Raw genomic sequence first — 55,673 nt, forward strand, 5'->3', positions numbered from 1 at the left:
GGACAGCGCGCCGCTCGCGATGCGCTCGCGCAGGGCGGCGATGCCATGGCCCGCCGTCCCACCCGCGCCCAGGTCCGCCGCGGCCGTCACGCGATCACCTCCAGCGCCTGCACGGCGTAGCGGTGGACGATGCTGCGCCGGTGGCGCGGGTCGTGGATCTCCAGCTCCATCTCGGTGGCCGGCCGGATGCCTTCGCCGCGCGCGTTCGGGATCGCGCCGAGCGTGCCGCAGGTCATGAACCGGCCCTCGATGCCGCCTTCGGCCGCATAGATGCCGTCGCGCAGGCCGGCCAGCGGCCGGATCGATGCGAAGGTGCCCTCCTGGTAGTCGACCCACCGGCCCTCCTCCAGGATGCGCGAGCGCAGCTGCAGCTCGTCCTGGTGACCGGCGACATCGCTCCAGCGCCAGGCGGTGGTGGCCACGGGCTTGGCGCACATCTGCTTGGAGACGGCGACCGAATAGGTCTCGACCTGGCGGTCGGTGTGGTCGGAGGCGACCGTGAGCCACCATTCGCCGGCGGCGAAGAACAGCATCGGCTCGGCCTCGCCCGAGCTGTGCGGCCCCAGCGCCTCGATGACGCCCGACTGCGTGAGCAGCGCGGCGCCGACGCGGTAGTAGAGCGGCACGCTGGACGGCCGGGGCACGCCGATGGCCTCGAGCTCCTCGATGTGGTGCTCGATGGCGGCGGCGTCGCGCCCGGTCCAGCCGGCGATGACCAGCTGGCGCGGCGCCACGTGCAAGAGCCGCGTCGCGCGGGTGCCGTCGGCGGCCACGGCCTCGCAGGCGAAGGAGAGATGCGGAAGGGTCGATGACATGGATGAACCTGTGCGGGAGGGAGTCACATGAGATAGGCCGGCAGCCACAGCGCGATGGCGGGGAACACCATCAGCACGATGATCGCGAGCATGTAGACGAACATGAAGGGCAGCACGCCGGCGAAGACGTCGGTGATCGGCCCGGGCTGCCGGCGCATGCCCTGCAACACGTAGAGCACGGTGCCGTCGGGTGGGCTGATCATGGCGATCTCCACCAGCATGGTGATGACCACGCCGAACCAGATCGGATCGTAGCCCAGCGCCGTCACCACCGGGAACAGCAGCGGGATGGTGGTGATCACCATCGACATGCCCTCCATGAAGGTGCCCAGCGCCAGGTAGAAGCCGATGATCACCAGCATGATCACCCAGCCCGGAAATGGCAGGCCGGTGAGGAACTTCGCCAGCATCTGCGGGATGCCCAGGGACGACAGGATGTAGTTGAGGAAGTAGGCGCCGAACAGGATCAGCGCGATCATCGAGGTCGTGCGCGCGGTCGCCTTCATCGATTCCGACAGCATCTTCCACTTCAGTTTGCGGTCGGCCAGCGCCAGCACCAGGCTGCCCGCCACGCCGAGCGCGGCCGACTCGGTGGGCGTGGCCCAGCCGGCGTAGATGGTGCCCAGCACCAGGGTGATCAGCAGCGCCGTCGGCACCAGGTCCGACAGGCTGGCGATGCGGTGCTTCCAGGTGATGGCCCGCGAGGCCTCGTCGCCATGCAGCTTGAGCCTGTAGCTGTAGTACAGGATGACGGCGGTGAACAGCGCCACCACCAGGATGCTCGGGCCGACCGCCGCCAGGTACAGCGCGCCCACCGAGGTCTCGGTGATCAGGCCGTAGATGATGAAGGTGATGCCCGGCGGGATCAGGTTGCCCAGCGCGCCACCGGCGGCCAGCGAACCCAGCACCAGCTTGGGCGGATAGTGGCTCTTCTCGAAGTACGGCAGCGCGACCGAGCCCATGGTGGCGGCGGTCGCCACGCTGGAGCCGGCCACGGCCGAGAACACGCCGCAGGAGATGATGTTGGTGTGCAGCAGGCCGCCGGGCAGGCGCCCCATCCAGATGTTGAGGGCGCGGTAGAGCCGCTCCGACAGGCCGGCGCGCAGCATCACCTCCCCCATCAGCAGGAACAGCGGCACCGACACCAGCACGAAGTTGGTCGACGGGCTCCAGATCATCTCGCCGATGAAGTTCCAGAACGGCCGGTCCGACAATCCGAAGCCCGCCAGCAGCGACAGCACGGCCAGGGCCGCGCCGACATAGATGCCGCCGGCGAAGAAGCCGACGAAGGCGACCAGCACGCTGGCCAGGGCCCACCACGGCACGCTGGCCGAGGCGGCCGCGGCCGGGCCCTGCACGCCGAAGAGCGAGGCGCCGCCGATCAGCAGGCCGATGGCGACGATGAAGACGATGGCGATCATCGGGCGGCTCCCGCGGTGGCCGGCTGCGGCACGGGCGACTGCATGCCCTGCTGCGCCTCGGCCACGGCCTCCAGGGTCTCGGTGGCCTCGTCGACATAGGTGCGGGCCATCAGCATGCGGTCCATGCCGTCGGCATCGCCAGTGGCGAGCTGGCGCACGGCGCGCGCGGCCAGGGCCACCACGGCCAGCAGCAGCAGGCCGAGGCCGGCGGCCCACAGGCCCTGCGGCACCGCCAGCGGCGTGTGCAGCGCCGACAGGTCGGTCGAGCCGAAGTCCCACGAATCCCGGGTCAGCGAGAAGGCGCCCCAGGCGAAGAAGCCAGAGGCCACCATCAGCGCCACTAGGGAGGCCAGGTGCAGCCAGACGCGCACGCCCAGCGGCATCTTCTGCACCAGCACGTCGATGCGGACGTGGCCGCGCTCGAACAGGGTGCCCGCCAGGCCCCAGCTCATGCCGATCGCCATCAGGTAGCCGGTGATCTCGGTGGTCGCCTCGGTCGAGAAGCCCAGCAGGCGCCGCGCGGCGATGTCGAAGCAGATCAGCAGCGTGATCACCAGATAGCACCAGCCGGCGATGGTCATCGCCTTGGCACTCACCCATTCGAGCGCGCGGAACATCACTTGGCCGTGTACTTGATGCCGGTGATCGGGGCGATCACCTGGGTGTAGGTCGTGGCGCAGCGTTCACCGCAGCGCTTGACCCAGCCGGGCAGCACGTCGTCGGCGACGTGCTTCTGCAGCGCGGCGGCGACGGCGGCCTCGGGCTTGGCCTCGACCATCGGCTTCTTCATCAGCGTGTGCAGCTTGCAGCCATCGGCGCGGCCGACGTTGCAGGCGACGCCGTCGTTGGTGGCCTCCACGCCCAGCTTCCACTGCGCCTCCTGGACCTCGGACATGGTCTTCTCGAACTGCGCGCGGATGGCCGGGTCGAGCTTGTTCCACCACGCCAGGTTGACGAAGTAGCCCGAGGTCGACCACGACAGCGGCAGCGTGTAGAGGTGCGTCGAGACTTCCGGCCACTTCACGCCGTTGCCCGATCCGGCGCCGGTGATGCCGCAGTCGACCGTGCCGCGTTCCAGCGCGGTGTAGACCTCGCCGAAGGCTAGCGACACCGGCTGGCCGCCGAGCGACTTGATGAGGTCGGAGGCCGACGGACCGTTGGTGCGCACCTTCAGGCCCTTGAGGTCGGCCAGGCTCGCCACCGGCTTGCGGCAGAACAGCATCTGGCCGGAGAACGGATAGGTCGCCACCAGCTTGATCCCCAGGCGTTCGAGATCCTTGTTGGCCACCGGCACCATGGCATCGGCCACCTTGCGGGCCTGCGCGATGTCGGCGTTCATGCCGGCGAGGTCGACGCCGTCGAGCATCGGCACGTCGCCCGAGACGGTGGTCAGCGGCGCGGCGGCGATGTCGACCTGGCCCGAGCGCACCAGGCGCAGCACCTCGGGGCCGTTCACGTTGCGCTCCGGCCAGGACGACAGCGTGACCTCGACGCGGCCGTTGGTGGCCTTGGCGATGCCGTCGCGCAGCAGGGGCTGGTCGACCTTGGTGTACTGCGGCAGGTTCGGCGATACCTGGGTGATGGCCTGCACGGCGACCTTGGGGCCGGCGGGCACCTGGGCGACGGCGGTGCCGGCCAGCAGCAGGACGGCCGCGGCCACGGAGGCGACGGCGGCGAGGGGGGACGGGGAACGCTTCATCGGATGGACTCCTGGGGGACGCGAAGAGGGAACGGGAAGGAAAGGTACGGGGCGAGGGATCGCGCGCGGTCCGCGCTAGAAACTGGCGATGCGGTGGTTCAGCAGGTCCGTGATCAGCATGCAGCCGGGCGCGTGCGTGATGCACAACGGCGGCCGGGCGGCCATCACCACCGACTGCGGCGTCACGCCGCAGGCCCAGAACACGGGCAGCTCGTCGTCCAGGATGGCGACCGGTTCGCCGAAGTCGGGCCTGGCGAGGTCGGCGATGCCGATCAGGTCGGGCCGGCCCAGGTGCACCGGCGCGCCATGCACCTGCGGGAAGCGCGAGGTCACCTGCACCGCGCGGATCGCATCGGCCGCGTTCATGGGCCGCATCGACACCACCAGCGGACCCTGGAAGATGCCGGCGGGCACCGTCGGGACGCTGGTTCGGTACATGGCGACGTTGCGGCCCTCGGCGACGTGGCGCAAGGGCACCCCGGCTTCGAGCAGCGCCTCCTCGAACGAGAACGAGCAGCCGATCACGAAGCTCACGAGGTCGTCGCGCCAGAGAGCGGTGACATCCGTCGGCTCGTCGACCAGCACGCCATCGCGCCAGACGCGATAGCGCGGCACGTCGCTGCGGATGTCGATGTCCCGGCCGAGCGACGGCAGCGCCGGATCGCCCGGCTCCGAGACCGCCAGCAGCGGGCACGACTTGGGGTTGCGCTGGCAGAAGCGCAGGAAATCGTCGGCCTGGGCCTGCGGCAGGATCACCAGGTTGCCCTGCACGTGACCCGGCGCCATGCCGGCGGTGTGGCCGGCATGGCCGCCGTCGCGCACCCGCCGGCGGGCGTCGAGGCCGGCGCCGGTCGTCGCGCCGGTGGCCGGGGTGGAAGCGGGGAAAGAGGCGACGGTGTTCATTCGTAGTACTGGATCTCGAACAGCACGCAGCCGGTTCGCGAGGTGAAGGGACCATGCACGGCGCCCGGAGGCCGGCAGGCGAAGGTGTAGGGGCCGAAGCTCTCACCGCCCTCGCCCCGGTCGTCGCAGCCGACCACCAGATCGCCCTCGACGACGAACACCTGCTCGTGGAAGTCGTGGACCACCGGCCGGTCGATCAGCGCGCCGGGCGACCAGCGCGCGAGCCGGGTGCGCGACCCCGTGGCGGCGACCGTGTCGAGGTCGTCGACCAGCAGGATCTCGTCGATGCGCCCGGCCGTGCAGGCCACGGGCGACCACGCGGTGGAGGCGTCATCGGGACGGATCGCGAAGAACTCGCGATGGCGCCGGGCGATCATGGGACTGTGCATGGCGCGCAGTGTTGTCGCGCGACCGCCCGGGGTCAAACGGGAAATTCTTTCGACGATCGATAGGGTTTCGTGATGCACGGCCCTGGCGCATCGGCCCGCCCCACGATCGGGCGCGGCATGCGCCGGATCAGGGCGCGCGCGCGTCGTCGCGGCAGGTCGACAGGAACTGGTCGCAGGAGGTCTGCGCCATGCCGACGAGCGCTTCGGCCAGCGGCGATGTCGGCTCCAGCCGCCGGCTGGCCACCAGCGGCAGCGCGATCGGCACCGGATCGACATCGAGCGCGACCAGCCGGCCGTCGCGCAGGTCCTGCTGGATCACGGCCGGTGGCAGCAGCGCCGTGCCGAAGCCGCTGCGCGCCAGGTCGACCATCGCGCCGATCGACGAGAAGTAGCTCACCCGCAGTTTGGCGCAGCCGGCGGCGTTCTGCGCGATGTTGCGATAGACGCTCGACTCGCGGTTGAACGAGATGATCGGTTGCTCCGCGATGTCGGCGAAGGACAGCAGGCGGCGCGAGGGGAACCTCAGCGCCAGCGAGGGGCTGGCCACCCAGCGCATCGCCAGGTTGGCGATGCGCCGGTTGTCGATGAAGCCGGGCGTGATCTCCTCCGACAGGATCACGCAGTCGAGCGTGCCGCGCAGCAGGTCGTCGCGCAGGCGCGGGGTGATGTCGCACACCAGGTTGAGCGTGGCGTTGGGATAGCGCTCGGCGAAACGCGAGAACAGGTCGGGCAGCCAGGTATGGGCCACGGTCTCGATGACGCCGATGCGCAGCATGCCCGAGAAGGCGTCGGTCTGGCCCATGGCCACGACCATGCGGGCCTGCAGTTCGAGCATGCGTTCCGCATGGGGCAGCAGCTCGGTGCCGTGGTAGGTCAGCATGACGCCCCGGTGCTCGCGGTCGAACAGGCGCACGCCGAACTGCTCCTCCAGCGTGGCGATGCGGCTGGAGATGCCGGCCTGGGTGGTGTTCATCTTCTCGGCGGCAGCCTTGAAACTGCCGAGCTTGACGACCCAGACGAAGGCTTCGAGGAAACGCACGTTCATACGCTCAGTCTATCGAGGGATGACCGGACGCGGCCGCTGCGGCCGCTTCAGCCCCGACCGCGCACCCGTGCGCGGAGCGGCGCACGCGTGGCGTGGGAGGTCAGTCGTTGCGCGCCGCCGGTCGGGCGCGCACGTCGGTCACGTCGTCGGCCGGACCCAGCGCGACCGGACTGCGCACCGACTCGCCCCGGGCGCGCGCGCCGACCACGTCGGCGGCACTCGGCTCGGCCGCCCGGCCCGCCGCGCGGAAACGCTCGAAGCCGCTGCGCGGATCGAAACGGCCCGCCATGGCGGCCCAGGGCGACACCGGCTTGCCGGTCAGGCGCGCCCAGCCATAGCGGGCACCCCAGACGGCGGCCAGCACGGCCACCAGGAAGAACAGGCCCGTCGCGACGATCAAGCCCAGGAGGAACAGGACGATACGAATGAAAAAGTTCATCATCGGCATTAGGCCAGAGCCTCTGCCGATGGTTCCCCCATGCGCTTGAAGGTGAATTGTCCCGGCGACTGGATCGGATCGGTGGCGACGTGGATCGTGTCCTTCGGCCCGAAGCTGCCATCGAGCAGCAGCTTCGAGAGCGGATTCTCGATGCGCTGCTGGATGGCGCGCTTGAGCGGCCGCGCGCCGAACACCGGATCGAAGCCGACCTTGGCGATCTCGGCCAATGCCGCCGCCGAGACGTCGAGGAACAGGTCCATCTTCGCCAGCCGCGCCTGCAGCACCTTGAGCTGGATCGCCGCGATCGATTCGATGTTCCTGGCATCGAGCGCATGGAACACCACGGTCTCGTCGATGCGGTTGAGGAATTCCGGGCGGAAGTAGTTCTTCAGCTCGTCCCACACCGCTTCCTTGATCTCCTCGGACGGCCGGCCCACCATCGACTGGATGATCGGCGAGCCGATGTTGCTGGTCATGACGATGACGGTGTTCTTGAAATCCACCGTGCGGCCCTGGCCATCGGTCAGCCGGCCGTCGTCGAGCACCTGCAGCAGCACGTTGAAGACATCCGGATGGGCCTTCTCGACCTCGTCGAGCAGCACCACGCTGTAGGGCTTGCGGCGCACCGCCTCGGTCAGGTAGCCGCCCTCCTCGTAGCCGACGTAGCCCGGTGGCGCGCCGATCAGGCGCGCGACCGAATGCTTCTCCATGAACTCGCTCATGTCGATGCGGATGAGATGGTCCTCGCTGTCGAACAGGAAGCCCGCGAGCGCCTTGCACAGCTCGGTCTTGCCCACGCCCGTGGGACCCAGGAACAGGAAGCTGCCGGTCGGGCGGTTCGGGTCCGACAGGCCCGAGCGCGAGCGCCGGATCGCATTGGCGACCGCGCCGATGGCCTCGTCCTGGCCGACCACGCGCTCGTGCAGCTTGTCCTCCATGACCAGCAGCTTGTCGCGCTCGCCCTGCATCAGCTTGGCCACCGGGATGCCGGTGGCGCGCGCCACGACCTCGGCGATCTCCTCGGCGCCGACCTGCGTGCGCAGCAGCGTGGGCGTGCTGCCCTTGCCACGGTGGGTCTCGCTCTCCTGCGCCTCCCTCAGGCGCTTCTCCAGGCCGGGCAGCTGCCCGTACTGCAGCTCGGCGACCTTGTTGAAGTCGCCCTTGCGCGTGAACTCGTCGATCTGGAACTTGAGCTTGTCGATCTCCTCGCGGATGTGCGCGCTGCCCTGGGCCTGGGCCTTCTCGGCCTGCCAGATCTCGTCGTAGTCGGCGATCTCCTTCTGCAGCCGCGCGATCTCCTCCTCGATCAGGCCGAAGCGCTTCTGCGAGGACTCGTCCTTCTCGCGACGCACGGCCTCGCGCTCGATCTGCAGCTGGATCAGCCGGCGGTCGAGCCGGTCCATGACCTCGGGCTTGGAGTCCATCTCGATCTTGATCTTGGCCGCCGCCTCGTCGATCAGGTCGATCGCCTTGTCGGGCAGGAAGCGGTCGGTGATGTAGCGGTCGGACAGCTCGGCGGCCGCGACGATGGCCGGGTCGGTAATGTCGACGCCATGGTGCACCTCGTACTTCTCCTGCAGGCCGCGCAGGATGGCGATGGTCGCCTCCACGGTCGGCTCGCCCACCAGGATCTTCTGGAAGCGGCGCTCCAGCGCGGCATCCTTCTCGATGTACTTGCGGTATTCGTCCAGGGTGGTGGCGCCCACGCAGTGCAGTTCGCCGCGCGCGAGCGCGGGCTTGAGCATGTTGCCCGCGTCCATCGCGCCCTCGGCCTTGCCGGCGCCCACCATGGTGTGCAGCTCGTCGATGAAGACGATGGTCTGGCCCTCGTCCTTGGCCAGCTCGTTGAGCACGCTCTTCAGGCGCTCCTCGAACTCGCCGCGGAACTTGGCGCCGGCCAGCAGCGCGGCCATGTCGAGCGACAGCACGCGCTTGCCCTTGAGCGACTCGGGCACCTCGCCGGCGACGATGCGCTGCGCCAGGCCTTCGACGATGGCGGTCTTGCCCACGCCCGGCTCGCCGATCAGCACGGGGTTGTTCTTGGTGCGGCGCTGCAGCACCTGGATGGCGCGGCGGATCTCCTCGTCGCGGCCGATCACGGGATCGAGCTTGCCGCGACGGGCGCGCTCGGTGAGGTCCATGGTGTATTTCTTCAACGATTCGCGCTGGCCCTCGGCATCGGCGCTGTGGACGCCCTGCCCGCCGCGCACGGCATCGATGGCCGACTCGAGCGACTTGCGCGCCAGGCCCTGGCCGCGCGCCAGGTTGCCGATGTCGGCCTTGCTGTCGGCGAGCGCCAGCAGGAAGAGCTCGCCGGCGATGAACTGGTCGTTGCGCTTGATGGCTTCCTTCTCGGTCGCCTGCAGCAGGCGGTTGAGCTCGGGGCCGACCTGCACCGCTTCGCCGCCCTGGACCTGCGGCAATTTCTTGATGGCGGCCTCGGCCGCCTGCGACAGGCCGGCGACGTTGACGCCGGCGCGCTCGAGCAGAGCGCGCGGTCCCTCGTCCTGGCGCAGCATGGCCGCGAGCAGATGGACCGGCTCGATGTAGGCGTTGTCGTTGCCCAGGGCGAGCGACTGGGCGTCGCCGAGGGCTTCCTGGAATTTGGTGGTGAGTTTGTCTTGACGCATGGCGAATGTTTCCTTGGACTGAAAATAAGACCATGGCGCCGCGATTCAAGGGCCGGCCGGGCCATGTGGCCGCGCGTTCCATGTCTCTCAATCTACTCCCTCCTTCGACGCAAACCTATGACATCGATCATGCGAACCCCTCCTTCACGGCGCGATGTGCTGGCAGCCGGCCTGGGTGGCCTGGCGGCCCTGGCCGCCGGCCCCACCCGCGCGCAGGGCGGTGGCGCGCCCATCCGCCTGCTGGTGGGTTTTCCGGCCGGTGCCGGCAGCGATGCCATCGCGCGCGCGCTGGGCGAGAAGCTCAAGGACGAACTCGGCGCCCCGGTGGTGGTGGAGAACCGCGCCGGCGCCGGTGGCCAGATCGCGGCCCAGGCGCTCAAGGCCGCGCCGGCCGACGGCCACACCCTGATGCTGTCGCACGACCACACCATCTCGATCCTGCCGCAGGTGGTGAAGAACCCGGGCTTCGACCCGGCGCTCGACTTCGTGCCGGTGGCCGGCTTCGCCAGCTTCGCCAACGTGCTGGCCGTCTCGGGTGGCACGCCGGCGCGTGGCTTCGACGAGTACATCGCCTGGGTGCGCAACCGGCGCGGCGGACGCGACACCATCGGCGTGCCGGCGCCGGCGTCGATCCCGGAGTTCCTGGTGCGGCTGATCGCCGAGCGCACCCGCCTGGACATCCAGGCCGCGCCCTACCGCGGTAGCGCGCCCCTCATGGCCGACATGCTGGGCGACCAGATCGGCGCCGGCATCGCCTCGGTGCCCGACTTCATCGAGAACCACCGCGCCGGCAAGGTCCGCATCGTCGCGACCATCGGCGCCAGGCGCCAGCCGCTGCTGCCGCAGGTGCCGACCTTCGGCGAACTCGGTTTCGCCAACCTCGACGACCTGCCCTACTACGGCATCTTCGCGCCGGTGGGCACGCCGCAACCGGTGATCGACCGCTTCGGCGCGGCCCTGGCCAAGGTGCTGGCGATGCCCGACGTGCGCCAGCGACTGACCACGATGGGCCTGAGCGTGGGCTACGAGCCGCAGGGCCAGTTCGCCGGGCGGGTGCGCACCTATACGCAGTCGTGGCAGCGGATCATCCGCGCCAACGGCTTCCGGCCCGCCTGAGGCCGGCGCCGGGGCCCGCTCAGGCGTTGGAGGCCTCGATGCCCCAGCGCGCGAGCGCGGCATCGTCGGCGACGCGGGCGTCGACCCAGCGCGCGCCCTCGGGTGTCTGTTCCTTCTTCCAGAACGGCGCCTGGGTCTTGAGATAGTCCATCAGGAACTCGCAGGCCTGGAAGCTGGCGCCGCGATGCGCCGACACCACGGCGACCATCATGATGCGCTCGAGCGGCTGCAGCAGGCCGACCCGGTGCACGACGCGGGCGCCGACGATGTCGAAGCGGGCGTGGGCCTGGTCGATCATGGCCTCGATCGCCCGCTCGGTCATGCCCGGGTAGTGCTCCAGCTCCATCGAGGCGACCTGGCTGCCGTCGTTGCGGTCGCGCACCGTGCCGACGAAGCTGCAGACGGCGCCCACGCGCGCGTCCGTGCCGTGCAGCGCCTCGATCTCGCGCTGCAGGTCGAAGTCCTGCGTCTGGATCGAGACGCGCGCTGGACGGGGGTCGATCTGCGCCATGCTCAACCGCCGGTGACCGGGGGGAAGAAGGCGATCTCGGCGCCGTCCTCCAGGATCGCGTCCTCCGGGCTCATGACCTGGTCGCGCGCCATGCGCACGGCCTTGCCGCGCGCCAGCGCCGTGGCATGGGCGCCGCCGCGTGCGATGAGTTCGTCGCGCAGGCCGGCCAGGGTCGCGGCCTCGGACCGGATCGTCTCGCCGCTGCCCAGTGCCTCCCGCACGGAAGCGAAGTAGCGGATGCGGATGGTTTTCATGGCGGGATCGGGAAATGTCTGGTCGGTCGTCGGACGAGGCGGGCCATCAGGCCAGCAGGCCATCGAACGGGATGAACCGAACGATGTCGCCCCGCCGCAGGGGCTGGCCGGCCGGCGTGTCGATCACGCCATCGCCCCAGGCCATGGAGGTCAGCACGCCCGAACTCTGGTTGGGGAACAGGTCGAGCCCGCCCGCGGCATTGCGGCGCGCCCGCAGGAATTCGCGCCGCCGGTCGGGGCGCGGCCAGTCGGCGTCGATGCGCATCGACACGGCCTGCGGCTCGACCTGCTCGACGCCCTGCAGCCGCAGCACGAAGGGCCGTACCAGCAGCAGGAAGGTCATGAAGCTCGACACCGGATTGCCCGGCAGTCCGGTGACGTGCGCCGCGCCGATGCGGCCGTACGCGAAGGGCTTGCCGGGCTTGATCGCCAGCGACCACAACGAGAGCCGGCCGAGCGATTCGATCGCGACCCGGATGTGGTCCTCCTCGCCGACCGAGACGCCGCCGGTGGTGACGATCAGGTCGTTCGAGACCGCCGCCGTGCGCAGGGCGTCGATGGTGGCGTCGAGCCGGTCCGCCACCAGGCCCAGGTCGGTGACCTCGCACCCCAGTCGCGCGAGCAGGGCCCGCATGAAGAAGCGGTTGGAGTTGTAGATGGTGCCGGGCTTCATCGCCTCGGGCGCGACCTCGCCCGGCATCACCAGCTCGTCGCCGGTGGACAGCAGCGCGACGCGCGGACGGCGCGCCACCTGAAGACGGTCGAGGCCCACGCTGGCGGCCAGTCCCAGGGCGGCGGGCGTCAGGCGCCGGCCACGGACGAGCACGACGTCGCCCCGGGCCACGTCCTCGCCGGCGCGGCGGATCCACTGGCCGGCGCTCGGCGTGCTGCCGATGCGGACCTGATCGGGACCATTGCCGGGGACGACGTCCTCCTGCATCACGACCGCGTCGGCGCCCGCCGGGATCGGCGCGCCGGTGAAGATGCGCGCGACGCTGCCGATGGCCAGCGGCGCGCCCACGCTGCCAGCCGGGATGCGCTGGGACACCGGCAGCTCGACCCCGGGCACGGCGCAATCGGCGCTGCGCACGGCATAGCCGTCCATCGAGCTGTTGTCGTGCGGCGGCACGGTCAGGCCGGAGACGACATCGAGCGCCAGCACGCGGCCGTCGGCCTCGAAGGTCGAGACGCTCTCGGTCGCCGGCTCCGGCGCGGCCTGCGACAGCAGGGTCGCCAGCGCGGTCTCCAGCGGCATCAGGGCAGGCCGTGGGGCGGGAGCGGCCGGAGTGGCGGAGACGATCGGTTCAGGCATGGGCAGGGAGCTTGTAGTCGAAGCGGTCGGACTGTGCGAGCAGCCAGGCCACGACCGCGTCGGCGTCATTGATATCAAGCACCGGCAAGGCGGTCGGATGCGGCAGGCGTCCTGGCGCGTCGGTGGCGACGGCCACCACGTGGGGATCCTCGGCATAGTGCGGCGGCCGCGGCGCGGCTTCGGGGGCGGCCTCGCGCCAGACTTCGATCTTGGGCAGATCGGCATGCCGGAAGCCTTCGACCAGCACCCAGTCGACCCCGTGATCGAGCTCGGCGATGAGCTGGTGCACGGAGGGCTGCGCCGGCTGCTCGAACTCGCGGATCAGCGCCAGGCGGCGGTCGGAGGCCACCACCACCTCGAAGGCGCCGGCCTCGCGATGGCGATAGGTGTCCTTGCCGGGGTGATCGATGTCGAAGCGATGGTGCGCATGCTTGACCACCGACACGCGCTGGCCCCGGGCCTTGAGCAACGGGATCAGGCGCTCGACCAGGGTCGTCTTGCCCGCGCCCGAATAGCCGGCGAAGCCGATGGCTTTCATGCGGTGGAGCCGCCGGACCGGCCGCTCACGCGGTCGCCGGTTCGCAGTGCTGCGCGATGAAGGCCTTGACGGCCCGGGCATCGGCGGCCAGCTTGTGCACCCGCTTGGGCAAGGCCTCGATGCCCTCGAACCTCGCCGGCCGATCCGGCTCGTGACCGAGCGCCTCGACGATGGTGGAGGCGAACTTGATCGGCAGGGCCGTCTCCAGCACGATCATCGGCACGCCGGGCGTCAGGTGCTCGCGCGCGGCCTTCAGGCCATCGGCGGTGTGAGTGTCGATCAGGGTGGCGAAGCGCCGGTCGGTGTCGCGGATGGTGGCCAGGCGATCGGCATGCGTGCTGCGGCTGCTGGCGAAGCCGAAGCGCGTCGCGGCCTCGGCGAAGCGCGGGTCGGCGCTCAGGTCGAAGCGGCCATGACGGCCGATCTCGCCCTCGAACAGATTGCGCGTGAGTGCGCCGTCGCGGCCGAGCAGGTCGAAGACGAAACGCTCGAAGTTGCTGGCCTTGCTGATGTCCATCGAGGGACTGGAGGTCTCGTGCGTGTCGGCGGCCGAACGCACGCGATAGACGCCGGTGCGGAAGAACTCGTCGAGCACGTCGTTCTCGTTGGTGGCCACCACCAAGGTGCGGATCGGCAGGCCCATCATGCGCGCCACGTGGCCGGCGCATACGTTGCCGAAGTTGCCCGAGGGCACCGAGAAGCTGACCTGCCGGTCGTTCGAGGGCGTGGCCTGGAAATAGCCGGCGAAGTAGTAGACCACCTGCGCCAGCAGGCGCGCCCAGTTGATCGAGTTGACCGTGCCGATGCGGTACTGGCGCTTGAAAGGCAGGTCGTTGGAGACCGCCTTGACGATGTCCTGGCAGTCGTCGAACACGCCGTCGATGGCGATGTTGTGGATGTTGGCGTCCTGCAGGCTGAACATCTGCGCCTGCTGGAACGGGCTCATGCGCCCGTCCGGCGAGGTCATGAAGACCCGGATGCCGCGCTTGCCGCGCATCGCGTATTCCGCCGCGCTGCCGGTGTCGCCGCTGGTGGCGCCGAGGATGTTGAGCGTCTCGCCGCGGCGCGCCAGTTCGTATTCGAACAGGTTGCCCAGCAGCTGCATCGCCATGTCCTTGAAGGCCAGCGTCGGGCCGTTGGACAGGGCCTCGAGGTAGGTGGCGTCCTCCAGCTCGCGCAGCGGCACGATCTCGGCGCTGCCGAAGACCTCGGCCGTGTACGTCTTCGCGCACAGCGCGCGCAGGTCCTCGGCCGGGATGTCGTCGATGTAGAGCGAGAGGATCTCGAAGGCCAGCTCGGCATAGGGCAGCGCGCGCCAGCGCCCGAGCGTGGCGGCGTCGACCTGCGGATAGTGCGCCGGCAGGTACAGGCCGCCATCGGGCGCCAGGCCCTCGAGCAGGATGTCGCAGAAGCGGCGCGGCGTGGCGTCGCCGCGGGTGGAGAGGTAGTGCATCAGCTCAGCTCCTCCTTGCGCAGGCGCACGATCGGCGCCAGCACGGTGGGCAGGGCCTGCAGCTGGGCGATGGCGTCGTCGAGCGTGCCTTCGCGCGTGTCGTGGGTCAGGATGATGACGTCGGTCTGGGTCGAGCCCTCGCCGCCGATCTCGTCGGCCTCGCGCTGCAGCACGGCGTCGATGCTGATGCCGGCCTCGGCCAGCAGCCCGGTCACCTTGGCCAGCACGCCGGCCTCGTCGGCCACGCGCAGGCGCAGGTAGTAGCTGGTGACGACCTCGCGCATGGGCACGACGTCGAGGTGGTCGTTCATGGCGTCGGGGTGGAAGGCGAGGGGCGGCACGCGCTGCGCGGCGTCGGCCTCGTGCAGGCGCGTGATGTCGACCAGGTCGGCGATCACGGCGCTCGCCGTCGGTTCGCTGCCGGCGCCCTTGCCGTAGTAGAGCGTGGTGCCGACGGCATCGCCGTGCACCACCACCGCGTTCATGGCGCCCTCGACGTTGGCCAGCAGCCGCTTGGCCGGCACCAGCGCCGGATGCACGCGCAGCTCGATGCCGCCGGCGGCGCGGCGCGTGATGCCCAGGAGCTTGATGCGGTAGCCCAGCTGCTCGGCGTACTTGATGTCCTGGGCGGCGAGCTGGGTGATGCCCTCGACGTGCGCCTTGTCGAACTGCACCGGCATGCCGAAGGCGATGGCGCTCATCAGCGTGATCTTGTGGGCGGCGTCGACGCCCTCGATGTCGAAGGTCGGATCGGCCTCGGCATAGCCCAGGCGCTGCGCCTCCTTGAGCACGGTCGCGAAGTCGAGCCCCTTGTCCCGCATCTCCGAGAGGATGAAGTTGGTGGTGCCGTTGATGATGCCGGCGATCCACTGGATGCTGTTGGCCGTGAGGCCCTCGCGCAGCGCCTTGATGATCGGGATGCCACCGGCCACGGCGGCCTCGAAGGCCACCATCACGCCGCGCTGCTGCGCCGCCGCGAAGATCTCGGTGCCGTGCACGGCCAGCAGCGCCTTGTTGGCCGTCACCACGTGCTTGCCCGCGGCGATGGCCTCGAGCACCAGCTGCCGGGCGATGCCATAGCCGCCGATCAGCTCGACGACGATGTCGATGTCGGGGTTCGCGATGACCTCGCGCGCATCGGCGACGACGCGCGCGCCCTCGCCCACGACGGCGCGGGCGCGCTCGACGTCGAGGTCGGCCACCATCGCGATCTCGATGCCGCGGCCGGCGCGGCGCTTGATCTCTTCCTGGTTGCGGCGCAGCACGTTGAACGTGCCGCTGCCGACGGTGCCGATGCCCAGCAGGCCGACTTGGATGGGTTTCATGGATACAGCAGTCATGTCAAAGGAACGGGCGGAACGGAACGGATTGCCGGACGCTCCGGCTCGCGCATCGCAGGCGAAGGCGCGCGGCCGCGGCGTCGGGAGGGGTCAGACCGTGGCGGTCGTGCGCAGGCGGCTGCGATAGCGCTCGAGGAACTTCGCGATGCGCCCGATGGCCTCGCGCAGGTCTTCCTCGTGCGGCAGGAAGACGATGCGGAAGTGGTCGGGCGTGGCCCAGTTGAAGCCGGTCCCCTGCACCAGCATCACCTTGGTCTCCTTGAGCAGTTCGAGGAAGAACTGGCGGTCGTCCTCGATCGGATAGACCCGGGGATCGAGCTTCGGGAACATGTAGAGCGCCGCCACGGGCTTGACGCAGGTCACGCCGGGGATCGCGGTGATGAGTTCGTAGGCCAGGTCGCGCTGGCGGCGCAGGCGCCCACCGGTGCCCACCAGGTCCTTGATGCTCTGGTAGCCACCCAGCGCGGTCTGGATCGCCCACTGGCCCGGCACGTTGGCGCACAGGCGCATGTTCGAGAGCATGTTGAGCCCCTCGATGTAGTCACCCGCCAGCTTCTTGTCGCCCGAGACCACCATCCAGCCGGCGCGATAGCCGCAGGAGCGGTAGCTCTTGGACAGCGAATTGAAGGTCAGCGTCAGCACGTCGTTCGACAGGCTGGCGATGGCCGTGTGGCGCACGCCGTCGTAGAGGACCTTGTCGTAGACCTCGTCGGCGAAGATCACCAGGCCATGCTCGCGCGCGATGTCGATGATGCCGCGCAGCAGCCCTTCGGAATACAGCGCACCGGTCGGGTTGTTGGGGTTGATGACGACGATGCCCTTGGTGCGCGGCGTGATCTTGGCGCGGATGTCGGCCAGGTCGGGCATCCAGCCATTGTCCTCGTCGCACAGGTAGTGCACCGGACGGCCGCCCGACAGGCTGGTCGAGGCGGTCCACAGCGGATAGTCGGGCGTCGGCACCAGCAGTTCGTCGCCGTCGTCGAGCAGCGCGTTGGTGGACATGGCGATCAACTCGCTGGCACCGTTGCCCAGGTAGATGTCGTCGAGCGTCACGCCCGCGATGCCCTGCTTCTGGGTCTCGTGCATCACGGCCTTGCGCGCGGCGAAGATGCCCTTGCTGTCCGAATAGCCCGCCGAGGCCGGCAGGTTGCGGATCATGTCCTGCTGGACTTCCTCGGGTGCATCGAAGCCGAACACGGCGAGGTTGCCGATGTTGAGCTTGATGATCTTCTGGCCCTCTTCCTCCATCTGCTTGGCGGCGTCCATGATGGGGCCGCGGATGTCGTAGAGCACGTTGGCCAGCTTGGCCGATTTCTTGAGCTGCTTCAAAGTCCCTCCGGGGGCCGCCTGCATAGGGGAAAACCTATAATTTGACCACAGTTCCACCCTGCCCCCATGAAGCTCCAGCCCGACAAATCCGAGGTCCAGACCATCACCGCCTATGGCCCGGGCTGGATCGCGATCAATCACGAACGCCTCGAAACCAGCATGGTCGTCGGCTCCGGCGGCGAACGTTTCGCCTGGGACTGCACGAGCTTCGAGAGCCTCGGCGCCGCGCATTTCGCTCCATTGGCGGCGCTCGACGCGGAGATGGTGATCTTCGGCAGCGGCACTCGGCTGCGCTTCCCGCACCCCTCCTGGCTGCAGCCCCTCATGGCACGCCGCGTGGGGGTCGAAACCATGGATACGGCGGCGGCCTGCCGTACCTACAACATCCTGGCCGCCGAGGGACGGCGCGTGCTGGCGGCCCTTCTGATAGAGCATCCCCCGGGTGGAATCTGAGAACCATTTCGCGTTAAAATCGCAGGCTTGCGACTTGGCGATCCGCCTTCCCGATCCGCCCTCAAAGTGAGCAACGACCAATCCCCCATCGTCACGACGGCGCGGCCCGCGATGGAACCCAACGGAGAAAACAAGTTTCATGGCGATCGTTGTCAACAAACCCATTCCCGAATTCGAATCCACCGCCACCGGCGGCCTGAAGGTTTCGAACACCTCGCATCTCGGGCACGTTCTGGTGATGTACTTCTATCCCAAGGACAACACGCCGGGCTGCACCACCGAGGCCATGCAGTTCCGCGACCGCTACAAGGATTTCGTCAAGGCCGGTGCCACCGTCTTCGGCGTGTCGCGCGACAACATGAAGTCGCATGAGGAGTTCAAGGCCAAGCTCGAACTGCCCTTCGAACTCATCGCCGACACCGAGGAAAAGATGTGTCACATGTTCGGCGTGGTCAAGAACAAGATCATGTATGGCAAGAAGGTCAAGGGCATCGAGCGCAGCACCTTCCTGGTCGGCGCCGACGGCATCCTCAAGGCCGAATGGCGTGGTCTCAAGGTTCCGGGCCACGTGGACGACGTGCTCAAGGCTGTCAAGGCATTGAAGAAACCCGCCTGATCCCACGCCTCACGCGGGCCAAGCGCGATGTGCATAATGAATCTATGCCTTTGAGCGCTTCGACCGCATTCTCCGAACAAAGCCGCGCTGGTTTCCAGGCGGCTTTTTCGCTTTCTGGCCCCTTTCCCTTCGCGAGCAGAACGCCACATGCCCTTGCCTCCCGCACCCACGAAACGCGCAGCCCTTCTTTCACCGGACGTTCTCGAAGCACCCGTGCGTTCCTCCTCCAAGTCCTCGCGCCGCGGCGGCAGCACGCGGATCGGTGACACGGCCCGCGACGATGCGTCGCAGGATCTCGCCTTGCTCGACCGCCCCCAGTCCGGTCGACTCGACCCCGAGAAGACCACCAGTCCCGTCACGACGGCCGTGCCGCGCGCGTTCGGCCATGTGAGTGGCGCCGAGCCGGCGCAGCAGGTCGAGACCCGGCCCCGCCCGATGGCCACGCCGCAAGAGAAGGCGGCGACGGAAGTGGTCTCGTCCGACGTCCCGACCCGTGGTCAGGAAACCGTCGAGTCGCAGGAACGTTCTAGTGCGCGCGGCACGTCCCGCAGACGTGGCAGCCGCACGGTGGTGGCGACGGAAGCGTCGGCGATCCCGACCGACGAACTCGTCGCGCGCGACCCGTCGCCGACCGCTCCGACGCCATCGCCATCGCCATCGGCAATGCCCTCGTCCGTGCCCGCGTCCCCATCGGCGCGCCCACGCGTCGAACGGGTGGCGCAGGAAGGCACGCGCTCGCGACGCACGGCACGCCAGAGCGGCCCGGCCAAGCTCTTCGTGCTCGATACCAATGTGCTCCTGCACGACCCGATGTGCCTGTTCCGCTTCGAGGAGCACGACGTCTTCCTGCCGATGATCGTGCTGGAGGAACTCGACGGCCACAAGAAGGGCACGACCGAGGTCGCACGCAACGGGCGCCAGACCAGCCGCACGCTCGACGCCCTCGCCGGTGCGCAGGGTGCGGACATCGCCAAGGGCCTGAAGCTCGACACGACCGGTCATCGCGAGGCTGGCGGCAAGTTGTTCTTCCAGACCTCTCCGCTGGATTACTCGCTTCCCACCAGCCTGCCCCAGGGCAAGGCCGACAACCAGATCCTGGGCGTGGTGCAGGCCTTGAGCGAGTTGCATGCCGAGGACCGCCCGGGCCATCCGAAGCGCGACGTGGTCCTGGTGTCCAAGGACATCAACATGCGTGTCAAGGCACGGGCCCTGGGCCTGGCGACCGACGACTACCAGAACGACAAGACGCTCGAGGACGGTGATCTGCTCTATGCCGGTTCACTCGCACTGCCTGCGGACTTCTGGACGAGGCAGAGCAAGACGGTGGAGAGCTGGCAGAGCGGCAGCAGCACGTTCTACCGCATCAGCGGACCGATCGTGCCGAGCCTGCACATCAACCAGTTCGTCTTCTTCGAGGCGCCGGGCGAACCGAGCATGTATGCGCGCGTGACCGAGATCCGCGACAAGACCGCGGTGCTCAAGACGCTCAAGGACTATGGTTCGGCAAAGAACGCCGTCTGGGGTGTTGCGACCAAGAACCGGGAGCAGAACTTCGCCATGAACGTGCTGATGGACCCGGACATCGATTTCGTCACCCTCGCCGGCACGGCCGGCACCGGCAAGACGCTGATGGCACTGGCCTCCGGCCTCACCCAGGTGCTCGACGATCGGCGCTACACCGAGATCATCATGACGCGCGCGACCGTGAGCGTGGGAGAGGACATCGGCTTCCTGCCAGGCACCGAGGAAGAGAAGATGGGTCCCTGGATGGGCGCGCTCGACGACAACCTCGAGTTCCTCGCCAAGGGCGACGGAGGCGGCGCCGGCGAATGGGGACGCGCCGCCACCAACGAGCTGATCCGCAGCCGCATCAAGATCAAGAGCATGAATTTCATGCGCGGACGCACTTTCCTCAACAAGTACGTGATCATCGACGAGGCCCAGAACCTCACGCCCAAGCAGATGAAGACCCTCATCACGCGCGCAGGGCCCGGCACCAAGATCATCTGCATGGGCAACCTCGCGCAGATCGACACACCCTATCTGACCGAGGGTTCGTCGGGTCTCACCTTCGCCGTCGACAAGTTCAAGGGTTGGCCCCACAGCGGGCACATCACGCTCGCGCGGGGTGAACGGTCACGACTGGCCGACTTCGCCAGCGAAGTGCTGTAGCCGCCGTCGTCCCGTGGTCCGGATCCGTTCCGGACCGAAGCCCGCGTGCCCCTGGCATCGCGGGCTTTTTTTATCGTCGACGCGCCGAGCGATCCTCAGCCTCCGTGGCGATCAGTACTCGCTGCCATAGCTGCCACTCGCCAGGCTCTCGAACTTGGTGATGGGCTTCAGGAAGGCGAGCTTGACCGTCCCGGTGGGGCCGTTGCGCTGCTTGCTGATGATGACTTCCGCGACGCCGGGCTCCTTGGAGTCCTTGTTGTAGTAGTCGTCGCGATAGATGAACATGATCACGTCGGCATCCTGCTCGATGGCGCCGGATTCCCGCAGATCGCTCATCATGGGGCGCTTGTCGGTGCGGCTCTCGACGCCCCGGCTGAGCTGCGACAGCGCGATCACCGGACATTTCAGTTCCTTCGCCAGCATCTTGAGCCCGCGCGAGATCTCGCCCACCGCCGTGGCGCGGTTCTCGTCGTTCATGCTGGTCGACACGCTCATGAGTTGAAGGTAGTCGACCACGATCAGTCCGAGTTGCCCGCAGGTGCGCGACAGACGCCGGGCGTTGGCGCGCAGTTCGCTGGTCGTCAGGCCAGGCGTCTCGTCGATGTGGAGCGAGATGTTGCGCAGTTTCTCGATCGCCTCGGTCAGACGCGGCCACTCCTCGTCGGTCAGCTTGCCGGTACGCAGATGGGTCTGGTCGATGCGCCCGATCGAACCGACGATCCGCACCGCGAGCTGAGAGGCTCCCATTTCCATCGAGAACACGGCCACCGGCAGCCCCTCGTTGAGGGCCACGTGCTCGGCGATGTTGATGGCCAGCGCGGTCTTGCCCATCGACGGGCGTGCCGCCAGCACCACCATGTCTCCAGCCTGGAAGCCCGAGGTCATGCGGTCGAGATCGATGAAACCCGTCGGCACGCCGGTGATGTCGTTGGGGTTGTCCGCCATCTCGGTGACACGGTCGAGCAGATCGACGACCAGGGAATCCATGCCCTGGAAACCCTGCTTCATCCGCGAGCCTTCCTCGCCGATGTTGAAGATCTTCTGCTCGGCCTCGTCGAGAATCTTGTCGACCGCCTTGCCCTGCGTGTTGAAGGCATTGGTGGCGATCTCGTCGGCCGCCGAGACCAGCTTGCGCAGGATCGAGCGCTCACGCACGATCTCCGCATAGCGCCGGATGTTGCTGGCACTCGGCACATACTGGGCGAGCGAATTCAGGTAGATCAGTCCACCGGTCTCGTCCGCCTTGCCAAGGTTCTTCAACTGCTCGAAGACGGTGATCACGTCGGCCGGTTTCGATGCGTTGATCAGTGTGCCGATGGCCGCATAGATCAACTTGTGCTCGAAACGATAGAAGTCGCCATCGACCAGCAGATCGCCCATGCGGTCCCAAGCGCCGTTGTCGAGCAGCAGCCCGCCCAGGACGCTCGACTCGGCCTCGATCGAATGCGGCGGAATGCGAAGCTGGGCGACCTGGCGATCGTTCGATGAATCGTTCTCGGCGTGGGAAAAGACAGCGGACATGTAATCTCAGGTGGGAAACGGTGGTCGATGCTACGGCCCGCATGCGCCAGCGTCACGGGATAACTTTGTGGATAAACGGTGGCTATGCGGTGCAAAGCAGGGGATAAGCCTTCGAGGCAGCACCAAAGACAAAGCCGCCCGAAGGCGGCTTTCAGAGGAGGAAGAAGGAGAAATGGCGCTCCGGATCCTCAGGATTCGACGCTGTTGGAAAACAACGTCGAATCGAGCATCAGGCGGTTTCGCCGTAGACCGTCACGGTGATGTCCACCACCACGTCGGTATGCAGGGACACGCTGACCGTGCTGTCGCCTGTGGTCTTGATCGGGCCATTGGGCAGACGGATCTGCGACTTCACGACCTTGTAGCCCTGCTTGTTGAGCTCGTCGGCCACATCGTGATTGGTGACGGAACCGAACAGACGACCGTCGACGCCGGCCTTCTGCGTGATCTTGATGCTCGTGCCAGCGAGCTTTTCGCCCTGGGCTTGCGAATCGGCCAGCTTGGCGGCGGCAGCCTTCTCGAGCTCGACGCGCTTGGCTTCGAATTCGGCCTTGTTGGCTTCGGTCGCACGGCGTGCGCGGCCCGACGGAATCAGGAAATTGCGTGCGTAGCCGTCCTTGACCTTGACGATCTCGCCGAGCGAGCCGAGGTTGACGACCTTGTCCAAAAGAATGACTTGCATGATGGTCCTTTCCTTAGACGCGATGCTGATCGCTGTACGGCACCATCGCGAGGAAGCGTGCACGCTTGATCGCGGTGTTGAGCTGGCGTTGATAGATCGCACGCGTGCCGGTCAGACGCGCGGGAATGATCTTGCCGTTCTCACCGATGAAGTCGCGCAGGGTGTCGATGTCCTTGTAGTCGATTTCCTCGACGCCGGCGACGGTGAAACGGCAGAAGCGCTTGCGCTTGAACAGCAGCGACTGGGTGTTGCGCTTCGGGCGCTTGTCTTTGTTGAATTTCTTGAACGTGGCCATTGCTGGACCTCTCTTCGAAAATTAATCTTGCTGAAAATCCTGGATATGGAGCACGGGATGCTTGGCATTGCCCGGGGTCGCGAGGAACCCGCGGAATCGCCAATGACTGCCCATGGTCTGCCCTGCAAGCCTTTCCGCCACAGCGCCAAAAGCGATGGCTTTCAAGACGGCTTTCACCTGGCGGGACTTTCCCGCTTCATCGAGGGTCGAGGCATGCTCGAGTCTGAGATCGATGGCCGGCAAACCGGCAGGCGTGAAGCGCAAGGCACCAAGCTCGATGACGGAGGCGGTCAGCATCAGCTGATTGATCGCCACGGGCGTCACCGCGCCTGTCACATCATCAATTGCTGTTGTTGGCAGCGGCGTACTCGGCCTGCTGAGCCTTGCGGGCTTCCTCGCGCTCGACCGTCTTCATCATCGACGACGGTCCGGTATCGGCCTTCTTCTTGACGACGGTGAGATGGCGCAGGACGGCATCGTTGAACTTGAAGGCATGCTCCAGTTCGGCCATCACGGCCTGCTCGGCCTCGATATTGACGCACAGGTAGTGAGCCTTGCTGAGCTTGTTGATCTGGTAGGCCAGCTGACGACGGCCCCAGTCTTCCACCCGATGGACCTTGCCACCGCCAGCCGTGATCAGGCCCTTGTAACGTTCCAGCATGGCCGGAACCTGCTCGCTCTGATCCGGATGGATCAGCAAAATGATTTCGTAGTGACGCATTGGCGCTCCTTGTGGGTCTTCCGCAGAAGGGTTAAAGCCACCCGCAGCGTCGGGCGCGGTGTGGCAAGGCAAAGCCGACGATTATAGCGCGTCGGCGCCGCTCCCGGCACTCAGCGTTTCGCGAGTTGCTGCCAGGTGTCGATCACGCTGTCCGGGTTCAGGGAGATCGATTCGATGCCCTGGTCGGCCAGCCACAACGCGAAGTCGGGGTGGTCGCTCGGACCCTGACCGCAGATGCCGACATACTTGCCCTTCGACTTGCATGCCTTGATCGCACGGCTGAGCATGGCCTTCACGGCCGGATCGCGCTCGTCGAAGTCGGCGGCCAGCAGTTCGAGGCCGGAGTCTCGATCGAGTCCTAGTGTCAGCTGCGTCAGGTCGTTCGATCCGATCGAGAAGCCATCGAAGAACTCCAGGAACTCGTCGGCAAGGATGGCGTTGCTCGGCACCTCGCACATCATGATGATCTTGAGTTCGTTCTCGCCCCGCTGGAGACCCTGATCGGCCAGCAGTCCGGTGACGCGTTCGGCCTGCTTCAGGGTGCGCACGAAGGGCACCATGATCTGCACGTTGGTCAGGCCCATGTCGTTGCGCACGCGCTTGAGTGCCTCGCACTCCATCAGGAATGCTTCGCGGAATTCCTCGCTCACATACCGCGCGGCGCCGCGGAAACCGAGCATCGGGTTTTCCTCTTCCGGCTCGTAGCGGCTGCCACCGATCAGCTTGCGATATTCGTTGGACTTGAAGTCCGACAGGCGAACGATGACCGGCTTCGGCCAGAAGGCCGCAGCGATGGTGGCGATCCCTTCGGCCACCTTGTCGACATAGAAGGCGCGCGGTGACGCATGGCCGCGTGCAACGGATTCGACCGCTTTCTTCAGGTCGGCGTCGACGTTCGGATAGTCGAGGATGGCCTTCGGATGCACGCCGATGTTGTTGTTGATGATGAATTCGAGTCGCGCCAGACCGACACCGTGGTTGGGCAGCTGTGCGAAATCGAAGGCCAGCTGCGGATTGCCGACGTTCATCATGATCTTCAGATCGATCGGCGCCATCTCGCCGCGCTGTACCTCGGTCACTTCGGTCTCGAGCAGGCCGTCGTAGATGTAGCCCGTATCGCCCTCGGCGCAGCTCACGGTGACGAGCGTGCCTTCCTTGAGCAGATCGGTGGCATCGCCGCAGCCCACCACGGCCGGGATGCCGAGTTCGCGCGCGATGATGGCGGCATGGCAGGTGCGTCCGCCACGGTTCGTCACGATGGCACTGGCCCGCTTCATGACCGGCTCCCAGTTCGGGTCGGTCATGTCGGTGACCAGCACGTCGCCGGCCTGCACCTTGTCCATTTCACTGATGTTGTAGACCAGACGCACAGGCCCGGTTCCGATCTTCTGGCCGATCGCGCGGCCCTCGGCCAGCACAGCGCCGCGCCCGAGCAGCTTGTAGCGTTGTTCGGGCTTGCCCTGCTGCTGACTCTTCACCGTCTCGGGACGCGCCTGCAGGATGTAGAGTTGGCCATCGGTGCCATCCTTGCCCCACTCGATATCCATTGGACGGCCGTAATGTTCCTCGATGACCAACGCGTACTTCGCGAGTTGTTCGACATCCGCATCGGAAAGCGAATAGCGATTGCGCAGCTCGGACTTGACGTCGGTGGTCTTGACGAGCTTGCCGGTGGCAGCCTTCTCCTCGGGCGTCGCGAACTCCATCTGGATCAGCTTGGAACCCAGGTTCCGACGGATGACCGCCCGATTGCCGGCCTTGAGCATCTGCTTGTGGACATAGAACTCGTCGGGATTGACGGCACCCTGCACCACCGTCTCGCCCAGACCGTAGCTGGAGGTGATGAAGACCACATCCTCGAAACCCGATTCGGTATCGATGGTGAACATGACGCCGGCGGCTCCCAGATCCGAGCGCACCATGCGCTGCACACCTGCCGAGAGAGCCACGACGTCATGCGCGAATCCCTTGTGGACGCGGTAGCTGATCGCGCGGTCGTTGTAGAGCGAAGCGAACACTTCCTTCATCTTGTGCAGGACGTCCTCGATGCCCACGACGTTCAGGAAGGTCTCCTGCTGGCCGGCGAAAGAGGCATCGGGCAGGTCTTCGGCAGTGGCCGACGAGCGCACGGCAAAAGACGCCGCCGGGTTGCCGGCGCTCAGCGTGGCGAATGCATCGCCGATGGCTTTTTGCAGGTCGTCGGGAAATGGCTGGGCCTCGACCATGCCCCGGATCTCGGCGCCGGCGATGGCCAACGCACGTACGTCCTCTGTATCCAGCGAGGCCAGACGCTTGCTGATGCGATCGGCCAGGCCGTCATGGGCCAGGAACTGCCGGAACGCATGTGCCGTGGTGGCGAAACCCGTTGGCACACGCACGCCTTGGGGCAGTTGGGAAATCATCTCGCCGAGGCTGGCATTCTTGCCACCGACCGACTCGACGTCGGTCATCCTCAGGTTTTCAAACGGTACGACCAGGGCGGTCGCTTCGAAAAGTGCAGACATGGGAAAGCTCCAGAAGTTGAAAACGGTAATCCATGCCGGACGCACTGCACGATCGTTGTGGTTGTTGGGGGTGCGGGAACGGCAGACATGGAGGAACAGGGATCGTCAGGACTGTTTGCATCCGGTCGGGCATGGGACCAGCTTCGGAAAAACTGACCAGGCCGGACCAAATCCTGATAATGCTTTCGATTGTAGGCGCGACACACTCGAAGGCGCTGGAAGGCAAGGCTGCTGAATATGACAACTCGTTCCGTTTTCTTCGTCTCGGATGGCACCGGCATCACGGCCGAGACCTTCGGCAATGCCGTTCTGGCGCAGTTCGAATTCAAGCCGCGTCACATCCGGCTGCCTTTCACCGATACCGTCGACAAGGCGCATCAGGCGGTCCGGCAGATCAACCACACGGCGGAGATCGAAGGGCAGCGGCCGATCGTCTTCACCACCTTGGCCAACATGGAGGTGCTCGAAGTCATCGAAACCGGCTGCAAGGGCATGCTGCTGGACATGTTCGGTACTTTCGTGCGGCCGCTGGAGATCGAACTGGCCATGAAGTCGAACCATCGCATCGGCCGCTTCAGCGACGTCAGCAAGAGCAAGGAGTACAACGACCGCATCGCCGCGATCGACTTCAGCCTGCAGCATGACGACGGCCAGAGCAATCGTGACCTGCAGGGTGCCGATGTGATCCTGGTGGGAGTCAGTCGCAGCGGCAAGACGCCCACGTCTCTCTATCTGGCCATGCAGCATGGACTCAAGGCCGCCAACTATCCTCTGATCCCCGAGGATTTCGACCGTCGGCAACTGCCCCCTGCCCTGTTGCCTCATCGCAAGAAGATGTTCGGGTTGACGATCCAGCCCGAGCGATTGAGCGAAATACGCAATGAACGCCGACCCAACTCGCGCTATGCGAGCATCGAGAACTGCCGTCACGAGGTCAGCGAGGCCGAAGCCATGATGCGACGCGCCGGCGTGCGTTGGTTGAGCACCACCACCAAATCGATCGAGGAGATCGCCACAACCATCCTGCAGGAACTGCAACCGCAGCGCCTCACCTACTGAATGAAGAAAGCCACGACCAAGGCCTGAGGCCCTGGTCGTGGCTCGATGTCGAAGCCCGGCAGGACCGGCTTCCCAGACTCAGGCGACGGCTGCTTCTTCCCTGGCCTGCGGTGCCGGCACCGGCGTCCGGATCAGGTGGTCGAAGGCGCTCAACGCGGCCTTGGCACCATCGCCCGCCGCGATGATGATCTGCTTGAAGGGCACCGTCGTCGCATCGCCAGCGGCGAACACGCCGGGCACCGAGGTCTGCCCCTTGGCATCGACCAGAATCTCACCGTGCTTGGACAATTCGAGCGTGCCCTTGAGCCAGTCCGTGTTGGGCACGAGACCGATCTGCACGAAGACACCCTCCAACGCCACCGTGCGCACTTCGCCCGACACGCGATCCTTGTAGACCAGGCCGTCGACCTTCTGGCCGTCGCCGGTGATCTCGGTCGTCTGCGCGTTCAGATGCACCGTCACGTTGGACAGGCTGTTGAGCTTGCGCTGGAGCACGGCGTCGGCGCGTAGCTGCTGGTCGAATTCGATCAGGGTCACGTGTCCCACGATGCCGGCGAGATCGATCGCCGCCTCGACACCCGAATTGCCGCCGCCGATCACCGCCACGCGCTTGCCCTTGAACAGCGGGCCATCACAATGCGGGCAGTAAGCGACCCCCTTGTTCTTGTACTCCTGTTCGCCGGGCACATTGACGGTACGCCAGCGCGCACCGGTGGAGATGATGACCGTCCGGCTCTTCAGGGAGGCACCGCTCTCCAACTTGATCTCGATGTGATCGTCGCCGGGCACCAAGGCGGCAGCGCGCTGCAGATTCATGATGTCCACGTCGTAGTGGCGGACGTGCTCCTCCAGCGCATGGGCGAACTTCGGCCCTTCGGTTTCCTTGATGGAAATGAAATTCTCGATGCCCAAGGTGTCCAGCACTTGGCCGCCGAAACGCTCCGATGCCACGCCGGTGCGGATGCCCTTGCGCGCCGCGTAGACCGCAGCTGCCGCGCCAGCAGGTCCGCCGCCGACGATCAACACTTCGAACGGAGCCTTGGCGCTGATCTTCTTCGCTTCGCGTTCGACGCCGCTGGTATCGATCTTGGCGAGGATCTCCTCCAGCGTCATGCGACCCTGGCCGAACTCCGTGCCGTTGAGGAACACGGTGGGAACCGCCATGATCTGGCGTTCCTTGATCTCGTCCTGGAAGGTGCCACCCTCGATCATCGTCGCGCGGATGCGGGGGTTCTGCACCGCCATCACATTGAGTGCCTGCACCACATCAGGACAGTTGTGGCAGGTCAACGAAACGTAGATCTCGAAGTCGAAATCACCGTCGAGCGCGCGGATCTGCTCGAGCACGGCTGCATCGACCTTGGGTGGATAGCCGCCCACCTGAAGCAGTGCGAGCACCAGCGACGTGAATTCATGACCCATCGGCAGGCCGGCAAAACGCGGGCCGTGGTTCTCGCTGGGCCGATTGATGGAAAACGAAGGCTTGCGCTGCGTGTCGTCCCGACTCTCCGTCAGCTTGACCAGCGTCGAGGCTTGCGCAATGTCCGCCAGCAACGAACGGACATCGGCCGACGCCTTGCTGTCGTCGAGCGAAGCAACGATCTCGATGGGCTGCGAGATGCGTTCGAGATAGCTTTTCAGCTGGGCTTGGGTGGCGGCGTCGAGCATGGACGAACTCACTTCCTGGAAGAATGAATGCGGGGGGAATGAAAAAGCCCGGGAGCCAACGCACCCGGGCTTGGGAGTCGGAGCGTGCTTAGATCTTGCCGACCAGGTCGAACGAGGGCTTGAGCGTCTCGGCGCCTTCCGTCCACTTGGCAGGGCAGACTTCACCCGGATGAGCAGCGACGTACTGGGCAGCCTTGACTTTGCGCAGCAGATCGGTGGCATCGCGACCGATGCCCTCGGCCGTGATCTCGAGAGCCTGGATCACGCCTTGCGGATCGACGATGAACGTGCCGCGATCGGCCAGACCCTCTGCTTCGCGCATGACTTCGAAGTTGCGGGTGATGTTGCCGGTCGGGTCACCGATCATCGTGTACTGGATCTTGCCGATGGTTTCCGACGAGTCGTGCCACGCCTTGTGGGTGAAGTGCGTATCAGTCGACACCGAATAGATTTCGACGCCAAGCTTCTGGAATTCAGCGTAATGGTCGGCCACGTCGCCCAGCTCGGTCGGGCAGACGAAGGTGAAGTCGGCCGGATAGAAAAAGAACACGGCCCACTTGTTCTTGACGTCCGTGTCGGACACCTCGATGAACTTGCCGTTCTTGTAGGCACTGGCTTTGAAAGGCTTGATGGCGGTATTGATGACAGACATTCAGATGATCCAATGAGTTGATGAAGTGACGATGAAGTCGATTGTACATATCGTTTACCCTGAATCAATAGAATAAAACTATCTACCAGATGCGAACGCCTATCGCCCTTACACGCATGCAGACCGCTGACAAGAGGGCTTGGCTTGCTCCTGGATGAGCGGCCACACACAATCAAGGAATTCAGAAAAGCAAGGAAGAATCATGAAGGGCGACCCCCAAGTCATCGAACATCTGCAGGCCCAGCTCAAGAACGAGTTGACTGCCATCAATCAGTACTTCCTGCACTATCGGATGCTCAAGCACTGGGGCTTTGACAAGCTGGCCAAGAAGGAATATGCCGAATCCATCGGTGAAATGAAGCACGCCGACTGGTTGATGGACCGGATCTTCATGCTCGATGGTCTGCCGAACCTTCAGGATCTGGGCAAGCTGAGCGTGGGTGAAGACGTCCCGGAGATTCTGTCCTGTGATCTCGGCCTCGAATATGGCGCTCAGGCGACCATCAAGGCTGGCATGGCCCACTGCGAGGCTGTGCGCGACTATGTTTCCCGGGATCTGCTCCAGAAGATCCTGGACGATACCGAGGAGCACATCGACTTCCTCGAAACGCAGATCGATCTTCTCGGCAAGGTTGGCCTCCAGAACTATCTCCAGTCGCAGATGGGCGAGATCGAGGCCTGAGGTCTCGAACCGGTCGGACACGTGCGGCCGACGGAAGCAAGGGCGAACCCTGGAAGTCGCCAAGCTCGCACGATCTCCCGCCCTGCAACCTGCAGGCTCGGGACATCGAAGAGTTCGTCGATTCCAGCGCGAAGCGCACGAATGCTCTTGCATGAAACCGTGATTCGATCGGATGCCGGTCGACCAAGCCGCATGCTCGATCGCCTGAGCTCATGCGCAGCTGGTCGCTGGAGGAAACTGGGTTCGGGTTCGGCCACGGAATATTCTTGAGGAACTCCGGGTCCAGGCCCATGCGCTCCTTGCAACATTCGCTCTGCATCATGTGGGTGGAAATCGTGAACGACGGGGCTTCGGCCCCGTTTCTTCGTCTGGATTGTCGACAAGACCGGGTGAAAGTCCCACATGGCCAATAGATATTGCAAATGCGAAGAATTCGTATTTATAATCGGGTTTTGACAACCAGCCAGCCAAAGCTTTCACACGCCATGATCGTCTGCGTTTGCCGCCGTGTATCAGACCGAGAGATCGCCCGCCATGCACGCGCCGGCATGAGCTTCGATGAAGTGCAGTTCGAGCTCGGTGTGGCAACGCAATGCGGCCGATGCGAATCGTGTGCACGTGACGTGGTCGCCCAGTGCAACGCCCTCCATCCGACGGCAGCCATTCATCGTGAAACCGGAGTGAAGTCCATCCAGCTCGCCACGTCCATTCAGGAGAGCAAGGCATGGAAATCATCTGGGCATTCACTGGCAGCCTGATTCTGGTCATCGTCTCGACATGGTGGATCTTTCGTAAGTAATCCGCGGTCTGTGCTATCAGGAGGTGCGTTGCTTACGACGCATCCCGTTCTCTTATTGGTGAATCGTGTCCGACCGCTTCTCTCGTCCCGCTCCCACGACCTTCGGCCTGTCGCGCACGGCGGTCATCACCGGTGGCGTGGTCCTGTTCCACGTCGCCGCGCTTTGGGCGCTGCAGAGCGGCCTGATCCGCAAGGCGGCCGAGGTGGTGATCCCGGTCACGCTGCTGAGCGAGTTCGTCGAGCCACCCCGCCCCCGGGATCCGCCACCGCCGCCCCCGCCCCCACCGCCGCCCGCGCCGCGACCCCAGATCACCAAGGCACCGCCGCCGCCTCGACCGGTGGCCGTGCGCACGCCCGCGCCTGCGCCCACTGCCCCCGTCGGCGTCGTCGAGCCACAGCCACCCGCGCCGCCACTCGCGCCGCCGGCACCTCCTGCTCCACCAGTGCCCCCCGCACCGCCGCCAGCCCCGCCTGCACCGCCAGCCGTCACGCTGCCTTCGTCCAACGCCGACTACCTCAACAACCCCAAGCCGGTCTACCCGGCCATGAGCCGGCGGCTCAACGAACAGGGCAAGACCGTCGTGCGTGTGCTCATCGGCGTCGATGGCCTGCCTCGTAGTGCCACCATCCACCAGTCCAGTGGCTATGAACGCCTCGACGAGGCCGCACGCAACGCCGTCATGAGCTGGCGCTACGTGCCGGGCAAGCGCAATGGCGTGGTCGAGCCCATGGAGTTCAACGTGCCGGTGAATTGGGTGCTCAATTGATTCCTGTCCCGCCTTCCTGCTTCCCGCCGCTTTTTCCTGTCTTCTTTGGAGCCTAGTCCTATGGAATCTCAATTTGGTCTGATGAACGTATGGAGTCAGGGTGACTTCGTCACCAAGTTCGTCGCCGTGCTGCTCATGGGCATGTCACTCGCGAGCTGGATCGTCATCATCCTGAAGGCGTTCGACGTCATCCGCTACAAGCGCTTGGCGCGCCACTCGCAAGACTTCTGGCACAGTGAGGACTTCGCCACCGCCCTCAACAAGCTCGGCCCGGACGAGACCAACCCCTTTCGAGCCCTCGCCCTGGAGGGCCGCGAGGCCGCTGCTCACCACCGCAACACCAAGGCCCACCTGCACGACTCGCTCGACGTGAGCGACTGGATCACGCGCTCGCTGCGCAACGGAATCGACGAATTCACCGCCCGGCTTCAGGCCGGCTTGGCCATCCTGGCCTCGGTGGGCTCGACCGCGCCCTTCATCGGCCTGTTCGGCACGGTCTGGGGCATCTACCACGCCCTCATGAGCATCGGCTCGGCCGGCCAGGCCACCATCGACAAGGTCGCCGGTCCCATTGGCGAGGCCCTGATCATGACCGCCCTGGGTCTGGCCGTGGCCATCCCGGCGGTGCTGGGCTACAACGCGCTGGTGCGTGGCAACAAGTTCGTCCTGACCAAGCTCAACAGCTTCGCCCACGACCTGCACGCCTACCTGCTCACCGGAGCGCGCGTGCAGTCCACTGATGCGACCGTCGTCGCACTCAAGAAGGGCTGACGCGCCATGGCCTTCGGAACCCAGGACGAAGCCGACGAGGTGATGAACGAAATCAACATGACGCCGTTGGTCGATGTCATGCTGGTGCTGCTGATCATCTTCATCATCACCGTGCCGGTGATGAAGCACGCCGTGAACATCGAGCTGCCCCAAGCCACCAGCGAGCCCGAGCGTGCCCAGCCGCAGAACATCCTCTTCACCGTGGCTGCCGACGGCAGCTACTACTGGAACGAGAACAGGATCGAGGACAGCGCCCTGGCCCCTCTGCTCGCCGAACAGGCTGCCAAGGACCCCCAGCCAGAGCTCCACATCCGCGGTGACAAGGCCGTGCGCTACGAGCGCGTCGCCCAGGCCATGTCGGCCGCGCGTCGAGCCGGCGTGCGCAAGATCGGCTTCATCACCGAGCCTGATGCGTCCAACTGAGTACGGTCGAGACTGCCGTTGACAGACAAGCCATCGGCAGCCTGCCATCGACCCCTAGAAAAACATTGACTTCTGATTGAGAATAATTATCATTAAGATAACAACTCTTGAAGGAGCCCACCTATGCAAGCCGCCTACGACAACACTTTTCCAGCTCTGAAGCATTCGTCCGTGGATCAGACGGCCGGCGGCGGCGCTGCATCTGCCAAGGTTCAGGGTCGAGACATCTCGATCGAGAGCACGGACCTGCTACGTGGCAGCAAGACGCTCGAGATCCGGCACAACGGCTCTCTCTACCTCCTTCGAACCACCAAACTCAACAAGCTGATCCTTACCAAGTGAGGCGTCGACTTCTCGTCTTGCGCAAGTTTCATCGTGGGGCGACTCCAGGAGATTCATCTCCGAGGGTCGTTTTTTGCTAGCCACCGGTTCTGTACCGACCAGCCAAGCTTTTTTCTCCCCCCACCCTCTTCTGCAAGACATGTCTTGAATGAAAAACGCCGGATGGCTTCAATGCCATCCGGCGTTTTTTTCATTCTCATGGACGCCATCGATAGTGGTTTGCCGAACGCCTTTGGAACGTTCGCAGCGCCGATCGGAGCCTTCTAGGATTCAAAACCCAAAGCCAGAATACCCGCCTTGGCGACCTGCGCGTCTTCCGAAGCCTTGACACCGCTGACGCCCACGGCGCCGATCACATGACCATCCTTGATGATGGGAACACCGCCTTCAAGGAGGCCACTCACTGCCGGTGCCGAGAGAAATGCGGTTCGGCCTCCGTTGATCATGTCTTCGTAGCCCTTGGTCTCCCGACGGCCTAGGGCGGCAGCATGTGCTTTTGCAGGCGCGATGTGCGCGGAGATCGCGGCAGCTCCATCCAGCCGCTGAAGCCACAACAGGTTGCCGCCGTCGTCGACGATCGCGATCGTCACGGCCCATTGGTGCTTGAGAGCCTCCGCCTCGGCTGCTTGGGCGACGAGCCTGGCATCGGCCAGTTCAAGAAAGGACTTGGTTTTCATGGTGTAGAAAATCGCAGTATTGATGAAAGACGGCCGAGCATACCGCCGGCCCGACCGTGTCCACTGCACGTGGCCGAGCCATACGGCCGTCTTGCCAAAGCCTCTGGCTGGTCGATCACCCGAAGTCCTAGAATGATCCGGTTGACCACGATGGTCGTATTTTCAGGAGTCCACTCATGAACGATCGCCTCACCACGCCAGACCTCGTTGCAGGTCAAGGAAGCACGCTCCTGGGGGAGCAGCGCCATCGGGTTCTACGCAACACCTACTGGTTGCTGGCCTTGAGCATGCTGCCGACCGTCCTGGGTGCCTGGATCGGCATCCAGACAGGCATCACCCGCTCGCTCACGGGAGGCCTGGGACTCATGGTCTTCATGGCAGGCGCCTTCGGTTTCATGTTCGCCATCGAGAAGACCAAGAATTCCGCCACGGGCGTACCCGTGCTGCTCGCGTTCACCTTTTTCATGGGTCTGATGCTGTCCCGCCTGATCGCCATGGTGCTGGGCTTCAAAAATGGTTCGGAACTCATCATGATGGCCTTCGGCGGCACGGCTGGAGTGTTTTTCGTCATGGCGTCTCTGGCCAGCATCATCAAGCGCGACCTTTCGGGCCTGGGCAAATGGCTCTTCGTCGGGGCGCTGGTACTGATGGCGGGAGCCATCATCAATGTCTTCGTGGCCTCCACGGCGGGAGTCATGATGATCTCGGTGCTGGCGATCGGCATCTTCTCCGCCTTCATGCTCTATGACCTGAAGCGCATTCTCGATGGTGGCGAGACCAACTACATCAGCGCGACGCTGGCGCTCTATCTCGATCTCTTCAATGTCTTCCAGAGTCTGCTGGCATTGCTTGGGATTGCCGGCGGCGAACGCGATTGATGCATGGCCGCGCGGCCGCTCATGCGAGCGCCGCCGCTCGAAGCATCGACAAGACATCGCACGGCATGTTGGTTGCCCGCTCCGGTTCACCAAACCTTCAGACGAGAGCGGGAAGTCCTTCTCGCACTGAGTCGACAGGCAGTTCGACCTCCGACACCAGATCGAAGACGGCGATCGATTCGACGTGCGCCGTATGAGGAAACATGTTCACGACTCCGGCAAACGTGCATCGATAGCCTGCTTGATGGACCAGCAGGCCCGCATCGCGTGCGAGGGTCGACGGATTGCAACTGACGTAGACGATGCGTTTTGGTGCTGTCCAGATCTCCATGGACGGTTCGGCGACGGACGCTTCGATACCGGACTGGAGTTTTTGCTGATGCAGATCGGCCAACGCCTTGACCAGGGCGAAGGCGCCCTCGCGAGGAGGATCGACCAGCCACTTGTCGGCCTTGCCGTCGGCGACCAGCATGTCGGAGGTCATATCGAACAGGTTGCGCATTGCGAAGCTCACCGGTGCCAGGGCATCGCGGTTCGAACGACCTGACCGCATGGCAGGTCGGTTGCGGGCGTAGTTCTGCGTTGCGCGTGCAACCAGCATGTCGCTGCCTTCGATGCCCATCACTTCCCGTGCGCGCGATGCCAGCGGCAAGGTGAAATTCCCCAGGCCGCAGAACCAGTCGATGACGCGCTCATGCGGTTTCACGTCGAGCAAACGCAACGCACGGCTCACCAGCACGCGATTGATGTGAGGATTGACCTGGGTGAAATCCGTCGGCTTGAACGGCATGGTGATGCCGAACTCCGGCAGCTCATAGACCAGCGGCATCGAGTCCTCGTCGAGCAGCTTGACTGTCTCCGGGCCCTTGGCTTGCAGCCACCACTGCACGCCTTCGTGACGCGCTGCGAAATCGCGCAGACGTCGGACATCGGCCGTCGACAGGGGTGCCAAGTGGCGCAGTACCAGGGCGATGCTTCCGAGTCGTGCCGACGCATGCGAACCCGTATCCGTTTCCGAGGGCGCATCACCACATGCCAATTCGATCTGGGGGCAGGTATCGCGTGCGTCGAGCGAGCCGATCAGCTCACGCAACGGCATCAACATGGCACTGACGGCTTGCGGCAGTACCGGGCAGACCTGCATGTCCGCGAGATAGCGGCTCTTGCGTTCATGGAAGCCGATCAGCACCGTCCCCTTCTTGGCCACGTAACGCATCGACAGGCGCGCGCGATAGCGATAGTGCCAGGCCGGTCCCTCGAGCGGACGCAGCAAAGTCGAAGCACGTACCTTGCCGAGATGCCAGAGGTTGTCCTCGAGTACCCGCTGTTTGACGGCCACCTGGGCGGTGGCGTCCAGGTGCTGCATCTTGCAGCCGCCGCAGGCACCAGGATGCAGACCGAAATGAGGGCAGCCGGGCTGGACGCGCTGGGAGGACTCGCGCCGGATCGTTCGGACGGTGCCCTGCTCCCAGTTGTTCTTGCCACGATTCACATCGATCTGCACCTCTTCGAACGGAAGTGCGCCCTCGATGAATACCACCATGCCATCGGGCTTGTGCGCCACGCCTTGCGCCTCGAGATCGAGCGACTCGACCTCGAGCCATTCGTCGAAGGACGCGGGTGGCGCGCTTTTTCTGCTTCTCTTGGAATCCGTCATGACCGATGTATTTCTTGACCGGCGCTCAGGCCGGTCTCGGAGAGACCGTCGTGGCGGTCTCCCGGGGTTCAACGGGCCGGCAGATAGCGCGCGGGATCGACAGGTTTGCCCTGCTTGCGGATCTCGAAATGCAGCTTCACTCGATCCGCATCGCTGTTTCCCATCTCGGCGATCTTCTGACCCTTCTGCACGGACTGGTCTTCCTTCACGAGCAGCGTCTGGTTGTGCGCGTAGGCCGTGAGATACGTGTTGTTGTGCTTGAGGATGATCAGATTGCCATATCCACGCAGACCGGCACCGGCATAGACGACCCGGCCGTCGGCTGCGGCGATCACGGGATCGCCCGCTTTGCCACCGATGTCGAGACCCTTGTTCTTGACCTCGCTGAAACCGGCGATCAGGGCTCCCTGTGCAGGCCAGATCCACCCCACCTCCTCGTCGCCTCCCGCGGCGGGCGCCGACCGGGACGGAGGCACGGCAGCCGCCGCGCTCGATGCACTGGCACCGGGCACGATCGCGGTTTGCGGCGCCACGGGACGAGTCACCACGCCCGTCGCCGGATCGACGCTGCTGCCTGCGGCAGCGGTTCCCACCGGGTTGGCACCCGGCGGAATCACCCGCAGGACCTGCCCCACCTCGATGATGTCCGGACGCTCCAGATTGTTCCAGCGCACCAGGTTCTGCCAGGTCTGACCGGTTTCGACACCGATGCGGCGGATGGTGTCTCCCGGACGAACCGTGTAGTAGCCGGGCTTGCCATAGTTCTCGATTCCAGGCAGGGGTCTGCCATATGGATCGGTCGTCAACATCGGCGTGCCAGAAGCTGAGGAGGCGCCTGCCGCGCCCACCATGGTGCCGCGGTCTTCCACCGGAGCGGCGGGCCTGCTGGGGGCGGCACAGCCCACCACCATCAGCGCCACTCCCAGCGTCACGCCAGCGAGCCAACTTCCGTTACCAAAACCCTGCATGTGTTCCATCCCTTCAAGCGATCCCTGATTTTAGAGGGACGAACTGAACCGCCTCCAGGGCCTGACGCCGCACCCCGAGGTGAGTGCGGTCGATCACGACCAGCACCTGCTGTCCACCGGAGGAGCGTGTGGGAGCCACGATCCGCCCCCCGGGCGCCAGCTGGTCGATCCAGGCCTCGGGTACCGCGTCGCCACTCGCAGCGGCGATGATGCCGGCATAGGGCGCCCCTCGGGCATACCCGAGCATTCCGTCGCCGAGCAACAAGTGCACCGTCGCAAGGCGGAAAGGCCGGAGATTGATGCGCGCGCGCTCATGCATGCCGCGCACTCGCTCGATGCTGTAGACCTCCTTCGCAACGTGACTCAGGAGCGTTGCCTGATAGCCGCATCCGGTTCCGATCTCGAGCACGCGACCCAGACGTGCATCGGGCTGATGGGCGAGTGCCGGCGCACCCAGCAACAATTCGATCATGCGCCCCACGACATTGGGCTTCGAGATCGTCTGTCCGAATCCAATGGGCAGGCTGGTGTCCTCGTAGGCCTGGCTGGACAAGGCACTGTCGACGAAACGATGTCGTTCCACCTGGGTCAACGCGTGCAGCACGCGCGGGTCCGATATGCCCTGGGCGGCAAGTCGCTGGACCATGCGCGAACGCATCGCGGCCGACGACGCCGCGGTCTCGGGCGCGAACCCCGTGCGCCCGGCTGGCATGGTGCCTCGCGTGCCAGTGATGGATGGAACGAGTGGCGAAGTCGACCCCAACTGCACTGGAAAGCCCGGCCGCCGGGTCATCCGAGCAGACGCACCAGGGTTTCGCGCCACTGGCCGAGGTTGTCGTGGTCGGTCAGATCCACCTGCAATGGCGTCATGGCCACATGGCCTTGGGAGGTCGCATGGAAATCCGTTCCCTCGCCGCTGTCCCGCGCCCCGCTCGCACCGGCGATCCAATACATCTTGTCGCCCCGCGGGCTGTCCTGGACGATGACGCGCTCCGATGCATGACGGCGTCCCAGTCGGCACACCTTGACGGGTTGCAGATCGTCGAAGGGACGATTCGGTATGTTGACATTGAGCAACCAGGCCGGACCTTCGACCATCCGCTCGCGTTCGATCTGCTGCACCAGCCGTCGCGCGACACGGGCGGCATCATCGATGTGGGCCCAGCCCTTGTCGACCTGCGAGAAGGCAATGGCCGGGACGCCGAAGAGATAGGCCTCCATGGCAGCGCCGACGGTGCCCGAGTAGATGGTGTCGTCACCCATGTTGGCGCCATTGTTGATGCCCGACACCACCAGATCCGGGCGGTAGTCGAGCAGGCCCTTCAATGCGATGTGGACACAGTCGGCGGGCGTTCCGGTCACATAGCGGAACCCGTTGTGCGCCTGATGCACGTAGAGCGGTGCCGACAGGGTGAGCGCGTTCGACTTCGCGCTGTTGTTGAGTTCGGGTGCGATCACCTCGACTTCCGCCACATCCTTGAGCGCTTGGTGGAGCGCCACGATGCCGGGGGCCTGGAAGCCGTCGTCGTTGGAAATCAGTATCTTCATGGCGGATGGATGTGCTTTCAATTGTAGGGTGCCCCCACGTCACGGCTGGGACAACGACGCCTTTGGGGGCACATCTATCATGCAGCGCGCTCGCGCCCTGTCCGCGACCGACCAAGGAGACATTGCATGCATGCCTGGCTTTGCGAGAACCCCACCGGCGTCGACGCGCTGGTCTGGAAGGAGTTGCCGACGCCCGAACCGGCACCTGGCGAAGTACTGATCGAGATCCAGGCTGCGAGCCTGAATTTCCCGGATCTGCTGATCGTCCAGAACAAGTATCAGATGAAGCCGCCACTGCCCTTCGTGCCCGGTTCCGAATATGCAGGCGTCGTACGCAAGCTGGGGGCGGGCGTCGAGGATCTCTCGATCGGCCAGAACGTGGCGTGCCTGACAGGCACGGGTGGGTTCGCGACCCATGTGGTCGCGGCCGCATCCAAATGCATGCCGCTGCCGGACGGTCTCGGCCATGTGGACGCCGCAGCCTTCATCATGACCTACGGTACGTCCTGGCATGCGCTCATGGACCGGGGCCAGCTCCAGGCCGGCGAGACAGTACTGATCCTGGGCGCCGCCGGTGGTGTGGGCACCGCGGCAATCCAAATTGCCAAGGCCGCTGGCGCCCGGGTGATTGCGGCCGCCTCGACCGACGAGAAATGCGATCTGTGTCGATCGATCGGTGCCGACCTGACCATCAACTACACCACTCACCCGGCTCCCACCGCGTTTCGCGACGCTATCAAGGCGGCGACGGATGGAAAAGGCCCGGACCTGATCTACGATCCGATCGGTGGCGATTTCGCCGAGCCGGCCTTTCGCTCGATCGGCTGGCGTGGTCGCTATTTGGTGGTCGGCTTTGCCGCCGGCGCGATACCGGCACTGCCTCTGAATTTGATGCTGCTCAAAGGGGCGTCGCTGGTCGGCGTCTTCTGGGGAGAATTCGCCCGACGCGAACCCGAGGCGAATGCCGACATGCTGGATCAATTGGCACGCTGGTATCTCGACGGGAAGATCAAGCCGGTCATTGACCGGACGCTGCCGATGGCGGAATTGAAGCAAGCGTATGCTTACATGGGCTCCAGAGGCGTCAAGGGAAAGGTCGTGATGATCCGCTGATGCCCGTCGGCAGGAATTCCGTCTTGGCCCAAGGCCAACGTCGTACGGATCGCGAAATCGAAAAAGCCCGCAGACGCGGGCTTTTTTGCATCGGTTCGATGTGCTTACTTGATCTCGAAGTCGGACAGGGATTTGCCTGCGGCCAATGCTTCGGTCACCCAACGCGGCTTGCGACCCCGGCCACCCGACCAGGTCTCGCCGTTGTCGCTGCGATACTTGGCCGCGGCCTTGGCAGGCGCTGCAGTCACACTCCGCTTGCCACCAGTGGCTGCGCTCGCGCGTCCGCCTGACAATTTCAAATCGGCTGCCGTCAGACCGTATTCTGCGATTTTCTTGCGCACGTCGTCGATCACGCCGGCACGCTCGCGATTGCGCAGTTCGTCAGCTTGCTTGCGCAATTGAGCGATCTGCTCTTCGTTCTTCTGGATCTGGGAATTGATGTCTTCGAGTGTGGATGCCATTCGGAATGTCCGTCGGAATGATGAGGGTGAAGCCGAAATTCTAATTGAAAAATTCATTCGTCATCAACCGCCTCGTCGCACAAAGGCTCCTCGACCAGGAATTTGATATTAAATTCTTACGATTTTGCGGAACTTCCAACAATTTTCGGGAACATGGATCATGATGGAATTGCGCTGACGGTGGTGACTGCCCGGCACTCGAATGCGTTGAAGTGCACGCTTTCAATGGCTCGAAGCCTTGTCGGCGCAGCGCCTCAATACCCGCGGATTTGCACGAGCGTGGCGACTGGGCAGGCCGACCATTCCGAATTGCTGTGCTTTCCGCATTGGAATCCCCACCGCCAATGGCTTCCCGGTCCTCGGCTAAGCGCAATCAGGTGCGCGGTGCCAAAGCGGTCTTTGCTCGAAATCCACCTTCCATTTCGGAACATCCCCAGGCGACATGGGCCGGGCGATGCCATAGCCCTGGCCCAGCGTACAGCCCAATGCCATCAGCGCCTGACCATGGGCGACCGATTCGACGCCTTCGGCGATGGCCTTGCGTCCCAGTCCTTCAGCCAACAGCATGATGCCTTTGAGGATGGCTCGATCCTGGAGGTTGTCGATCACGCCGCGCACGAAGGACTGGTCGAGCTTGAGCGTGGCCACCGGCAATTGCCGCAGACAGGTCAGCGACGAATAACCGGTACCGAAATCGTCCATCGCCACGGAAACACCCAGCGCCGTGCAGGCTTCGATGAATTGCGCCGCAGCGGCGAAGTCCTTGATGGCGGATGTCTCCAGGATCTCCAGTTCCAACACACTCCGGGGCAACTGTGGGAATCGTTCCAGATGGGCGCCAAGACGCTCGAGGAAGTCGGGCCGTTGCATGTGGCGCGGACTGATGTTGACGCTGATCGCGGTCGCGACGCCTCCCGCCTGCCACAGCGTCAGCTGCCGCAGCGCCTCGCCGATGGCCCAATCGCCCAGGCGCTCCACCAGTTCGTGGTCCTCGATCAGCGGGATGAAGGACCCGGGCTGCAACAGACCACGCTCGGGATGCTGCCATCGGATCAATGCCTCGAAGCCGATCACCCGGCCACACTGCATGTCGACCTTGGGTTGATAGGCGAGGCGGAATTCATCCCGCACCAGGCCTTCGGCGATGCGTTGGCGCGCCTCCAGGCCCTGTTGCTCCTCCAGGGCCTGCCCGGCATCGAAGAAATGGATCTGGCTGCTGCCCGCGCGCTTGGCGAAGAAGACGGATTGCTGGGCGTGCTGCAGCATCACTTCCGTGGGTTGCTCACCATGGGTCATGAGGGCGACTCCGATGCTCGCGCGGATGCGAGCCAGGCGATCCTGCAGGCGGATCGGATGCCCGATCCGGGCCAGCAACTGGCTCAGCAGCATTTCGCACTGCGGCTGGCTCGCCACCGAGATCACCAGCGCGAACTCATCGCCACCGACGCGCGCGACGGCCGCGTCGTGCGGCAATGCGCTCCGGATGCGACGTGCCACTTCCCGCAGGACGGTATCGCCGCCGATGGGACCGAACTCCCCATTGATGTCGCGAAGCCGATCGATGTCCAGGTAGCACACCGCCAGGAGACGCTCGGCGTCCTCGGCGTGGGCACGCACCGGCATGTCGTCGAGCGACGGCACCCGGTTGGCCAAGCGCGTCAGGGCATCGCGTCGCTCCAGCAGACCCAGGCGCTCGGCGCGCAGTCCGGTGGCTGCGGGAATGAGCGTCCACAGGATGCAGCGGTCGTCCATGCGCTCGGCGCGCATGTCGACCAGCACGGCATGTCCATTGCGCGTGCACAACGCCACGCGCGAGCGTTCGGTCGCACCCAGGGCCGGCACCGGGATGTCATCCGTCGACGGCGTCCTGCCGTCCTCCGACGCCACGGCGCAGATGTCGGCGAGCGGCATCTCGACCAGGGCGCCGATGGCATAGCCAAGCAGATTATGGGCATCCTCGTCGGCCCACAGGATCTGGCCGTCGCAGGTCTTGAGATGGCCGAAAGGCGCGCGCAGCGTCATGACGAGCTCGCCGCCGGCGGCCGGCGCGTGGCGCCTTGCGCCACGTAATGCTTGACCTTGTCCTGGTACATCGACTTGTCCGCGCGCATGAGCGCAGTGTCGATCATCTCGCCGCTCGTGCAGGTCGCGGTGCCGATGGCGAAACTCAGGGTGTGGCCACTGCGCCCGGCGTAGAACTGATTGTTGAGTTCGAGCAGCGACATCAGGCGCTCGTGCATGGCCTGGACACCGCGCTCGTCGGTCGCCGGCAGCAGGACGACGAACTCGTCGCCACCGATGCGCGCCGGCCAGGCCGGACCATCCACCGCTTTCGAGAGCACCTCGCCCGCGCGCCGCAGCAGCGCGTCGCCCGCGGCATGACCTTCCTCGTCGTTGATCTGCTTCAGACCATTGAGATCGATCGACATCACCGAGACCGGCCACGGTCCCTTGCGCTGCAGGCGATTGAGCTCCTCCGTATAGAAGGTGCGGTTGCGCAGTTGCGTGAGCACATCGTGCTTGCCGAGATATTCGAGATAGGCCTCCGCCTTCTTGCGGGCTGTGATGTCCATGAGCGAGACCAGCACCATGCTCCAGTCGTCCAGATGGTCGTCCAGCACCGAGAACTGCATGTGGATGTGCACCGGCTCGCCGGTGAGCGAATAGTTGCAGACCTCGCGATGCTGCTGGGTCTTGCCCGCCCAGAGGTCCTGCAGCTGCTCGGCGAACGATTCGCGCATCTCGTCGCGGAAGATGCGTGAGATGTTCTCCAGCAGGGTTTTCTTGTCGGGTGCCGCGAACATGCGCAGCGTTTCCCGGTTCACGTCGATCACGCGGATCTCCTGCATGCAGCGCATGACGAACTCGGGATGGACCTTGAGGAAAGTGTTGAAGTCGCTGATGTCGCGTTCGCGCAGCGCGTCGAGCAGGCGCTTGACGGCGCTGAAATCCTCCACCCACAGAGAGACGGGCGAGTGCTCGAACAGACCGCGCGCGTACCGGGCCCCCTCCTCGCGCTGCCGCTCCGCCTGTGCCTGGCGGGTGATGTCGTCGAGCGAGACCAGCGCGCGATCCCAGCTGTCCTCGTGACCGGGAAGGATGCGCACCCGCAGCTGCACATCCAGCCGCCGACCATCGAGCGCATAGTTGACGGTGCGGTTCTCCACCAGCGGGCATCCACGCCAGAACTGATCCAACTCGTGGATCACGCTGTCGACCATGTCGCCGCGGAAGATGCGATCGAGATTGGCGACCAGCTCGTCCTGGCTCGATGCGGCGAAGAGCGTCAACGTGGTCTCGTTGACGCGCAGCACGCGCAGTTGAGACATGCATTCCTTGACGCGCGCGCCATCGGCCCGGAGGAAATCCACCAGATCGACGATGCCCTCGGCCCGCCAGCGGTCGAAGAGTTGCTTCAGACCGCTGTAGTCCTCCAGCCAGAGGGAGACGGGCGCCAGGTCGAACATGGCTTCGAAATCGGTGACGGGTGACATGAGGCTTTGTTGCGGAATCATCGGACTGCGGCTTGCAAGACGCGAGCCGGACGCTCGCGGGTGACCCAGGTGAAGAGCGGCGTGGCCATCAACGTCGTCAGGATCGCCATGAGCACCAGGATCGAGAACAGACCTTGTTCGATCACGCCGGCCTGCAGGCCGATGTTGATGATGATGAGTTCCATCAGACCGCGCGCATTCATCAGCGCGCCGATGGCCAGCGCGTCGCGTCGACTCTCGCCCGACAGGCGCGCCGCCGCCCAGCAGGCGATGCCCTTGCCACCCACCGATGCCGCGACGATGGCCAGCGCGGCCCACAGGATGCCGGGATCCAGCAGCACGGCCAGGTGCGTGTTGAGGCCCGAATAGGTGAAGAACATCGGCAGCAGGAAGACCACCACGAAGGGGCGGAGCTGCTCGCGCAGCTTGTGCGTCAGCGCGCCGCGCGGCATCACCGCGCCCAGCAGGAAGCCGCCGAACACCGCATGGATGCCGATGGCGTCCATGGCGAACGCACTCAGCGCGAACAGCGCCAGCACCGTGGCCAGCAGGGTCGAGCCGAGCGGGACATCGGGTCGCACGTACCGGGTCAGTCGTCGCAACAGGCGCGAGCCGATGAAGATCATGAACAGGGCGTAGGCGATGCCTCCACCGATCGCCACGTAGGCGCCACCCCAGCTGCCGTTGAAACTCGCCAGCACGATGGCCAGGATGCACCAGGCGGCGGCGTCGTCGACGGCACCGGCCGTGAGCGCCAGCGTGCCCAGCGGCGTGCCGGCGAGGCCACGCTCCTGGATGATGCGAGCGAGCATCGGAAAGGCCGTGATCGCGATCGCCGCGCCCAGGAACAACGACGCCTCCAGCGGACGGGTCTTGGCAGCGAACAGACCCGGTACCGTCTGCAGCCAGGGCACCAGCGCGAAGGCCAGCACGAACGGCGCCAGGATTCCGGCCATGGACACCGTGGCGGCGCTGCGGAACCGGCTCCTGAAATGGTCGCTGCGGAATTCGGTGCCGACCAGGAACATGTACAACCCCACACCGAGTTGTCCGGCGACGTACAGCATCCCCAGGGTTTCCTTGGGAAACAAGGCGTGCTGCAGGCCAGGCAGCAGCAGACCCAACAGCGACGGGCCGAGCAGGACGCCGGCGATCATCTCGCCCACGACCTGCGGCTGACCCACCTTCCTTGCCAGTCGACCGACCAGCTGGCACGCGCCGAGGACGACGGCGGCCTGCAGGAAGAAGTAGATGGAGAGCTGCGTCGTGGGCATGGAATGGAGGCGAAGGGGCGACAGGTCGCGACAGCGACGACCGAGCCTCGACCTGAAGGATTGCGACGGCGGATTATCCGCGTCCGGTCAGGAGAAAGATTGCAATCCGCTCGCAATCGTCGGATGGCGCAGCCGCAATCTCAGCTCTCGCTTGAGGCGGGTGTTGTCCAGCCGTCTCGATTCGCCCATGAAGCTCAATGTCGTGGCGGGCAGGCGCGCCGATGCCTCGTCCCGTGCGATGCGAGGCGGACGCGACAGGCCGTAGAGGTCGGCGGCGAAATCCATGTAGTCGCCCATCTTCATTTCGGTGTCGTCGCTCGCGTGGAACACGCGCTGGGGACCGCCGCGCCACAGGGCCGCCACGCAGGCCCGCGCCAGGTCGTCGGCCTGGATGTGGTTGGTGTAGACGTCGTCCTCGGCACGCAGCACCGGCGTGCCCTTGTCCAGACGGGCGCGAGGCGTACCACCGTCTCGATCGCTCGCATAGATGCCGGGAATCCGCAGGATGCGAACCGCGACCCCGGTGGTGCGCCCGAACCAGCGCACCGCGCGCTCGGCGTCGACGCGCCGGTGCGCGCGCGGATTGCGCGGTCGCACGGCGCGGGTCTCGTCGATGCGCGCGCCGCCGCAATCGCCATAGACGCCGCTGGTCGAACCGTAGACCAGCGCCGTCGGCAACGAGCGCCGCATGAACGCGCGAACCAATGCGCCGGTGCGCATGTCGCGCCACCAGCGTCCGCCGGCGTCGCCACCCGGCGGTGGCGCGAGATGGATCACGCGGGTGGCGATGCCCGCGAGCCGGTGCAGGCTGGCGGGCACATCCAGATCGGCGATCAGCGGCACTGTCCCGGCGGCTCGCAGCTCGGGCACGCGCTCGGGGGAGGACGTCAGTGCGATCAGCCGGACGCGCCCGCGCAGCAGCGCGACGGCACGCAGGCCGACATCGCCGCACCCGACGATCAGGACGCGCTGGCGACGAAAGCGCGCGGGCAGCGCGCCGGAGGGTCGGGCGATTGAGGGCAAAATCCGTGATTCCTGTCGAGAACGAGCCCCCGAGAATACCCATGACCAGCGCAGCGCCGCCCGAAACCGGTTTCCAGATCACCGTCGAACCCAGCGGGCGCGGCTTCGTGGCGCAAGGCGACGAAACCATCCTATCGGCGGCCATCCGCCAGGGCATCGGACTGCCCTATGGCTGCAAGGACGGTGCCTGCGGCTCCTGCAAGTGCAAAAAACTCTCCGGCGAGGTCACGCATGGCCCGCACCAGAGCAAGGCGCTCAGCGCCGAGGAGGAGGTCGCCGGCTTCGTGCTCACCTGCTGCGCCACCGCGCGAAGCGACGTGATGCTCGAATCGCGCCAGGTGACCGACATCGGCGCCTTTCCGATCCGCAAGATGCCCGCCCGCGTGCTGACACTGCTGCGCAAGTCGCACGATGTCATGCAGCTGCGCCTGCAACTGCCCGCCGGCGAGCCGATGCGCTTCCATGCCGGACAGTACGTGGAATTCATCCTGCGCGATGGTGCCCGGCGCAGCTACTCGATGGCGAACGCACCTCATACCCTGCTCGAACCGGGCACCGGCATCGAACTCCACGTCCGCCACATGCCCGGTGGCCGCTTCACCGACCACGTGTTCGGCGCCATGAAGGAAAAGGAGATCCTGCGCATCGAGGGCCCCTACGGCAGCTTCTTCCTGCGCGAGGAATCCTCCAAGCCGATCGTGCTCCTGGCCTCGGGAACCGGCTTCGCGCCGATCAAGGCCTTGCTGGAACACATGAGGTTCAAGCGCATCGACCGCCCCGCGACGCTCTATTGGGGTGGCCGCCGGCCGGAGGATCTCTACATGGACGACTGGCTGCAGGAGCAGCTCGCCGAGATGCCCAACCTGCGCTACGTGCCGGTGGTCTCCAATGCCACGCCGCAGGACAACTGGACCGGCCGGACCGGCTTCGTCCATCGCGCCGTGCTGGAGGACTTCGCCGATCTCTCCGGCCATCAGGTCTATGCCTGTGGCGCACCGATCGTCGTCGAATCAGCCAAGCGCGACTACATCGCGGAAGCTGGCCTGCCGGAAGAGGAATTCTTCGCCGACGCCTTCACGACCGAAGCCGACAAGGCCCTCCCCTGATGCCCCGCACCATGCAAAAACGTACCTTTCTCGCCACCCTGGGACTCGGCGCCCTGTCGCTGTCGACCACGGCGCTCCATGCGCAGCCCGGCACGCATCCCCTGCGCCTGATCGTTCCCTATGCGCCCGGTGGTCCGATCGACGTCACGGCGCGCATCCTGGCGGAGCGCGTCAAGGATTCGCTGGGCACTGTCATCATCGAGAACAAGCCCGGTGCCGGTGGCAACATCGGCGTCGATGCGATCGCCAAGGCGGCGCCCGACGGTCTCACGTTCGGCATCGCGGCCACGGCGACCCACGCCGTGAATCCGTGGCTCTACGCCAAGATGCCCTTCAACGCCGCGACCGATTTCGCCCCCATCACGCAGATGGTGCGAGTGCCCAACGTCCTGGTGATGAACGCCGAGGTCGCCCAGCGCCTGAAGATCGGCACGCTGGCGCAGCTGATCGCCTATGCCAAGGCCAATCCCGGCAAGCTCAACTACGGCAGTGGTGGCAACGGCAGCGCCGGACACCTGGCTGGCGAGATGTTCAAGAAGGAAGCGGGCATCTTCGCCCTGCACATCCCCTACAACGGCGGCAATCCGGCGCAGCTGGCGCTGCTCTCGGGTCAGGTGGACTTCAACTTCGACAATCTGGCCACCGCGGCGCCGAACATCCGTTCCGGCAAGCTGCGCGCCATCGCCGTGACGACCCTGCAGCGCAGCGACGCTCTGCCGGGCGTGGCGCCCATCGCCGACACGCTCAAGGGATTCTCCATCGACACCTGGTGGGGCCTGGTGGCGCCGGCGGGCACGCCGCCGGACACCATCGCCCGCCTGAATCAGGCATTCGTGACGGCCCTGAACACGCCTGAGGCACGCAGCCGTTTCGCCGGTCTGCTGGCCGAGCCGGCTCCCAACACGCCCGAGCAGTTCGGTGCCTTCATGAAGACCGAACTCGCCAAATACCGCGAAGTGGTGAGGACGACCGGCGCCCGGGTCGACTGATTCCAACCCATCCCGGCCGGCGTGGCCCGACTTCGCGCCGGGCCGGGATCCATCACTCCCCGAGGTAGGCGGCGCGGACCTTGGGATCGTCGAGCATGGTGCGGGCGTCACCGGACATCGTGACCATTCCCGACTCCATCACGTAGCCGCGATCGGCGATCTGCAAGGCACGGCTGGCGTTCTGCTCGACCAGCAGCACCGTCACACCCTGGCCATGCACGGTCTGCACGACCTCGAAGATCTTGTCGACCATGATGGGCGACAGGCCCATCGAAGGCTCGTCGAGCAGCAGGACCTTCGGGCGCGCCATCAGCGCGCGGCCCATGGCGAGCATCTGCTGCTCGCCGCCGGACATCGTGCCGGCCAGCTGGTCCTTGCGCTCCCGCAGGCGGGGGAAGATCTCGAACATGCGCTCGATGTCGGCCGCGATGCCCGCCTTGTCGTTGCGCACGTAGGCACCGATCTGCAGGTTTTCCGTGATCGTCATGCGCGTGAAGACGCCACGGCCCTCGGGCACCATGACCAGGCCCTCACCCACCAGATCCCAGGCGCCGCGCCCCTTGATGCTGCGGCCCAGGTACAGGATGTCGCCCTCGACATAGGGCAGCGTGCCGGTGATGGCCTTCATGGTGGTCGTCTTGCCGGCGCCGTTGGAGCCGATGAGCGACACCAGTTCACCCTCGCGTACCTCGAAGTCGACGCCCTTGACGGCCTGGATGCCACCATATGCCACCTTCAGCCCGGTGACCTTCAGAAGAATCTCGCTCATGCTCAGTGGCCTCCCGTGCCGAGGTAGGCCTCGATCACCTTTTCGTTGCGCTGCACCTCGGCGGGTGTTCCTTCGGCGATCTGCTTGCCGTAATCGAGCACGGTCAGCCGGTCGCACAGCCCCATCACCAGCTTCACGTCGTGCTCGATCAGCAGGATCGTGCGGTTGTCGGCTCGGATACGGCTGATGAGCTCGCGCAGCATCACCTTCTCGGTCGCGTTCATGCCGGCAGCCGGTTCGTCGAGCGCGATGAGCTGGGGGTCGGTGGCCAACGCGCGGGCGATCTCGAGCCGGCGCTGATCGCCATAGCTGAGCGTGCGCGCCTTGTAGTCGGCGAACTTGCCGATCCCCACGTAGTCGAGCAGCTCGTGGGCACGCTCCGCGATGGCGCGCTCCTCGGCCTTGAAGCTGGACGTGCGCAGGATCGCGCCGATCACGCCCGAATTCGTGCGCACGTGACGTCCAACCATCACGTTCTCCAGCGCGGTCATGTCCGCGAAGAGCCGGATGTTCTGGAAAGTGCGGGCGATGCCCGCCTTGGCGACCTCGTGCACTGCCGTCGGCTGATAGGGTTTGCCAGCCAGCTCGAAGCTTCCGCTGTCGGGCGTGTAGAGGCCGGTGATGACATTGAAGAACGTCGTCTTGCCTGCGCCGTTGGGGCCGATCAATCCGTAGACCTGGCCGCGGCGGATCGTGATGCCCACTTCGGACAGGGCCTGCAGGCCGCCGAAGCGCTTGGAGATGCCACGCACCTCGAGAATGGTGTCAGTCATTGTGGGGTTCCCGGCTCTGTGTGCGTGGCCGTCACGGATTGATCGACATCGGCCGTGCCGGCGAACCCGGCACCTCGTCGGCCGGACTGTCGACGCCAGGAGCCTCGATCGGCGTGCCCGGCGCGGCATCCCCCGGCCTTCGCCTGAGCGATCTGCCGTGTTCCGGCGAAGGCCACAGTCCGCGTGGACGCAGCAGCATGATGACGATCATCGCCAGTGCGATGAAGAGCTGCCGCAGGATGGAGGCGTCGAGGCGTCCGTCGGTCATCGCCTGCAGCGGGCCGGCGACATAGCGCAATACCTCGGGCAACGCGGCCAGCAGCACCGCCCCCAGGATCACGCCTGGCAGGTGGCCGATGCCGCCCAGCACCACCATGGCGACGATCATCACCGACTCCATCAGGCTGAACGACTCGGGCGAGACGAAGCCCTGGAAGGCCGCGAACATCGCGCCCGAGATGCCACCGAAGCTCGCTCCCATGCCGAAGGCCAGCAGCTTCATGTTGCGCGTGTTGATGCCCATCGCCTTGGCGGCAATCTCGTCCTCGCGGATCGCCATCCAGGCGCGGCCGACGCGCGAGAGCTGCAGGCGGTGCGACACGATCACGGTGAAGATCACGAGCACCAGGAACAGGTAGTAGTAGAGCGAGACCGAGGAGATGGTGTAGTCGCCGATCTTGAGCGGCCGGCCCAGGTTCAGGCCCCAGATGCGGATCGAATCGATGGCATCGAGGCCCTTGGGACCGTTCGTGATGTTGATCGGGTGATCGAGCGTGTTGAGGAACACGCGGATGATCTCGCCGAAACCGAGCGTCACGATGGCCAGATAGTCGCCGCGCAGGCGCAGCGTCGGCGCGCCCAGCATCACACCCAATATGCCCGCGAGCACGAAGGCCAGCGGCAGCACGATCAGCAGCGAGGTATGGACGCCGTTCGGGAACATCGCCTTGAACGCCGGAAAGGTCTCGGCGAGGTGCGGCGAGCCCATCAGGGCGTAGAGATAGGCGCCGATGGCGAAGAAAGCCACATAGCCCAGGTCGAGCAGGCCGGCATAGCCGACGACGATGTTCAGACCCAGCGCGAGCAGTACATAGAGCAATGCGATGTCGACGATGCGGACCCAGGCATTGCCCTGGGTCTGCAGCACCAGGGGCAGCGCCAGCAGCAGCACCGCCGCCACCAGGAACACGGCCAGGTTCTTGACGTTGTTGGATTTCATGCGGACGTCCCTCCTTCAGGCACGGTCGGCCACGCGTTCGCCCAGCAGGCCCGAAGGTCGCACGGTCAGCGTGAGGATGAGGATGACGAAGGCGAAGATGTCGCTGTGCTGGCTGCCCAGGATACCGCCCGTGACGGTCCCGAGGTAGCCGGCGCCGATGGCTTCGATGAGTCCCAGCAGGATGCCGCCGACGACCGCGCCGGCGAGGTTGCCGATGCCGCCGAAGACCGCGGCGGTGAAGGCCTTCAGGCCGGGGCCGAAACCCATGGCGTGCTGGGCGATGCCATAGTTGCTGGCGTACATCACGCCGGCGATGGCGGCCAGCACCGCGCCGATGATGAATGTCGCGGAGATCACCATGTCGGGGCGGATGCCCATCAGGGACGCGACGCGTGGGTTCTCCGCCGTGGCCCGCATGGCGCGCCCGAGCTTGGTGTAGTTGACCAGCCACGTCAGGATGGCCAGCGAGATCGCCGTCACCACCAGGATCATGATCTGCGTCGGCGAGATGGAGGCGCCGGCCACATCGATGGATGCGCTCGGCAACAGCGTCGGATAGGCCTTGTTGGTGGGCCGCCAGATGATCATGGCCAGGGTCTGGAGCAGGATCGACATGCCGATCGCGGTGATGAGCGGCGCCAGCTTGGGACTGTTGCGCAACGGCCGGTAGGCGACCTTCTCGATCACGAAGTTGAGGCTGGCTGCGACGATGCAGGCGATGACCAGGGCGATGAGCAGCATGAGCCAGCCCGGCAGCCAGGGCATCGATTCGCGCATCATGCCGATGATGGTCCAGCTCGTCAGAGCGCCGACCATCAACACTTCGCCATGCGCGAAATTGATGAGGTTGATGATGCCGTACACCATCGTATAGCCCAGGGCTATCAAGGCATACATGCTGCCCAACACCAGACCGTTGATGATCTGCTGCAGCAGGATTTCCATATTTCTGTCCAGTGTGTTGGCACCTGTTCCAAGGTGCTTTCGAGAGCCTTGAACGCCGGATCGGCGTCAGGGATCCACTTAGCAAAAAACCCGCCAGCATGTGTCGCTCGACGGATTCAAGGGCGGGATTGTAGGCATGCGGGCGAACCACCATGGTGCATCTCGCCCAGGGGTTTACCCCTTGAAACCTCTCGCATTGCCAACAACGATCGTTGCGATGTCAACCAAAGGACGAACATCGTCGAACCGCGTCGACAGCTTTGTACGACTTCGTCTTCGGCCGCATCCGCAATTCAGATGAAAGCGTCGAGAAGGAGTGTGGTCCGCAGGACATGCATCGCGCTCATTCACCGACGATCGAATAGCGATCGGGGCCCAATTGGAAATCCTGCCATCGATTCGGCACGACTCGTGCGTCACCCGCACGGAGCGCCCTGGCGACATTCCGCCCGACGGCGGCTCTTTGACCGGAACTCACCACGGAGCCCAGTTTCACCCACGCTCCATCCTCGATCCCGAACACCTGACTCGAGAAGCTGTCGAAAAAGACGATCTCATCGACATGGTCGCCATCCAGATCGACGAGCCAGACCTGGCATGGGAAATCGCTGCTGAAGCACCTCGGCATCATCTTCCTGTCATTGATCTGCTTGAGCAATGCGCGCAGGAATTGGGGCTCCAGGGTCGCCGTCTCGGGATAGAGCTCGATCTTCTGGCTCATCTCGCTTTCATTCAAGGTGGCGACATCGAAGATCCTGCCGGGCGCATCCTTCCTCTTGATCTGCGCCATGGCCAATGCACGGATCCGATCGTTCTGGGCATGCCCGGAAACGTCGGCCAACTCGTGAAGCCTGTCGTTGCCATATTTCCCGGACTTGAAACGAAGATAGGAGAAATCGAAGTCGTCCGGTGCGGTCTTGCCGGACATCAGGCGCTCGATCTGACTGTCGACCACCATGCGTGTGGGATTCAACAGAGGCGTCGCCGTCAATGTCAGGAGGACGCAGATCGCAAAGGCTGCGAAGATGTTGACCTTGCGTGCGTCGTCCATCCAGACCACCCGTCTTTTCATGGATGCGACAGCGTAGCCAAAGGAATAGATGGCCAGTACGACGATGATCATCGCGCCCCAGAAACGACCTAGCGACCATCCATACTGGGTCACTCGCAGGCCGAGCGAATAAGCGCACAGCATGCTGTAGATGGGCATGACGAAGATGCACAGCGAAACGAAACGAAGCAGCCAGCCGGGAAGATTGATCCCTTGTCGATAGTCCTGCCATGCGGTATTGAGGAAGAAGACGAACGCACCAGCAGTGTGGTCATCAGCGGGGTCGCGATGCCGGTTCTCCAAAGTCCCTGGATTCCGGTGAACGGGAGACTGAGAAGGAACAAGGTGGCGATCAGCGCGACCAGCGGCAGTAGCGATCCCAGGACGTTGAGGGCCGCGCGGTAGATTCCCACCACCACCTCCTCCTTGGCGGCATACAGCGCAAGGCCGATGCTCAAGGCCAGGGATGTCGCTGGGTAGATGAATATCTGCTTCGACAGGACATGCGTGATCAGATCGATCTTCAGGATTTCGAAGAGACCTGCCCACAGGAACAACAGTCCCCAGAACAAGACGACGAACAGTATCGAAGTCGCGAGCTTGACTGCATTTCCCCACGCATTGGAAAACAGGATGCCATAGTCGCCGAACCACGTTGTTCTTGCCAACCGATGCTGCGCGAAAGGCATCAGGACGAACCAGCAAGTCGAAACCACACTCAGGATATGGAGCGCACTGGCTGGATGGCGATATTCCACCGGGCCTGCTTTTCCGGTCCAGGTCTGAAAGGCGATATAGCTCGAAGCAGCAGCCATGATCAAGCCGAAAGACACGCTCGATATCCACATCAGTGGTTCTGATCGATGAGAGGACATCATCTGCATGGTCAGGGAAATTGAAATGACCAGGATGTACAGAGGCCAGAGGACGTGGGGCCTCATTGTTTCAGGGGTCAGCGTGACGATCCACCGGTGAAGCAGGTACAGCGCCAAACCCGCCAGAATGCCCCATGCGAGCACCCACGCCCGCTCGCTTTTTTCAATCATTATTCGCTCCCTCGATGCTCGATCGGCCCGCTTGATTTTCGATCCGTCGATGCCTCGACCGCGACAGGACCGACGGGCACCGACTCTACATCAGCAGCATCCTGCGAATAACTCAGCTTCCCTTCATTGGGCTTCGTTCGCCTTTGGAAAAGACATGGCATTCGACAAGCCGAGGAAACAGATTCGAATTCCTCCAATATTCTGAAAAATCGTTTGCATTAATACATGGCAATAAAACCATTCCATTAATGTCAAATTTTTATTGAGCCATTCGATAACATCCGAGCCGTCCTCGAAGCATCTGGAAAATCAGGACGATGTCGAAACCTGGATCTCCGATCCGCCATCGCTGGTCGACCAGGTTGACGCGCTGACCATCCACCCATCGCTCCACATCTCCTGTGGCAGGAAGGCGAGTGGAAGTCGCTCGTCGGAAAGGCAAGGCATGCAATCGGTCGCGAGACCCTCCCCCTGCTGCCCTCAGTCCTTGCTCGCCTCTTCGTCGAGTCGGCGCAGCTGTGCCAGCTTGTCCGCGATCTTGGCTTCCACACCCCTGGGGACGGGACGGTACCAGCCAGGCTCGGGCATGCCATCGGGCAGATAGCTTTCCCCGGCGGCATAGGCTTGTGGTTCGTCGTGCGCATAGCGGTAGGCCTTGCCATGCCCCAGTTCCTTCATCAGCTTCGTGGGAGCGTTGCGCAGATGGTTAGGCACTTCCCGCGACTTGTCCTTCTTGATGAAGGCCTTGGCCTGGTTGTAGGCCATGTAGCCAGCGTTGCTCTTTGGAGCGACCGCCAGATAGAGGACCGCCTGCGCCAATGCGAGCTCGCCTTCGGGTGAACCCAGGCGCTCGAATGTGGCGGCAGCATCGTTGGCGATCTGCAGGGCACGCGGATCCGCGAGCCCGATGTCCTCCCAGGCCATGCGGACGATGCGGCGGGACAGGTACTTCGCGTCGGCCCCGCCATCGAGCATGCGGCACAGCCAGTAGAGCGAGGCATCGGGATGGGAGCCACGAACCGACTTGTGCAGGGCCGAGATCTGGTCGTAGAAGTTGTCGCCGCCCTTGTCGAAGCGTCTGGCGTTGAGCGTCAAGGCACTCTGCAGGAAGTCGGCGTCCACCTGCTGGATGCCGGCGGCACGCGCGGCGGTCTCGGTCTGCTCGACCAGATTCAGCAGCCGTCGCGCATCGCCGTCCGCATAGCCGACCAGGGTATCGATGGCCACCTCGTCCATCTGCAGATGAGTCAGCACCTGGTCCAGCGCCCGCTTGACCAGCAGCCGCAGTTCGTCGTCCGACAAGGTCTCGAGCACATACACCTGAGCCCTCGACAACAAGGCCGAGTTGACTTCGAAGGACG

General features: G+C 65.0%; 57 protein-coding genes (2 of these 57 only partly in view). 15 read left to right on the forward strand and 42 right to left on the reverse strand.

Annotated elements, in window-relative coordinates; all coding sequences use genetic code 11:
• The 10 genes from AC1MLT_RS08595 to clpB all read right to left on the reverse strand — a co-directional run.
• Positions 1-90 carry the 5' end (the start) of an amidase gene (locus AC1MLT_RS08595; RefSeq protein WP_481031887.1) on the reverse strand. Its footprint begins 1,284 nt before the window's first position, so only the first 90 of its 1,374 coding nucleotides appear in the window; its start codon is at positions 88-90; its stop codon lies off the left edge, out of view.
• Positions 87-815: a DUF2848 domain-containing protein gene (locus AC1MLT_RS08600; RefSeq protein WP_481031889.1), complete on the reverse strand. Its 729-nt coding sequence runs from the start codon at positions 813-815 to the stop codon at positions 87-89. Before AC1MLT_RS08600 ends, AC1MLT_RS08595 begins: the two co-directional genes overlap by 4 nt.
• A gap of 23 nt (positions 816-838) precedes the next feature.
• Positions 839-2,236, reverse strand: coding sequence for a TRAP transporter large permease (locus AC1MLT_RS08605; protein ID WP_481031891.1), 1,398 nt, complete (start codon positions 2,234-2,236; stop codon positions 839-841).
• A complete protein-coding gene (locus AC1MLT_RS08610) occupies positions 2,233-2,853 on the reverse strand; it encodes a TRAP transporter small permease subunit (RefSeq protein ID WP_481031893.1) in 621 nt (206 codons plus the stop codon). Before AC1MLT_RS08610 ends, AC1MLT_RS08605 begins: the two co-directional genes overlap by 4 nt.
• Positions 2,853-3,935 carry a TRAP transporter substrate-binding protein gene (locus AC1MLT_RS08615; protein WP_481031895.1) on the reverse strand — a complete coding sequence of 361 codons (1,083 nt, stop codon included), beginning with the start codon at positions 3,933-3,935 and terminating at the stop codon, positions 2,853-2,855. The genes AC1MLT_RS08610 and AC1MLT_RS08615 overlap by 1 nt, the downstream gene beginning before the upstream one ends.
• A gap of 75 nt (positions 3,936-4,010) precedes the next feature.
• Positions 4,011-4,838 carry a putative hydro-lyase gene (locus AC1MLT_RS08620; protein ID WP_481031897.1) on the reverse strand — a complete coding sequence of 276 codons (828 nt, stop codon included), beginning with the start codon at positions 4,836-4,838 and terminating at the stop codon, positions 4,011-4,013.
• Entirely contained in the window at positions 4,835-5,227 is a 393-nt protein-coding gene (locus tag AC1MLT_RS08625) for a cupin domain-containing protein (RefSeq protein ID WP_481031899.1), read from the reverse strand. The genes AC1MLT_RS08620 and AC1MLT_RS08625 overlap by 4 nt, the downstream gene beginning before the upstream one ends.
• A 127-nt stretch (positions 5,228-5,354) precedes the next feature.
• The gene (locus AC1MLT_RS08630) at positions 5,355-6,272 is read right to left on the reverse strand and encodes a LysR family transcriptional regulator (protein ID WP_481031901.1); all 918 of its coding nucleotides are present in this window, start codon (positions 6,270-6,272) and stop codon (positions 5,355-5,357) included.
• A gap of 100 nt (positions 6,273-6,372) precedes the next feature.
• The gene (locus AC1MLT_RS08635) at positions 6,373-6,714 is read right to left on the reverse strand and encodes a hypothetical protein (protein WP_481031903.1); all 342 of its coding nucleotides are present in this window, start codon (positions 6,712-6,714) and stop codon (positions 6,373-6,375) included.
• A gap of 5 nt (positions 6,715-6,719) precedes the next feature.
• On the reverse strand, positions 6,720-9,341 hold the full coding sequence (gene clpB / locus AC1MLT_RS08640) for an ATP-dependent chaperone ClpB (RefSeq protein ID WP_481031905.1): 2,622 nt from the start codon (positions 9,339-9,341) through the stop codon (positions 6,720-6,722).
• Between the two features lie 129 nt (positions 9,342-9,470).
• On the opposite strand from clpB, the gene AC1MLT_RS08645 reads away from it, so the two are divergent.
• A complete protein-coding gene (locus AC1MLT_RS08645) occupies positions 9,471-10,457 on the forward strand; it encodes a Bug family tripartite tricarboxylate transporter substrate binding protein (RefSeq protein ID WP_481031907.1) in 987 nt (328 codons plus the stop codon).
• 19 nt (positions 10,458-10,476) lie between these two features.
• Here AC1MLT_RS08645 and AC1MLT_RS08650 read toward each other — a convergent pair whose 3' ends face one another.
• From AC1MLT_RS08650 to AC1MLT_RS08680, 7 genes are all read right to left on the reverse strand, one after another.
• Positions 10,477-10,968, reverse strand: a complete 492-nt coding sequence (locus AC1MLT_RS08650) for a molybdenum cofactor biosynthesis protein MoaE (RefSeq protein ID WP_481031909.1) — start codon at positions 10,966-10,968, stop codon at positions 10,477-10,479.
• Between the two features lie 2 nt (positions 10,969-10,970).
• On the reverse strand, positions 10,971-11,222 hold the full coding sequence (locus AC1MLT_RS08655; RefSeq protein WP_481031911.1) for a MoaD/ThiS family protein: 252 nt from the start codon (positions 11,220-11,222) through the stop codon (positions 10,971-10,973).
• A 46-nt stretch (positions 11,223-11,268) separates the two neighbouring features.
• Complete coding sequence (locus AC1MLT_RS08660) at positions 11,269-12,534, reverse strand: molybdopterin molybdotransferase MoeA (RefSeq protein ID WP_481031912.1); 1,266 nt, start codon at positions 12,532-12,534, stop codon at positions 11,269-11,271.
• Positions 12,527-13,072, reverse strand: coding sequence for a molybdopterin-guanine dinucleotide biosynthesis protein B (gene mobB / locus AC1MLT_RS08665; RefSeq protein WP_481031914.1), 546 nt, complete (start codon positions 13,070-13,072; stop codon positions 12,527-12,529). The genes AC1MLT_RS08660 and mobB overlap by 8 nt, the downstream gene beginning before the upstream one ends.
• Positions 13,073-13,097: 25 nt before the next feature.
• Entirely contained in the window at positions 13,098-14,525 is a 1,428-nt protein-coding gene (gene thrC, locus AC1MLT_RS08670; protein ID WP_481031916.1) for a threonine synthase, read from the reverse strand.
• The gene (locus AC1MLT_RS08675; RefSeq protein WP_481031918.1) at positions 14,525-15,850 is read right to left on the reverse strand and encodes a homoserine dehydrogenase; all 1,326 of its coding nucleotides are present in this window, start codon (positions 15,848-15,850) and stop codon (positions 14,525-14,527) included. The genes thrC and AC1MLT_RS08675 overlap by 1 nt, the downstream gene beginning before the upstream one ends.
• A gap of 105 nt (positions 15,851-15,955) precedes the next feature.
• The gene (locus tag AC1MLT_RS08680) at positions 15,956-17,194 is read right to left on the reverse strand and encodes a pyridoxal phosphate-dependent aminotransferase (RefSeq protein WP_481031920.1); all 1,239 of its coding nucleotides are present in this window, start codon (positions 17,192-17,194) and stop codon (positions 15,956-15,958) included.
• A 66-nt stretch (positions 17,195-17,260) separates the two neighbouring features.
• Between AC1MLT_RS08680 and AC1MLT_RS08685 the strand changes: the two genes are divergently transcribed.
• The 3 genes from AC1MLT_RS08685 (at position 17,261) to AC1MLT_RS08695 (ending at position 20,435) form a co-directional block, all read left to right on the forward strand.
• Positions 17,261-17,647, forward strand: a complete 387-nt coding sequence (locus AC1MLT_RS08685; RefSeq protein ID WP_296307825.1) for an Mth938-like domain-containing protein — start codon at positions 17,261-17,263, stop codon at positions 17,645-17,647.
• Between the two features lie 139 nt (positions 17,648-17,786).
• A complete protein-coding gene (locus AC1MLT_RS08690; RefSeq protein WP_296307823.1) occupies positions 17,787-18,263 on the forward strand; it encodes a peroxiredoxin in 477 nt (158 codons plus the stop codon).
• A gap of 147 nt (positions 18,264-18,410) precedes the next feature.
• Positions 18,411-20,435: a PhoH family protein gene (locus AC1MLT_RS08695; RefSeq protein WP_481031923.1), complete on the forward strand. Its 2,025-nt coding sequence runs from the start codon at positions 18,411-18,413 to the stop codon at positions 20,433-20,435.
• 111 nt (positions 20,436-20,546) lie between these two features.
• Here the strand turns inward: AC1MLT_RS08695 and dnaB are convergent, their stop codons facing one another.
• The 6 genes from dnaB to ppsA all read right to left on the reverse strand — a co-directional run bounded on the left by dnaB (position 20,547) and on the right by ppsA (position 26,158).
• A complete protein-coding gene (gene dnaB, locus AC1MLT_RS08700; RefSeq protein ID WP_296307819.1) occupies positions 20,547-21,956 on the reverse strand; it encodes a replicative DNA helicase in 1,410 nt (469 codons plus the stop codon).
• 229 nt (positions 21,957-22,185) lie between these two features.
• Positions 22,186-22,638: a 50S ribosomal protein L9 gene (rplI, locus tag AC1MLT_RS08705; protein ID WP_296307817.1), complete on the reverse strand. Its 453-nt coding sequence runs from the start codon at positions 22,636-22,638 to the stop codon at positions 22,186-22,188.
• A 13-nt stretch (positions 22,639-22,651) separates the two neighbouring features.
• A complete protein-coding gene (rpsR, locus tag AC1MLT_RS08710; RefSeq protein WP_286546009.1) occupies positions 22,652-22,933 on the reverse strand; it encodes a 30S ribosomal protein S18 in 282 nt (93 codons plus the stop codon).
• A gap of 21 nt (positions 22,934-22,954) precedes the next feature.
• Positions 22,955-23,230: a primosomal replication protein N gene (priB, locus tag AC1MLT_RS08715; protein WP_481034949.1), complete on the reverse strand. Its 276-nt coding sequence runs from the start codon at positions 23,228-23,230 to the stop codon at positions 22,955-22,957.
• Between the two features lie 43 nt (positions 23,231-23,273).
• Positions 23,274-23,654, reverse strand: coding sequence for a 30S ribosomal protein S6 (gene rpsF / locus AC1MLT_RS08720; protein ID WP_296307809.1), 381 nt, complete (start codon positions 23,652-23,654; stop codon positions 23,274-23,276).
• 110 nt (positions 23,655-23,764) lie between these two features.
• Positions 23,765-26,158, reverse strand: a complete 2,394-nt coding sequence (gene ppsA, locus AC1MLT_RS08725) for a phosphoenolpyruvate synthase (RefSeq protein ID WP_296307807.1) — start codon at positions 26,156-26,158, stop codon at positions 23,765-23,767.
• A 237-nt stretch (positions 26,159-26,395) separates the two neighbouring features.
• Between ppsA and ppsR the strand changes: the two genes are divergently transcribed.
• Positions 26,396-27,217, forward strand: a complete 822-nt coding sequence (gene ppsR, locus AC1MLT_RS08730) for a posphoenolpyruvate synthetase regulatory kinase/phosphorylase PpsR (RefSeq protein WP_296307805.1) — start codon at positions 26,396-26,398, stop codon at positions 27,215-27,217.
• 78 nt (positions 27,218-27,295) lie between these two features.
• Here the strand turns inward: ppsR and ahpF are convergent, their stop codons facing one another.
• Both ahpF and ahpC read right to left on the reverse strand, forming a co-directional pair.
• Positions 27,296-28,885, reverse strand: coding sequence for an alkyl hydroperoxide reductase subunit F (gene ahpF, locus AC1MLT_RS08735; protein WP_296307802.1), 1,590 nt, complete (start codon positions 28,883-28,885; stop codon positions 27,296-27,298).
• An 88-nt stretch (positions 28,886-28,973) separates the two neighbouring features.
• Positions 28,974-29,537 carry an alkyl hydroperoxide reductase subunit C gene (gene ahpC / locus AC1MLT_RS08740; protein ID WP_296307800.1) on the reverse strand — a complete coding sequence of 188 codons (564 nt, stop codon included), beginning with the start codon at positions 29,535-29,537 and terminating at the stop codon, positions 28,974-28,976.
• A 202-nt stretch (positions 29,538-29,739) separates the two neighbouring features.
• Between ahpC and bfr the strand changes: the two genes are divergently transcribed.
• From bfr to hemP, 6 genes are all read left to right on the forward strand, one after another.
• Complete coding sequence (bfr, locus tag AC1MLT_RS08745; RefSeq protein ID WP_296307798.1) at positions 29,740-30,219, forward strand: bacterioferritin; 480 nt, start codon at positions 29,740-29,742, stop codon at positions 30,217-30,219.
• 485 nt (positions 30,220-30,704) lie between these two features.
• Complete coding sequence (locus tag AC1MLT_RS08750; protein ID WP_481031928.1) at positions 30,705-30,977, forward strand: (2Fe-2S)-binding protein; 273 nt, start codon at positions 30,705-30,707, stop codon at positions 30,975-30,977.
• Between the two features lie 103 nt (positions 30,978-31,080).
• Positions 31,081-31,785: an energy transducer TonB gene (locus AC1MLT_RS08755; protein WP_481034950.1), complete on the forward strand. Its 705-nt coding sequence runs from the start codon at positions 31,081-31,083 to the stop codon at positions 31,783-31,785.
• 60 nt (positions 31,786-31,845) lie between these two features.
• A complete protein-coding gene (locus AC1MLT_RS08760; RefSeq protein ID WP_296306103.1) occupies positions 31,846-32,556 on the forward strand; it encodes a MotA/TolQ/ExbB proton channel family protein in 711 nt (236 codons plus the stop codon).
• Between the two features lie 6 nt (positions 32,557-32,562).
• Complete coding sequence (locus tag AC1MLT_RS08765) at positions 32,563-32,979, forward strand: ExbD/TolR family protein (RefSeq protein ID WP_296306102.1); 417 nt, start codon at positions 32,563-32,565, stop codon at positions 32,977-32,979.
• A 123-nt stretch (positions 32,980-33,102) separates the two neighbouring features.
• Entirely contained in the window at positions 33,103-33,321 is a 219-nt protein-coding gene (hemP, locus tag AC1MLT_RS08770; RefSeq protein WP_296306101.1) for a hemin uptake protein HemP, read from the forward strand.
• 263 nt (positions 33,322-33,584) lie between these two features.
• Here the strand turns inward: hemP and AC1MLT_RS08775 are convergent, their stop codons facing one another.
• Complete coding sequence (locus AC1MLT_RS08775) at positions 33,585-33,998, reverse strand: heme-binding protein (protein WP_296306100.1); 414 nt, start codon at positions 33,996-33,998, stop codon at positions 33,585-33,587.
• A gap of 176 nt (positions 33,999-34,174) precedes the next feature.
• Here AC1MLT_RS08775 and AC1MLT_RS08780 point away from each other — a divergent pair, with 176 nt between their 5' ends.
• Positions 34,175-34,876, forward strand: coding sequence for a Bax inhibitor-1/YccA family protein (locus tag AC1MLT_RS08780; protein WP_296306099.1), 702 nt, complete (start codon positions 34,175-34,177; stop codon positions 34,874-34,876).
• Positions 34,877-34,973: 97 nt separating this feature from the next.
• Here the strand turns inward: AC1MLT_RS08780 and rlmD are convergent, their stop codons facing one another.
• From rlmD to surE, 4 genes are all read right to left on the reverse strand, one after another.
• A complete protein-coding gene (rlmD, locus tag AC1MLT_RS08785) occupies positions 34,974-36,533 on the reverse strand; it encodes a 23S rRNA (uracil(1939)-C(5))-methyltransferase RlmD (RefSeq protein ID WP_296306098.1) in 1,560 nt (519 codons plus the stop codon).
• A 68-nt stretch (positions 36,534-36,601) separates the two neighbouring features.
• Positions 36,602-37,501, reverse strand: coding sequence for a peptidoglycan DD-metalloendopeptidase family protein (locus AC1MLT_RS08790; protein WP_481031929.1), 900 nt, complete (start codon positions 37,499-37,501; stop codon positions 36,602-36,604).
• A gap of 13 nt (positions 37,502-37,514) precedes the next feature.
• The gene (locus tag AC1MLT_RS08795) at positions 37,515-38,294 is read right to left on the reverse strand and encodes a protein-L-isoaspartate(D-aspartate) O-methyltransferase (protein ID WP_481031930.1); all 780 of its coding nucleotides are present in this window, start codon (positions 38,292-38,294) and stop codon (positions 37,515-37,517) included.
• Positions 38,291-39,049 (reverse strand): 5'/3'-nucleotidase SurE, encoded by a 759-nt coding sequence (gene surE, locus AC1MLT_RS08800; RefSeq protein ID WP_296306095.1) that lies wholly within the window; start codon positions 39,047-39,049, stop codon positions 38,291-38,293. Before surE ends, AC1MLT_RS08795 begins: the two co-directional genes overlap by 4 nt.
• Before the next feature lie 126 nt (positions 39,050-39,175).
• Here surE and AC1MLT_RS08805 point away from each other — a divergent pair, with 126 nt between their 5' ends.
• Positions 39,176-40,162, forward strand: a complete 987-nt coding sequence (locus AC1MLT_RS08805) for an NADPH:quinone oxidoreductase family protein (RefSeq protein ID WP_296306094.1) — start codon at positions 39,176-39,178, stop codon at positions 40,160-40,162.
• Between the two features lie 104 nt (positions 40,163-40,266).
• Here the strand turns inward: AC1MLT_RS08805 and AC1MLT_RS08810 are convergent, their stop codons facing one another.
• The 5 genes from AC1MLT_RS08810 to AC1MLT_RS08830 all read right to left on the reverse strand — a co-directional run bounded on the left by AC1MLT_RS08810 (position 40,267) and on the right by AC1MLT_RS08830 (position 46,414).
• A complete protein-coding gene (locus AC1MLT_RS08810) occupies positions 40,267-40,623 on the reverse strand; it encodes an H-NS histone family protein (RefSeq protein WP_296306093.1) in 357 nt (118 codons plus the stop codon).
• A gap of 363 nt (positions 40,624-40,986) precedes the next feature.
• Entirely contained in the window at positions 40,987-42,645 is a 1,659-nt protein-coding gene (locus AC1MLT_RS08815) for a putative bifunctional diguanylate cyclase/phosphodiesterase (protein WP_481031931.1), read from the reverse strand.
• A complete protein-coding gene (locus AC1MLT_RS08820) occupies positions 42,642-44,117 on the reverse strand; it encodes a sensor domain-containing diguanylate cyclase (RefSeq protein ID WP_481031932.1) in 1,476 nt (491 codons plus the stop codon). The genes AC1MLT_RS08815 and AC1MLT_RS08820 overlap by 4 nt, the downstream gene beginning before the upstream one ends.
• 17 nt (positions 44,118-44,134) lie before the next feature.
• Positions 44,135-45,391 carry a cation:proton antiporter gene (locus tag AC1MLT_RS08825; RefSeq protein WP_296306090.1) on the reverse strand — a complete coding sequence of 419 codons (1,257 nt, stop codon included), beginning with the start codon at positions 45,389-45,391 and terminating at the stop codon, positions 44,135-44,137.
• An 87-nt stretch (positions 45,392-45,478) separates the two neighbouring features.
• Positions 45,479-46,414: an NAD-dependent epimerase/dehydratase family protein gene (locus tag AC1MLT_RS08830; RefSeq protein ID WP_296306089.1), complete on the reverse strand. Its 936-nt coding sequence runs from the start codon at positions 46,412-46,414 to the stop codon at positions 45,479-45,481.
• Between the two features lie 41 nt (positions 46,415-46,455).
• On the opposite strand from AC1MLT_RS08830, the gene AC1MLT_RS08835 reads away from it, so the two are divergent.
• On the forward strand, positions 46,456-47,520 hold the full coding sequence (locus AC1MLT_RS08835) for a CDP-6-deoxy-delta-3,4-glucoseen reductase (protein ID WP_296306088.1): 1,065 nt from the start codon (positions 46,456-46,458) through the stop codon (positions 47,518-47,520).
• An 11-nt stretch (positions 47,521-47,531) separates the two neighbouring features.
• Positions 47,532-48,509: a Bug family tripartite tricarboxylate transporter substrate binding protein gene (locus tag AC1MLT_RS08840; RefSeq protein WP_296306087.1), complete on the forward strand. Its 978-nt coding sequence runs from the start codon at positions 47,532-47,534 to the stop codon at positions 48,507-48,509.
• A gap of 52 nt (positions 48,510-48,561) precedes the next feature.
• On the opposite strand, the gene AC1MLT_RS08845 is transcribed toward AC1MLT_RS08840, so the two are convergent.
• The 7 genes from AC1MLT_RS08845 to AC1MLT_RS08875 form a co-directional block, all read right to left on the reverse strand.
• On the reverse strand, positions 48,562-49,278 hold the full coding sequence (locus tag AC1MLT_RS08845) for an ABC transporter ATP-binding protein (RefSeq protein WP_296306086.1): 717 nt from the start codon (positions 49,276-49,278) through the stop codon (positions 48,562-48,564).
• A gap of 2 nt (positions 49,279-49,280) precedes the next feature.
• Complete coding sequence (locus AC1MLT_RS08850; RefSeq protein WP_296306085.1) at positions 49,281-50,051, reverse strand: ABC transporter ATP-binding protein; 771 nt, start codon at positions 50,049-50,051, stop codon at positions 49,281-49,283.
• A gap of 31 nt (positions 50,052-50,082) precedes the next feature.
• Complete coding sequence (locus AC1MLT_RS08855; RefSeq protein WP_296306084.1) at positions 50,083-51,270, reverse strand: branched-chain amino acid ABC transporter permease; 1,188 nt, start codon at positions 51,268-51,270, stop codon at positions 50,083-50,085.
• A 15-nt stretch (positions 51,271-51,285) separates the two neighbouring features.
• Positions 51,286-52,215, reverse strand: coding sequence for a branched-chain amino acid ABC transporter permease (locus tag AC1MLT_RS08860; RefSeq protein ID WP_296306083.1), 930 nt, complete (start codon positions 52,213-52,215; stop codon positions 51,286-51,288).
• A 343-nt stretch (positions 52,216-52,558) separates the two neighbouring features.
• Complete coding sequence (locus tag AC1MLT_RS08865; protein WP_481031933.1) at positions 52,559-53,425, reverse strand: DUF4153 domain-containing protein; 867 nt, start codon at positions 53,423-53,425, stop codon at positions 52,559-52,561.
• On the reverse strand, positions 53,377-54,312 hold the full coding sequence (locus AC1MLT_RS08870) for a hypothetical protein (RefSeq protein WP_481031934.1): 936 nt from the start codon (positions 54,310-54,312) through the stop codon (positions 53,377-53,379). Before AC1MLT_RS08870 ends, AC1MLT_RS08865 begins: the two co-directional genes overlap by 49 nt.
• Before the next feature lie 480 nt (positions 54,313-54,792).
• Positions 54,793-55,673, reverse strand: the 3' portion of a protein-coding gene (locus tag AC1MLT_RS08875) for a replication-associated recombination protein A (protein ID WP_296306081.1). Its footprint extends 424 nt past the window's final position; only the last 881 of its 1,305 coding nucleotides appear in the window; the start codon falls outside the window, past its right edge; the stop codon is at positions 54,793-54,795.

It is taken from the genome of Variovorax sp. PEI5, assembly GCF_056679935.1.

Bases quoted from the DNA above. Each gene is read 5' to 3' on its own strand.
- AC1MLT_RS08600 (WP_481031889.1), bottom strand. From the start codon at position 815: ATGTCATCGACCCTTCCGCATCTCTCCTTCGCCTGCGAGGCCGTGGCC.
- AC1MLT_RS08605 (WP_481031891.1), bottom strand. From the start codon at position 2,236: ATGATCGCCATCGTCTTCATCGTCGCCATCGGCCTGCTGATCGGCGGC.
- AC1MLT_RS08610 (WP_481031893.1), bottom strand. From the start codon at position 2,853: ATGTTCCGCGCGCTCGAATGGGTGAGTGCCAAGGCGATGACCATCGCC.
- AC1MLT_RS08615 (WP_481031895.1), bottom strand. From the start codon at position 3,935: ATGAAGCGTTCCCCGTCCCCCCTCGCCGCCGTCGCCTCCGTGGCCGCG.
- AC1MLT_RS08620 (WP_481031897.1), bottom strand. From the start codon at position 4,838: ATGAACACCGTCGCCTCTTTCCCCGCTTCCACCCCGGCCACCGGCGCG.
- AC1MLT_RS08625 (WP_481031899.1), bottom strand. From the start codon at position 5,227: ATGCACAGTCCCATGATCGCCCGGCGCCATCGCGAGTTCTTCGCGATC.
- AC1MLT_RS08630 (WP_481031901.1), bottom strand. From the start codon at position 6,272: ATGAACGTGCGTTTCCTCGAAGCCTTCGTCTGGGTCGTCAAGCTCGGC.
- AC1MLT_RS08635 (WP_481031903.1), bottom strand. From the start codon at position 6,714: ATGATGAACTTTTTCATTCGTATCGTCCTGTTCCTCCTGGGCTTGATC.
- clpB (WP_481031905.1), bottom strand. From the start codon at position 9,341: ATGCGTCAAGACAAACTCACCACCAAATTCCAGGAAGCCCTCGGCGAC.
- AC1MLT_RS08645 (WP_481031907.1), top strand. From the start codon at position 9,471: ATGCGAACCCCTCCTTCACGGCGCGATGTGCTGGCAGCCGGCCTGGGT.
- AC1MLT_RS08650 (WP_481031909.1), bottom strand. From the start codon at position 10,968: ATGGCGCAGATCGACCCCCGTCCAGCGCGCGTCTCGATCCAGACGCAG.
- AC1MLT_RS08655 (WP_481031911.1), bottom strand. From the start codon at position 11,222: ATGAAAACCATCCGCATCCGCTACTTCGCTTCCGTGCGGGAGGCACTG.
- AC1MLT_RS08660 (WP_481031912.1), bottom strand. From the start codon at position 12,534: ATGCCTGAACCGATCGTCTCCGCCACTCCGGCCGCTCCCGCCCCACGG.
- mobB (WP_481031914.1), bottom strand. From the start codon at position 13,072: ATGAAAGCCATCGGCTTCGCCGGCTATTCGGGCGCGGGCAAGACGACC.
- thrC (WP_481031916.1), bottom strand. From the start codon at position 14,525: ATGCACTACCTCTCCACCCGCGGCGACGCCACGCCGCGCCGCTTCTGC.
- AC1MLT_RS08675 (WP_481031918.1), bottom strand. From the start codon at position 15,850: ATGAAACCCATCCAAGTCGGCCTGCTGGGCATCGGCACCGTCGGCAGC.
- AC1MLT_RS08685 (WP_296307825.1), top strand. From the start codon at position 17,261: ATGAAGCTCCAGCCCGACAAATCCGAGGTCCAGACCATCACCGCCTAT.
- AC1MLT_RS08690 (WP_296307823.1), top strand. From the start codon at position 17,787: ATGGCGATCGTTGTCAACAAACCCATTCCCGAATTCGAATCCACCGCC.
- AC1MLT_RS08695 (WP_481031923.1), top strand. From the start codon at position 18,411: ATGCCCTTGCCTCCCGCACCCACGAAACGCGCAGCCCTTCTTTCACCG.
- dnaB (WP_296307819.1), bottom strand. From the start codon at position 21,956: ATGTCCGCTGTCTTTTCCCACGCCGAGAACGATTCATCGAACGATCGC.
- rplI (WP_296307817.1), bottom strand. From the start codon at position 22,638: ATGCAAGTCATTCTTTTGGACAAGGTCGTCAACCTCGGCTCGCTCGGC.
- rpsR (WP_286546009.1), bottom strand. From the start codon at position 22,933: ATGGCCACGTTCAAGAAATTCAACAAAGACAAGCGCCCGAAGCGCAAC.
- priB (WP_481034949.1), bottom strand. From the start codon at position 23,230: ATGCTGACCGCCTCCGTCATCGAGCTTGGTGCCTTGCGCTTCACGCCT.
- rpsF (WP_296307809.1), bottom strand. From the start codon at position 23,654: ATGCGTCACTACGAAATCATTTTGCTGATCCATCCGGATCAGAGCGAG.
- ppsA (WP_296307807.1), bottom strand. From the start codon at position 26,158: ATGTCTGCACTTTTCGAAGCGACCGCCCTGGTCGTACCGTTTGAAAAC.
- ppsR (WP_296307805.1), top strand. From the start codon at position 26,396: ATGACAACTCGTTCCGTTTTCTTCGTCTCGGATGGCACCGGCATCACG.
- ahpF (WP_296307802.1), bottom strand. From the start codon at position 28,885: ATGCTCGACGCCGCCACCCAAGCCCAGCTGAAAAGCTATCTCGAACGC.
- ahpC (WP_296307800.1), bottom strand. From the start codon at position 29,537: ATGTCTGTCATCAATACCGCCATCAAGCCTTTCAAAGCCAGTGCCTAC.
- bfr (WP_296307798.1), top strand. From the start codon at position 29,740: ATGAAGGGCGACCCCCAAGTCATCGAACATCTGCAGGCCCAGCTCAAG.
- AC1MLT_RS08750 (WP_481031928.1), top strand. From the start codon at position 30,705: ATGATCGTCTGCGTTTGCCGCCGTGTATCAGACCGAGAGATCGCCCGC.
- AC1MLT_RS08760 (WP_296306103.1), top strand. From the start codon at position 31,846: ATGGAATCTCAATTTGGTCTGATGAACGTATGGAGTCAGGGTGACTTC.
- AC1MLT_RS08765 (WP_296306102.1), top strand. From the start codon at position 32,563: ATGGCCTTCGGAACCCAGGACGAAGCCGACGAGGTGATGAACGAAATC.
- hemP (WP_296306101.1), top strand. From the start codon at position 33,103: ATGCAAGCCGCCTACGACAACACTTTTCCAGCTCTGAAGCATTCGTCC.
- AC1MLT_RS08775 (WP_296306100.1), bottom strand. From the start codon at position 33,998: ATGAAAACCAAGTCCTTTCTTGAACTGGCCGATGCCAGGCTCGTCGCC.
- AC1MLT_RS08780 (WP_296306099.1), top strand. From the start codon at position 34,175: ATGAACGATCGCCTCACCACGCCAGACCTCGTTGCAGGTCAAGGAAGC.
- rlmD (WP_296306098.1), bottom strand. From the start codon at position 36,533: ATGACGGATTCCAAGAGAAGCAGAAAAAGCGCGCCACCCGCGTCCTTC.
- AC1MLT_RS08790 (WP_481031929.1), bottom strand. From the start codon at position 37,501: ATGCAGGGTTTTGGTAACGGAAGTTGGCTCGCTGGCGTGACGCTGGGA.
- AC1MLT_RS08795 (WP_481031930.1), bottom strand. From the start codon at position 38,294: ATGACCCGGCGGCCGGGCTTTCCAGTGCAGTTGGGGTCGACTTCGCCA.
- surE (WP_296306095.1), bottom strand. From the start codon at position 39,049: ATGAAGATACTGATTTCCAACGACGACGGCTTCCAGGCCCCCGGCATC.
- AC1MLT_RS08805 (WP_296306094.1), top strand. From the start codon at position 39,176: ATGCATGCCTGGCTTTGCGAGAACCCCACCGGCGTCGACGCGCTGGTC.
- AC1MLT_RS08810 (WP_296306093.1), bottom strand. From the start codon at position 40,623: ATGGCATCCACACTCGAAGACATCAATTCCCAGATCCAGAAGAACGAA.
- AC1MLT_RS08815 (WP_481031931.1), bottom strand. From the start codon at position 42,645: ATGACGCTGCGCGCGCCTTTCGGCCATCTCAAGACCTGCGACGGCCAG.
- AC1MLT_RS08820 (WP_481031932.1), bottom strand. From the start codon at position 44,117: ATGTCACCCGTCACCGATTTCGAAGCCATGTTCGACCTGGCGCCCGTC.
- AC1MLT_RS08825 (WP_296306090.1), bottom strand. From the start codon at position 45,391: ATGCCCACGACGCAGCTCTCCATCTACTTCTTCCTGCAGGCCGCCGTC.
- AC1MLT_RS08835 (WP_296306088.1), top strand. From the start codon at position 46,456: ATGACCAGCGCAGCGCCGCCCGAAACCGGTTTCCAGATCACCGTCGAA.
- AC1MLT_RS08840 (WP_296306087.1), top strand. From the start codon at position 47,532: ATGCAAAAACGTACCTTTCTCGCCACCCTGGGACTCGGCGCCCTGTCG.
- AC1MLT_RS08845 (WP_296306086.1), bottom strand. From the start codon at position 49,278: ATGAGCGAGATTCTTCTGAAGGTCACCGGGCTGAAGGTGGCATATGGT.
- AC1MLT_RS08850 (WP_296306085.1), bottom strand. From the start codon at position 50,051: ATGACTGACACCATTCTCGAGGTGCGTGGCATCTCCAAGCGCTTCGGC.
- AC1MLT_RS08855 (WP_296306084.1), bottom strand. From the start codon at position 51,270: ATGAAATCCAACAACGTCAAGAACCTGGCCGTGTTCCTGGTGGCGGCG.
- AC1MLT_RS08860 (WP_296306083.1), bottom strand. From the start codon at position 52,215: ATGGAAATCCTGCTGCAGCAGATCATCAACGGTCTGGTGTTGGGCAGC.
- AC1MLT_RS08865 (WP_481031933.1), bottom strand. From the start codon at position 53,425: ATGCCCATCTACAGCATGCTGTGCGCTTATTCGCTCGGCCTGCGAGTG.
- AC1MLT_RS08870 (WP_481031934.1), bottom strand. From the start codon at position 54,312: ATGATTGAAAAAAGCGAGCGGGCGTGGGTGCTCGCATGGGGCATTCTG.